This window comes from Gammaproteobacteria bacterium (assembly GCA_009838035.1).
Taxonomy (GTDB): Bacteria; Pseudomonadota; Gammaproteobacteria; order Steroidobacterales; family Foliamicaceae; genus Foliamicus.
Genome location: VXSK01000023.1, coordinates 109,413 through 167,083, shown reverse-complemented (window position 1 = coordinate 167,083; position 57,671 = coordinate 109,413). Strand labels below are relative to the sequence as shown.

Annotated in this window: 43 protein-coding genes and 4 tRNA genes (2 of these 47 cut by a window edge); 18 read left to right on the top strand and 29 right to left on the bottom strand. The window is 64.1% G+C overall.

All coding sequences use genetic code 11. The features are described from left to right. From F4Y72_10245 to F4Y72_10230, 4 genes are all read left to right on the top strand, one after another. A protein-coding gene (locus F4Y72_10245; protein ID MXZ28665.1) for a threonine transporter crosses the window boundary here: on the top strand, positions 1 to 170 show its 3' portion. The gene continues 328 nt to the left of window position 1, outside the view; 170 of the gene's 498 nt are visible here — the last part of the coding sequence; the start codon falls outside the window, past its left edge; its stop codon occupies positions 168 to 170. Further along, on the top strand, positions 167 to 2,026 hold the full coding sequence (locus tag F4Y72_10240) for a hypothetical protein (protein MXZ28664.1): 1,860 nt from the start codon (positions 167 to 169) through the stop codon (positions 2,024 to 2,026). Before F4Y72_10245 ends, F4Y72_10240 begins: the two co-directional genes overlap by 4 nt. A 312-nt stretch (positions 2,027 to 2,338) precedes the next feature. Continuing rightward, entirely contained in the window at positions 2,339 to 5,350 is a 3,012-nt protein-coding gene (locus F4Y72_10235; GenBank protein ID MXZ28663.1) for a restriction endonuclease, read from the top strand. After that, positions 5,350 to 8,151 carry a site-specific DNA-methyltransferase gene (locus F4Y72_10230; GenBank protein ID MXZ28662.1) on the top strand — a complete coding sequence of 934 codons (2,802 nt, stop codon included), beginning with the start codon at positions 5,350 to 5,352 and terminating at the stop codon, positions 8,149 to 8,151. Before F4Y72_10235 ends, F4Y72_10230 begins: the two co-directional genes overlap by 1 nt. 170 nt (positions 8,152 to 8,321) lie before the next feature. Here the strand turns inward: F4Y72_10230 and F4Y72_10225 are convergent, their stop codons facing one another. Together F4Y72_10225 and F4Y72_10220 are read right to left on the bottom strand one after the other, a co-directional pair. Next, on the bottom strand, positions 8,322 to 8,993 hold the full coding sequence (locus tag F4Y72_10225; protein MXZ28661.1) for a hypothetical protein: 672 nt from the start codon (positions 8,991 to 8,993) through the stop codon (positions 8,322 to 8,324). 51 nt (positions 8,994 to 9,044) lie between these two features. Continuing rightward, positions 9,045 to 9,974, bottom strand: a complete 930-nt coding sequence (locus tag F4Y72_10220; protein ID MXZ28660.1) for a WYL domain-containing protein — start codon at positions 9,972 to 9,974, stop codon at positions 9,045 to 9,047. Between the two features lie 134 nt (positions 9,975 to 10,108). Here F4Y72_10220 and F4Y72_10215 point away from each other — a divergent pair, with 134 nt between their 5' ends. The 3 genes from F4Y72_10215 to F4Y72_10205 are packed head-to-tail and all read left to right on the top strand — an operon-like array spanning position 10,109 to position 14,135. Further along, positions 10,109 to 11,251, top strand: coding sequence for a patatin-like phospholipase family protein (locus tag F4Y72_10215; protein ID MXZ28659.1), 1,143 nt, complete (start codon positions 10,109 to 10,111; stop codon positions 11,249 to 11,251). A gap of 9 nt (positions 11,252 to 11,260) precedes the next feature. Beyond that, the gene (locus F4Y72_10210; protein MXZ28658.1) at positions 11,261 to 12,307 is read left to right on the top strand and encodes a hypothetical protein; all 1,047 of its coding nucleotides are present in this window, start codon (positions 11,261 to 11,263) and stop codon (positions 12,305 to 12,307) included. Positions 12,308 to 12,335: 28 nt separating this feature from the next. Further along, positions 12,336 to 14,135, top strand: a complete 1,800-nt coding sequence (locus F4Y72_10205; GenBank protein ID MXZ28657.1) for a ubiquitin-activating enzyme — start codon at positions 12,336 to 12,338, stop codon at positions 14,133 to 14,135. A gap of 54 nt (positions 14,136 to 14,189) precedes the next feature. Here F4Y72_10205 and F4Y72_10200 read toward each other — a convergent pair. The 9 genes from F4Y72_10200 to F4Y72_10160 form a co-directional block, all read right to left on the bottom strand. Then, a tRNA-Lys gene (locus F4Y72_10200) sits at positions 14,190 to 14,263 on the bottom strand. Between the two features lie 66 nt (positions 14,264 to 14,329). Beyond that, positions 14,330 to 14,405, bottom strand: a tRNA-His gene (locus tag F4Y72_10195). 51 nt (positions 14,406 to 14,456) lie between these two features. Further along, a tRNA-Arg gene (locus F4Y72_10190) sits at positions 14,457 to 14,533 on the bottom strand. Between the two features lie 42 nt (positions 14,534 to 14,575). Continuing rightward, positions 14,576 to 14,652 (bottom strand) — tRNA-Pro (locus F4Y72_10185). A gap of 86 nt (positions 14,653 to 14,738) precedes the next feature. Continuing rightward, positions 14,739 to 16,181, bottom strand: coding sequence for an aldehyde dehydrogenase family protein (locus tag F4Y72_10180; GenBank protein ID MXZ28656.1), 1,443 nt, complete (start codon positions 16,179 to 16,181; stop codon positions 14,739 to 14,741). Between the two features lie 52 nt (positions 16,182 to 16,233). Beyond that, positions 16,234 to 18,870 (bottom strand): TonB-dependent receptor, encoded by a 2,637-nt coding sequence (locus F4Y72_10175; protein ID MXZ28655.1) that lies wholly within the window; start codon positions 18,868 to 18,870, stop codon positions 16,234 to 16,236. Positions 18,871 to 18,877: 7 nt separating this feature from the next. Continuing rightward, positions 18,878 to 19,555, bottom strand: coding sequence for a ribose-5-phosphate isomerase RpiA (gene rpiA, locus F4Y72_10170; GenBank protein MXZ28654.1), 678 nt, complete (start codon positions 19,553 to 19,555; stop codon positions 18,878 to 18,880). 106 nt (positions 19,556 to 19,661) lie between these two features. Next, a complete protein-coding gene (locus F4Y72_10165) occupies positions 19,662 to 20,240 on the bottom strand; it encodes a 5-formyltetrahydrofolate cyclo-ligase (GenBank protein ID MXZ28653.1) in 579 nt (192 codons plus the stop codon). Continuing rightward, entirely contained in the window at positions 20,237 to 20,806 is a 570-nt protein-coding gene (locus F4Y72_10160) for a cell division protein ZapA (GenBank protein MXZ28652.1), read from the bottom strand. The genes F4Y72_10165 and F4Y72_10160 overlap by 4 nt, the downstream gene beginning before the upstream one ends. Before the next feature lie 61 nt (positions 20,807 to 20,867). Here F4Y72_10160 and pepP point away from each other — a divergent pair, with 61 nt between their 5' ends. From pepP to F4Y72_10145, 3 genes are read left to right on the top strand one after another with little or no spacing between them, the layout of a single operon-like run. Continuing rightward, positions 20,868 to 22,178, top strand: a complete 1,311-nt coding sequence (pepP, locus tag F4Y72_10155) for a Xaa-Pro aminopeptidase (protein MXZ28651.1) — start codon at positions 20,868 to 20,870, stop codon at positions 22,176 to 22,178. Then, the gene (locus F4Y72_10150) at positions 22,178 to 23,386 is read left to right on the top strand and encodes a 2-octaprenyl-6-methoxyphenyl hydroxylase (protein ID MXZ28650.1); all 1,209 of its coding nucleotides are present in this window, start codon (positions 22,178 to 22,180) and stop codon (positions 23,384 to 23,386) included. The genes pepP and F4Y72_10150 overlap by 1 nt, the downstream gene beginning before the upstream one ends. Next, on the top strand, positions 23,383 to 24,606 hold the full coding sequence (locus F4Y72_10145) for a hypothetical protein (protein MXZ28649.1): 1,224 nt from the start codon (positions 23,383 to 23,385) through the stop codon (positions 24,604 to 24,606). Before F4Y72_10150 ends, F4Y72_10145 begins: the two co-directional genes overlap by 4 nt. 150 nt (positions 24,607 to 24,756) lie before the next feature. On the opposite strand, the gene F4Y72_10140 is transcribed toward F4Y72_10145, so the two are convergent. The 7 genes from F4Y72_10140 to F4Y72_10110 all read right to left on the bottom strand — a co-directional run bounded on the left by F4Y72_10140 (position 24,757) and on the right by F4Y72_10110 (position 33,185). Next, entirely contained in the window at positions 24,757 to 27,558 is a 2,802-nt protein-coding gene (locus F4Y72_10140; GenBank protein ID MXZ28648.1) for a hypothetical protein, read from the bottom strand. Continuing rightward, on the bottom strand, positions 27,494 to 28,438 hold the full coding sequence (locus F4Y72_10135; GenBank protein MXZ28647.1) for a carbohydrate kinase family protein: 945 nt from the start codon (positions 28,436 to 28,438) through the stop codon (positions 27,494 to 27,496). Before F4Y72_10135 ends, F4Y72_10140 begins: the two co-directional genes overlap by 65 nt. A 96-nt stretch (positions 28,439 to 28,534) precedes the next feature. Beyond that, positions 28,535 to 29,332, bottom strand: a complete 798-nt coding sequence (locus tag F4Y72_10130; protein MXZ28646.1) for an SDR family oxidoreductase — start codon at positions 29,330 to 29,332, stop codon at positions 28,535 to 28,537. 2 nt (positions 29,333 to 29,334) lie between these two features. Then, the gene (locus F4Y72_10125; protein ID MXZ28645.1) at positions 29,335 to 30,126 is read right to left on the bottom strand and encodes an SDR family oxidoreductase; all 792 of its coding nucleotides are present in this window, start codon (positions 30,124 to 30,126) and stop codon (positions 29,335 to 29,337) included. A 52-nt stretch (positions 30,127 to 30,178) separates the two neighbouring features. Further along, positions 30,179 to 31,201: a tryptophan--tRNA ligase gene (gene trpS / locus F4Y72_10120; GenBank protein MXZ28644.1), complete on the bottom strand. Its 1,023-nt coding sequence runs from the start codon at positions 31,199 to 31,201 to the stop codon at positions 30,179 to 30,181. A gap of 44 nt (positions 31,202 to 31,245) precedes the next feature. After that, on the bottom strand, positions 31,246 to 32,826 hold the full coding sequence (gene ggt / locus F4Y72_10115; protein MXZ28643.1) for a gamma-glutamyltransferase: 1,581 nt from the start codon (positions 32,824 to 32,826) through the stop codon (positions 31,246 to 31,248). Positions 32,827 to 32,894: 68 nt separating this feature from the next. Continuing rightward, positions 32,895 to 33,185 (bottom strand): 4a-hydroxytetrahydrobiopterin dehydratase, encoded by a 291-nt coding sequence (locus F4Y72_10110; protein ID MXZ28642.1) that lies wholly within the window; start codon positions 33,183 to 33,185, stop codon positions 32,895 to 32,897. A gap of 227 nt (positions 33,186 to 33,412) precedes the next feature. On the opposite strand from F4Y72_10110, the gene gltB reads away from it, so the two are divergent. Beyond that, a complete protein-coding gene (gene gltB / locus F4Y72_10105; GenBank protein MXZ28641.1) occupies positions 33,413 to 37,987 on the top strand; it encodes a glutamate synthase large subunit in 4,575 nt (1,524 codons plus the stop codon). Between the two features lie 19 nt (positions 37,988 to 38,006). Beyond that, positions 38,007 to 39,509 carry a glutamate synthase subunit beta gene (locus F4Y72_10100; GenBank protein ID MXZ28640.1) on the top strand — a complete coding sequence of 501 codons (1,503 nt, stop codon included), beginning with the start codon at positions 38,007 to 38,009 and terminating at the stop codon, positions 39,507 to 39,509. Between the two features lie 138 nt (positions 39,510 to 39,647). On the opposite strand, the gene F4Y72_10095 is transcribed toward F4Y72_10100, so the two are convergent. Both F4Y72_10095 and F4Y72_10090 read right to left on the bottom strand, forming a co-directional pair. Beyond that, the gene (locus F4Y72_10095; protein MXZ28639.1) at positions 39,648 to 40,586 is read right to left on the bottom strand and encodes a hydroxymethylglutaryl-CoA lyase; all 939 of its coding nucleotides are present in this window, start codon (positions 40,584 to 40,586) and stop codon (positions 39,648 to 39,650) included. Between the two features lie 12 nt (positions 40,587 to 40,598). After that, positions 40,599 to 40,895, bottom strand: coding sequence for a hypothetical protein (locus F4Y72_10090; GenBank protein MXZ28638.1), 297 nt, complete (start codon positions 40,893 to 40,895; stop codon positions 40,599 to 40,601). 131 nt (positions 40,896 to 41,026) lie between these two features. Here F4Y72_10090 and F4Y72_10085 point away from each other — a divergent pair, with 131 nt between their 5' ends. Genes F4Y72_10085 through F4Y72_10075 form a run of 3 tightly spaced genes read left to right on the top strand, consistent with a single transcriptional unit; the run spans position 41,027 to position 44,454 of the window. Beyond that, complete coding sequence (locus F4Y72_10085) at positions 41,027 to 41,827, top strand: alpha/beta hydrolase (GenBank protein MXZ28637.1); 801 nt, start codon at positions 41,027 to 41,029, stop codon at positions 41,825 to 41,827. A 3-nt stretch (positions 41,828 to 41,830) separates the two neighbouring features. Next, positions 41,831 to 43,009: an LLM class flavin-dependent oxidoreductase gene (locus F4Y72_10080; GenBank protein ID MXZ28636.1), complete on the top strand. Its 1,179-nt coding sequence runs from the start codon at positions 41,831 to 41,833 to the stop codon at positions 43,007 to 43,009. A gap of 2 nt (positions 43,010 to 43,011) precedes the next feature. Next, the gene (locus F4Y72_10075; protein ID MXZ28635.1) at positions 43,012 to 44,454 is read left to right on the top strand and encodes an MFS transporter; all 1,443 of its coding nucleotides are present in this window, start codon (positions 43,012 to 43,014) and stop codon (positions 44,452 to 44,454) included. An 8-nt stretch (positions 44,455 to 44,462) separates the two neighbouring features. Here the strand turns inward: F4Y72_10075 and F4Y72_10070 are convergent, their stop codons facing one another. The 5 genes from F4Y72_10070 to F4Y72_10050 form a co-directional block, all read right to left on the bottom strand. Further along, on the bottom strand, positions 44,463 to 46,004 hold the full coding sequence (locus F4Y72_10070; GenBank protein MXZ28634.1) for an acyl--CoA ligase: 1,542 nt from the start codon (positions 46,002 to 46,004) through the stop codon (positions 44,463 to 44,465). Continuing rightward, on the bottom strand, positions 46,004 to 46,864 hold the full coding sequence (locus tag F4Y72_10065) for an amidohydrolase (GenBank protein ID MXZ28633.1): 861 nt from the start codon (positions 46,862 to 46,864) through the stop codon (positions 46,004 to 46,006). The genes F4Y72_10070 and F4Y72_10065 overlap by 1 nt, the downstream gene beginning before the upstream one ends. A 17-nt stretch (positions 46,865 to 46,881) precedes the next feature. Further along, positions 46,882 to 48,309 (bottom strand): FAD-dependent oxidoreductase, encoded by a 1,428-nt coding sequence (locus tag F4Y72_10060; protein MXZ28632.1) that lies wholly within the window; start codon positions 48,307 to 48,309, stop codon positions 46,882 to 46,884. Positions 48,310 to 48,405: 96 nt separating this feature from the next. After that, a complete protein-coding gene (locus F4Y72_10055; protein MXZ28631.1) occupies positions 48,406 to 49,725 on the bottom strand; it encodes an MFS transporter in 1,320 nt (439 codons plus the stop codon). Between the two features lie 12 nt (positions 49,726 to 49,737). Next, entirely contained in the window at positions 49,738 to 50,823 is a 1,086-nt protein-coding gene (locus F4Y72_10050; GenBank protein ID MXZ28630.1) for a VOC family protein, read from the bottom strand. A 39-nt stretch (positions 50,824 to 50,862) separates the two neighbouring features. On the opposite strand from F4Y72_10050, the gene F4Y72_10045 reads away from it, so the two are divergent. Together F4Y72_10045 and F4Y72_10040 are read left to right on the top strand one after the other, a co-directional pair. After that, positions 50,863 to 51,738, top strand: a complete 876-nt coding sequence (locus tag F4Y72_10045; protein ID MXZ28629.1) for an alpha/beta hydrolase — start codon at positions 50,863 to 50,865, stop codon at positions 51,736 to 51,738. Between the two features lie 18 nt (positions 51,739 to 51,756). Next, on the top strand, positions 51,757 to 52,917 hold the full coding sequence (locus tag F4Y72_10040; GenBank protein ID MXZ28628.1) for an FAD-dependent oxidoreductase: 1,161 nt from the start codon (positions 51,757 to 51,759) through the stop codon (positions 52,915 to 52,917). On the opposite strand, the gene F4Y72_10035 is transcribed toward F4Y72_10040, so the two are convergent. Together F4Y72_10035 and F4Y72_10030 are read right to left on the bottom strand one after the other, a co-directional pair. Then, on the bottom strand, positions 52,914 to 53,288 hold the full coding sequence (locus F4Y72_10035; protein MXZ28627.1) for a cytochrome c: 375 nt from the start codon (positions 53,286 to 53,288) through the stop codon (positions 52,914 to 52,916). The two genes, F4Y72_10040 and F4Y72_10035, sit on opposite strands and share 4 nt — an antisense overlap. Next, entirely contained in the window at positions 53,285 to 55,189 is a 1,905-nt protein-coding gene (locus F4Y72_10030) for a thiamine pyrophosphate-binding protein (GenBank protein MXZ28626.1), read from the bottom strand. The genes F4Y72_10035 and F4Y72_10030 overlap by 4 nt, the downstream gene beginning before the upstream one ends. A 283-nt stretch (positions 55,190 to 55,472) precedes the next feature. Between F4Y72_10030 and F4Y72_10025 the strand changes: the two genes are divergently transcribed. Further along, positions 55,473 to 56,342, top strand: a complete 870-nt coding sequence (locus tag F4Y72_10025) for a taurine dioxygenase (GenBank protein ID MXZ28625.1) — start codon at positions 55,473 to 55,475, stop codon at positions 56,340 to 56,342. Here the strand turns inward: F4Y72_10025 and F4Y72_10020 are convergent. After that, positions 56,320 to 57,159: an alpha/beta fold hydrolase gene (locus tag F4Y72_10020; GenBank protein MXZ28624.1), complete on the bottom strand. Its 840-nt coding sequence runs from the start codon at positions 57,157 to 57,159 to the stop codon at positions 56,320 to 56,322. The genes F4Y72_10025 and F4Y72_10020 overlap by 23 nt on opposite strands. Before the next feature lie 10 nt (positions 57,160 to 57,169). Further along, on the bottom strand, positions 57,170 to 57,671 hold the 3' portion of the coding sequence (locus F4Y72_10015; GenBank protein ID MXZ28623.1) for an MmgE/PrpD family protein. The gene runs 908 nt beyond the window's last position; the window shows 502 of its 1,410 coding nt (coding positions 909-1,410); its start codon lies beyond the right edge, outside the window; it ends in the stop codon at positions 57,170 to 57,172.

The window sequence follows — 57,671 nt, the reverse complement described above, 5'->3', positions numbered from 1 at the left end:
TGAGTTCACCCTACTCTGTTGCGCTCCGCAATAGGGCCGATTGGGTCGCGACCACGTTCGACGAATTGAGTGTCGAACAACTCGATTCCGTCGTCAAACGTCTGTTTGAGGCTTGGACGATTGAGTTTCAGCCTAGCCAAACCAGGTCACAAGCGGAGTTGCCGTTATGAGCAGTTTGCTACTTCGGTATCTTGCTTTTCTCGGACCAAACAAACCCCTGGCAGATCTTTCATTTGTTCCAGGCCTAAATGTCATTTGCGGTGCTTCTGAGACCGGGAAGTCTTTTGTAGTTGAGAGCATTGACTTCATGCTGGGTCAGCAAGCCCCAGTGCGGGACATACCCGAAAGAAGCGGGTATGACCGCATCAGGTTTTCTATAGAGAGTGCTGACTGGCCGCTGTTGACGCTGGACCGCAGTATCGAGGGCGGAGATTTCCAAGCATCCGAAGAATTGCTAACCGACGGTTCGCCTCAATTGGACCCGAAGATCCTCAAAGGCAAACATAGCGCCAACAGGGAGGACACACTTTCGTATGCATTGCTTGAGCGTATTGGTCTGAAAAAGAAGATCTTGCGTAAGAATGCTGCTGGAGAAACCCGTTCACTAAGCTTCCGCGATTTGGCACGACTATGCGTCGTCACCGAGCAAGAAATCCAGCGAAGTATTTCTCCGCTCTTATCAGGTCAGGTACTTTCGGCTACAACAGAATATGCCACTTTCAAGCTACTAGTGACAGGCACCGATGACAGTGGCTTGATTGCTGCTGCTAAGGTGTCGAGCCAACGTGACCAAGATACCGGCAAGATGGAACTGCTGGATCAAATGATTGCCGATCTTCGGGAGGAACTTGAGGAGGAAGGGGTTGAGGAGCAGGAGCTAAACGACCAGCTTCAGCGGCTCGACAAGTCCATATTGGCGCAAAATGAAGCGCTTAAAGCCGTCCAGAAGACACTAGATGCCATTCTTGAGCGCCGCAGTCTTGCGGTCAGAGAGTTGCGAGACCGAAAGGCGAGAATCGAAGAGATAGAAGAGCTTGTGAAGCGATTCAGGCTTCTCGATAGTCACTATCAGTCAGATTTGGTGAGACTTGCCGCCATTTATGAGTCGGGCACTCTTTTCGTCCATCTTGAGCAACATTCTTGTCCACTTTGTGGCGCCTTGCCTGGCGATCAGCATCTCGACACGGAATGTGAGGGGAATGCTGATTCCGTAGTGGAGGCGGCTCAGGGGGAAATGATCAAGATCAACCGCCTACGGCATGAACTCGGCGATACGATTGCGACACTGAATACTGAGCGGGGCGAGTTGGAGGAATCAATGGTCCAATTTGAAAAGGAGGACAAAGCGTCAGAAAAGGAGCTCAACGAGATTGCTTCGCCTGCGGTATCTACCGAGCGGGCGTCTTACGATCAGTTGGTCTCGAAGAGGGCGGATGTTCGGTATTCGATTGAGAAGATAAACCGCCTGAATCAACTAACTAGTCAACGCGCCAAACTTGACAGAGCGCAACCGGAGACCTCGGTGACTCAGACACAAGTTTCGAAGAATTTACTGGACGAGTTCGCACAGACTGTCGAAGGAATATTGCAGGAGTGGCATTTTCCAAACGCTAATCGCGTTTTCTTTGATGAGCGCAAACGGGATATCCAGATATCCGGTAAGGACCGAGGGAGCACAGGGAAGGGTCTTCGCGCGATTACGCACGCTGCCGTAAAGATCGGCCTATTGGAATTCTGCTTGGGGCGGAATCTTCCCCATCCGGGCTTTGCCGTTCTCGACTCTCCGCTATTAGCATACTGGGAACCGGAAGGCGATGACGACGATTTGCGCGGAACTGACTTGAAGGAAATGTTCTACCGCTATCTGATGAGTCTGCCAAAGGACCGGCAGGTCATTATTGTCGAGAACGAAACTCCGCCGGACTTCGTAGTCTCTCGCGACGTCAACGTAATCCGGTTCACAAAAAACCCTCATCAAGGTCGCTACGGTTTTTTCCCGCGCACGGGATTGAACGATTCCAATTAGATTGGGTGCAGGAGCTTGGAAATGATCGACTCGTACTTTCTTTCCTATTCGTGTGGCTTGTGAATCCTGACGCGACCGTTCCGCAATAATCCGAGTTATGTTTGATCGGCAGATTCTCACCGTACACTAGCGCAGGAATTCAGAATTTGATTGAGCACTACAGCGCTTCGAACGCCCGATAGCACAACGATTCTGATCGTAAGTCCCACTTAAACAAGATGCATTGCTGAAGTCAGTTTCCGAATAGCGTAATATCGCGCGCAAACTGGGCAACCCGGAAGAACAACGGAGGGGAACCGACGGTCCAATCGTATGGATCAATTCTTCGACAAGCCTATTCTCAACTCGCCCTATGAGTATCCGTCACGGCACTGGGAATTGGACGAGAGTGGCCAGCCCACTAACCAGATTCTTGAGGAGCGTCGCCGCGTATCCTTTGTTACGCCTATCCCGCAGCCTAAAGGGCGTAATCAGCGCAAACTGATCTTTGAAGAGCAGGCGAAAGCGCTCGAAGCTGAGGGGCAGCAGTACGAATTGGCGGAAACCATGAACGGAATTCGTCATCAGGTGGATGCTTGGCGCCAGGAGCTTGATCCGAACCGCTGGAAAGTCACGCCAGAAACAGCGCTTCTTTTGCAGCACTGGCGCAGCCATAGGTTCAGCGGTATTCGGCCGTTTTTCTGTCAGGTCGAGGCCGTGGAAACGGCTATCTGGCTGACGGAAGTTGCTCCGAAACTGGGCCAGGAAGGTCGCAAGATTCTCGATCATCTCGCCGCCGCCAACGAGCAGGCCAATCCAGGTCTGAGTCGAATGGCCTTGAAACTCGCTACCGGCGCGGGCAAGACCACCGTGATGGCCATGATCATTGCTTGGCAGACGGTAAACGCTGTGCGTCGGCCCACTAGCCGAAGATTCACACGAGGATTCTTGCTCGTTACACCGGGAATTACGATAAAGGACCGCCTCCGCGTGCTTCAGCCCAACGATCCGGATAGCTACTACGGCAGCCGCGAACTGGTTCCGAGCGAAATGCTCAGCGACTTGGAACGCGCCAAGATCGTTATCACCAACTATCACGCCTTCATGCTGCGGGAACGGCTCTCTCTATCCAAGGGCGGCCGTTCGCTGCTACAGGGCCGCGGGTCGGAGATTGCCACCTTGGAAACCGAAGGTCAGATGCTTCAGCGGGTGACGCCAGGGCTGATGGGCATCAAGAACATTATGGTGCTCAATGACGAAGCGCATCATTGCTACCGGGAGAAACCGCCCGAAGAGGACGAGGAAGGCGCACTGAGGGGTGATGATCTCAAAGAGGCTAAGAAAAACAAGGAAGCTGCTCGCGTTTGGATATCGGGGCTCGAAATAGTTAAAGCTCGGCTAGGCGTTGAACGCGTGATTGACTTATCCGCTACGCCGTTCTTCCTGCGTGGATCCGGGTACGCGGAGGGAACGTTGTTCCCTTGGACGGTAAGCGATTTTTCGCTCATGGATGCAATTGAGAGCGGAATCGTCAAGCTGCCCCGAGTGCCGATCGCCGATAACATTCCCGGCGAGGAAATGCCGAAATTCCGAAATCTTTGGGTTCACATCGGCAAGAAGATGCCCAGGAAAGGACGGGGCAAGGGAACTGTGCTTGATCCCTTGAAAATCCCGGTCGAACTCCAGACCGCACTGGAGGCTCTTTACGGTCACTACGAGAAAATCTTCGATCTTTGGGGCAAGGCCGGTATTGAAGTGCCTCCATGTTTCATCGTCGTGTGCAATAACACTTCAACGTCCAAGCTCTTATACGACTACATTTCCGGATTCAAGCGGGCTAACGAGGACGGTTCTACAACAGTGGAGCAGGGTCGCCTAAGGTTGTTCCGTAACTTTGACGAAAATGGCGCTCCGCTTGCTCGTCCCCATACGCTCCTTATCGACAGCGAGCAACTTGACTCGGGTCAGGCCTTGGACAGGAACTTTAGAGCTGCGGCCAGCGACGAGATTGAGCGCTTTCGCCGAGAGATTGTCGCAAGGACAGGAGACCGGCGGCAGGCTGAAAAGCTATCTGATCAGGACTTGCTTCGGGAGGTTATGAATACCGTCGGAAAGGCAGGGCGGCTTGGGGGAGATACTCGTTGCGTCGTGTCAGTATCGATGCTGACCGAGGGGTGGGACGCAAATTCCGTTACACATGTCCTTGGAGTGCGGGCTTTTGGCACACAACTGCTGTGCGAGCAGGTCGTCGGTCGGGCGCTCAGAAGACAGTCCTATGACCTTAACGAAGATGGCCTGTTTGACGCGGAGTACGCCGATGTCTTCGGGATCCCGTTCGATTTCACCGCCGAGCCCGTCATCGCACTTCCGGTTCCGCCCCGGGAGACCGTGCAAGTTCACGCAGTTACGCCGGAGCGGGACGCTTGCGAAATTCGCTTTCCGCGGGTGCAGGGTTATCGCGTAGAACTTCCGGACGAGAAACTATCGGCCAAATTCACTGCGGATTCGACTCTGGAACTCACGCCGAATCTGGTGGGCCCGACCATTACGCGGAACCAGGGAATCATTGGAGAAGCGGTGGATCTGAACCTTGATCGCCTAGACAATGTCCGCTTACCGACTCTGCTGTTTCACCTCACGCAACGGCTCGTGGAGACAAAGTGGCGGGATGCTGGCGAAGCCCCGAAATGGCACCTTTTCGGCCAACTGAAGCGGATTACTCGCTTGTGGATTGAGAATCACCTGGTCTGCAAGGGCAACACGTTTCCCGCCCAGCTCATGTACAGGGAACTCGCCGATATCGCTTGCGAGCGCATCAGGAGAGGAATCGTGGCCCACTATGAGGACGCTCGCCCGATCAAAGTTGTGCTCGATCCTTACAATCCGACCGGGTCGACGATCAACGTGCGTTTCGCCACCTCAAAACTAAATCGCTGGAAGACCGACCCGCAGCGCTGTCACGTAAACTGGGCCGTGTGCGACAGCGACTGGGAGGCCGAGTTCTGCCGTGTTGCGGAATCGCATCCCCAAGTTCGCACTTACGTAAAAAACCAGGGTTTCGGCTTCGGAGTGCCTTACCTTTACGGCTCCAAGGCTCGAACCTATATACCCGATTTCATTGTGCTGGTGGAAGACGGGCGCGGGGACGACGACCCCCTGCATCTCATCGTGGAAATCAAAGGCTACCGCGGAGAGGACGCCAAGGAGAAGAAATCCACTATGGAAACCTATTGGGTACCAGGAGTGAACAGGCTGGGGGCATATGGTCGCTGGTCATTCGTCGAGTTCACCGATGTGCACAAAATCTGGGATGAATTCAATGCCACCGTGAAAGGGCGCGATTAATGGCTCGCAAGCCTCGATCCCCGAAGGAAGTCGGTGCGCTGCGACATCGGAACAAGCGCAGGAACATCCCCACGGCCGAGCTTGAGACCGTGATGGAAGAGGATGATCGTGGCGCTATCCAAGTCGCATACGAACGTCGCGATCCCGATTTGGATCCGCAACTTGTCTGGCGTGGGAAGGACACGAAAAACTGGTCGGACTTGGTGGTTCAGGTACCGCCGCTGTTTATCCAGGAGAAGATTCATCCCCGGGCATTGATCAGCGACCTATTGCGGCATAGCGAGAAAGCTGAGGCTGAACGTGCCACTACCGAAACAGGCTTTCAGCCTAACTTGTTCGCCGACTTTGACGGCTTGCCCCAAGGCCAGGCCCGAACCGAGTTCTATCAGCACGATGCCAATTGGTCGAATCGGATGATTCTTGGTGACAGCTTGCAGGTAATGGCGTCGCTGGCGCAACGAGAGAGGCTCCGTGGCAAGGTGCAGTGCATCTACATCGACCCGCCCTATGGAATCAAGTTCAACTCCAATTTCCAGTGGTCAACGACCAGCCGCGACGTACGGGACGGCAAACGAGAGCATATCAGCCGCGAGCCCGAGCAGGTGAAGGCGTTCCGCGATACGTGGCGCGATGGAATACATTCGTATCTGACGTATTTGCGGGATCGGCTGACGGTAGCGCGGGATTTATTGACCGAGAGCGGGTCAATTTTCTTGCAGATCGGGGACGAGAACGTGCATCGAGTGCGAGCGTTAATGGATGAGGTGTTTGGGGAGGAGTCGCTCGTTACCATTATCACATTCAAGAAAACGGCTGGACTTGGGAAAGGCCAGATGGCTGAAGTTACTGACTTTGTTCTTTGGTATGCAAAGTCTAGGGAAAGCGTAAAGAGACGACTACTTTTTAGTCCAAAAACTCCGGAGAGTGATCCGGCGTACTCAATCTTGAAAGAGGGTATTGGGCAATTCCGACGTATCAAGAGTGGAGAGATTGTCCCGGCAAACGAACATGCTCGATTTCAGATACTTTTGGCTGCTGGCCGGACCCCAAGCTGTGTCTACACAATTGAGGCATTCGGGCAAAAGTATTCCCCAACAGCCGGCAGAAGTTGGTCTACCAACCAAGAAGGCATGCGAAAGCTCTTTGCCTCCGACCGTGTTGTGCAATCGGGACGAACGTTGAACTATGTTCGATATGCGGGAGATAACCCCGTAAATCCTCTTTCGAATCTTTGGGCAGACACAGCGTCTGGAAGCGGAATGGGCAAGGTGTATGTTGTCCAAACGTCTGTCAAAGTCATCCAGCGATGCATCCTCATGGCCACCGATCCAGGCGATCTTGTTCTTGATCCTACGTGCGGTTCCGGCACCACTGCATACGTTGCAGAGCAGTGGGGGCGCCGCTGGATCACGATCGATACTTCCCGCGTTGCTCTAGCGCTCGCGCGAGCCCGCATAATGGGCGCCCGCTATCCTTACTACTTGCTCGCTGACAGCCGCGACGGAAAAAATAAAGAAGCCACGCTCTCCGGCAAGACTCCCTCCGATGCGACTACGTACAACGACATCCGCCAGGGCTTCGTGTACAAGCGAGTCCCCCACATCACCTTGAAGTCCATTGCCAACAACGCCGAAATCGACGTGATCGGGGAGAAATTCCAGGAAGAGCTTGAGCTGCTTCGCGCTGGGCTCAACCAAGCGCTGAAGGAAGATTGGAAGGAGTGGGAGGTTCCTCGCGAGGCCAGCAACAACTGGCCGCAAGATGCAAAGAAATTTCATGCGGAGTGGTGGGAGCAGCGTATCGCTCGGCAGAAGGAGATTGATGCCTCCATTGCCGCCAAGGCTGACTACGAATATTTATTCGACAAGCCCTACGAAGACAAGAAGAAGGTGCGCGTTGCCGGTTCGTTCACGGTGGAAAGTATCTCACCGCACCGGGTTTTGGGTTTTGACGAAAATGACCAACTACTCGACAGCGTCAGGGAAGAGAGGGCCAGTTATGGCGATACGCAGGACTTCGCTGGCGTGATCTTGGAGCACCTTAAGTCTACGGGAGTCCAGCAGGCTCACAAGGAAGATAGGATCGCCTTTTCTTCGATCACTCCTTGGCCGGGCGATCTTATCTGTGCGGAGGGGCGGTATGCCGAGGGTAGCGAGGACTCTGTTGTCGAGAAGCGTGCTGCTATCTTTATTGGGCCCGAGTTCGGCACCGTAGCACGACCGGATCTGGTTGCAGCCGCGCGAGAATCAGCGGACGCCAACTTTGATGTTTTAGTGGCCTGTGCGTTCAACTACGAGGCCCATGCCTCGGAGTTCAACAAGCTGGGTCGCGTTCCCGTCCTCAAGGCTCGCATGAACGCGGACCTACATATGGCCGGCGACTTAAAAAACACTGGGAAAGGCAATTTGTTCGTGATCTTTGGCGAGCCGGATATCGAAGTCCTTTCGGTAGCGGGGAGGGAAGCCGACGCCGAGAAGATTCAAGTCAAGATCAATGGTGTGGACGTTTTCCACCCCAACACCGGCGAAGTTCGCAGTGACGGCGCCGACGGCATCGCCTGCTGGTTCATCGACACCGAGTACAACGAAGAGAGCTTTTTCGTCCGCCACGCTTACTTCTTGGGAGCGAACGACCCTTACAAGGCACTAAAAACCACACTAAAGGCCGAAATCAATCAGGAAGCCTGGGCCACGCTCCGAAGCGACGTCTCACGCCCCTTCGATAAACCCCAATCGGGTCGCATCGCTGTCAAAGTCATCAATCATCTCGGCGACGAAGTGATGAAGGTCTTTCGAGTATGAGTGCAAGCGCACCGGAAGACGAGGGATCACGTGGCAAGCGCTTACTCTGTAGTAGCAAAGCCAATCCCGTAAGAACAGTCAGTCCTTCTGATTGTCTTCGCTGTTGCCGTTATTCAGCGTATTTTCTTTGCGGCGAAAAATGGAACTATTAGGCAGAAGACTTACAGTTCTCAGCTATAACCAATTTGGCTCTGTTCTTCCTGCTGGATCGTCTGCAAGGCGACCTTGTTGGACGTGACCACAAATCGCTCTATGAATGCGGTCTGGTCTGCCTGATTGTTGAAGCGGTCGGGTGAAGTCTCTTCCTCAAGGAATAGGCGTAGTAACTTGCGCAGTTCCGCGTCTCTTCGCGTGATGTGTCGCCGTAAAAGAAGCTCTTTTCCGGCGCTTGATTGAGTCTGTTCGGCAAGCAGTTGGGGAGCGAAGATCGGGTTGCGCCGATTTGCGCTTCGGGCGATGAGAATTGTCCGAATGCACCAGAGCACTCGCTTGGCAAGCAGGTTTGAGTTCAGTTCGGTGCCGAACCTAGCAAGATACCAACCCAGATCTGCAGCCCACGCAATGTCGGACATGTAGTCTGATCGGTATTGGAAAGCATCCTGGAGTCTTGGCAAGTATCCGTTCGGATCCAGTAATGGCTTAGCCTCCCGCACCAGATGGCAGAGGAATAGGTCACCTTCGCGGGCATTTTTTTTAAGTGTCTGCCATGGATACAGAAACAGTGAGAGATGGCCGGCCGTAATACGACGCGTTTCGTTCTCCAGCGCGATCATCAACAGATCGGTGTCGGAGCTATCTAACTCATCGGCTCGGGCAAGACTACCAAATAGCAGGGTTGCCACTACTGACATGAGCGTCTGGGTCTTGAACTAGGCTGACGCATGGCTAGATACCTAAGGGCCACTAGTGGTTTTGTCTGAGCCTTGCGTTCGTGCCAGGGCCTCCTTTGACAATTGGCGAGCTGCAGCACGTGCTTGTATGACTTGGTCTCGATTCTGGAGAACGACTTGCTGCTTGTTTGGATCTAGGACACCGGGTTCTATTTCGAGGTTGTACTTGCTCATTAAATAAAAACTGAGGCTCAGTCGACATGAGTGAACAAGGCGCTTATCTGTCATCCCCAGCTCAGCGGAAATTGCGGTCTGTCGTTCTGGCGGCAAAGCTGGGTTAGGCACTATCACAAGATTGATTTCGTGGGCCCATTCGAAATCCAGAGAGGGATCGATTGAGGAGGGCCGAGAATCGGCGACTGCGCTAATGCGGCTCAGTTTATAGTCCCGGAAATCGTTGTGATCCCTAGACCATGATCGGATGTACCAGCGTTCGTCGCTATAGGCCAGGGCATGGGGCGCAATTATCCGCGATGGCTGAGGAGAACCGGTCAGCGAAGCATATTCGATGACGACCTCCAACCTGTTGCGGATTGCTTGGAGAACGCGAAGCAGTACCGCCGGATCGGTCGGCCGACCGCCAAGTGTGACCACCTCGATCGGGAGTGCGCTACGGAACCAGCTATCTTCCTGACGTATCCATTGGTTTTCGATGGCTATCAACTGCAAAAGGTGTTGATCGATATTCCCGCCGATGAACGCAGGCTCATACTTTTCGCTACGTCTATAAGCCTTCTCGGCCGGATCGTAAGCGAGGTTGTCCGGCGCAATCTTTTCATACTGCCCGATGTCCACCGAGGCCTGTTGCGCTGAGATGCCAAACGTTTCCGCCATGTCCTTTCGGTTGAAGCGTCCGTCCCAAAACAAGCGAAAATCGATGAATTCCAACCGGCGGCGAACCCCCCAGCGCAGCTGTTCACCCGCCTCATCCATACTATCCTCCTATAATAACGACTAATTCATGATGAATACATCAAGAAACTTGATGTATAATCGCAATATCCGTATATTCTATTGCCGGATGGCGGGGCATGATAACCCCGTCCCGACTGTGTTGAGGGGACCGAATGGGAAATACCCAAACAAATCAACATATTGAGCAGGCTTACCGCGTGCTCAGCCTCGACGGTGGTGGAATGCGCGGCATCTACACTGCGGCCTTTCTTGCGCGGCTGGCGGATCAATTTAGCCGGATCCGTGACGAAGCGGCGCTTGACCTCGGACGCGGTTTCGACCTGATCACGGGAACCAGCACTGGCGCAATCGTCGGCTGCGCCCTCGCCATCGGCCGGCCGATGCAGGAAATCGTCGGGCTCTACCGCGAGCATGGTTCCAAGATATTTCCGCATCGGATTGCCGGCAAGGTAAGTGCCGTTTATCGGGCTACACAGGGCGGCCGGTACGTGCGAGCGGGCGATAAGGCGCTCCGAGATGCGCTTGAATCAGTTCTGGGCGACACAACCATGCGGGATGTGTACGTCAAGCGCGGAATCTCACTGTCAATACCTGCTGTCCTGATGAGTGAGCATCGTGCTTGGGTATTTAAAAAGACGCGGTGCAGCGGGGTGCGCGACGATAACTATACGCTGGTCGATGTCTGCATGGCATCCAGTGCGGCGCCGATCTACCGCTCGCTCGCAGCGATCAACGATCCCAACGATCCTGACGGGCCTCAGCAAGTTTTTGCGGACGGTGGTCTTTGGGCCAACAACCCAATCTTGGTTGGCTTGGTCGACGCGCTGACCACCGCCGAGCCTGACCGACCGATAGAGATCTATTCGCTTGGGACCTGTCCGCGCCCAGAGGGCGAACACATTGATGCGAAGTCGGCGCACCGATCGGTGTTGGGCTGGTCGCTTGGCGTCGATGTCGCGCCGCTGAGCATTTCGACCCAGGAGTTTGCCTTCGACCAAATGGCGAGACTCTTGGCCAATGCCATCAGCAGCAGCGGACGTACTGTCCGACGTGTGCGTTTCCCCAACAGGCCCGTACCGACAAGCATGATGCCATATCTGGGTCTCGACGATACCCGGCAGGAGGCACTAGGCCGCTTGATTTCGCAAGCTCACACGGACGCCGACCTGACGAAGAGCATCTGCGATGACCCCAATAGCGACGACGGCGAGATGATCCGACGTCTCATTAACGATTTACCGGCGGTGCCGGCGAATGGCGCGGTTTGGGACCACGCCTCCCTAGACAAAAAGTAAGGAGAAGTAATGTTCGACTGTTCCAAGGATATCCGGGCGTATCACAATCAAGAGGTTACTCTGCCCAAGACCGAGCAAGACAGGATGCGTGATCGGCGCAACTCCAACCGGGAGCGAGTGCGCAGGGGATTGAAGAGGGCGGATAAGCCGAAGCCAATCGAATTCGTCTCGCAGGGCAGCTACGCTATGAAGACGATGGTTCGCGACCCAGACAACGACTACGACATAGACGATGGCGTCTACTTCCGGAAGGAAGATCTGGTCGGCACACGCGGTGCCGAGATGACTTCCCTCCAGGCTCGCCAAATGGTTCGCGATGCCGTCGATGACGGCCAATTCAAGCAAGCACCGGAGGTGCGCTCGAATTGCGTGCGGGTGTACTATCAAGCCGGATACCATGTTGATCTACCCGTCTACCGCCGGGTGGTTACTTCGACCTTTTATGGCGAAGAGGTCCACTACGAACTGGCTTCCAGCAGCGGCTGGAAGCGGTCCGACGCCCGCGATGTGACAAAGTGGTACGAAGAAGAGCGCGCGAGATCGGCCGATGGTCAGCAGTTCCGTCGCATCAACCGGGATTTGAAGAAGTACGCTCGCAGTCGCCGTAGTTGGCGCACCGGCATACTGAGCGGTTTCGGTATCTCCGTCCTTTTGGCCGAACGTTTCCGGCAGAGCGGTCGTGAGGATCTTGCTCTCTACAGCACCATGCTGGCGATACGGGACAGGCTGAACTGGGATCTTGAGATCGCCCATCCGGTCACTCCTGGCGAATACATCACCAGTGGGGCTCACGACGCCCGGGCACGATCTTTTCGCGACAAGCTGACGGACGCGATCGATACACTACGGCCGTTGTTCAGGAGCGACTGCACGCGCGAACGAGCGGTTAAGTGCTGGGACAAGGTTTTTGCCACGACCTTTTTCAGTGAGCGACTTGAGAATGAGAAGCGGGCTGCGGCTTCGGCGCCAGCCATTATCGGTTCGGCTGCACTCCTATCGTCTACGTCGGCAGCTGCGAACGCCGTGAGAAGCGCCGGTGGCGGCCGCTCTGCCTGAGACAGCGTTGCCACTCAGCGGGCGTCGGATGGCGCTTCAACTAGAGGCGCGTCTACGCGAGCGGACGGAGCAGGCCCCCGAACGGCTGGATGCGCGGATGATGCGGAGGTGCTATCCGCGCCGCCAATTTGTCGCTGGCTGGCGGATAGGTGTCACTTTTTCTGACGAGATCGTGCGCCACATCGATCTAGTGGCCACCGCTGGTTTTCCGTCTGTCCCGGTTCGCACCGCGTTGGTTGACCACCCACCGTTCATGACTTGGCCCCATGTGGAAAGCGACGGCATTATGTGTTTGCTGCCCAACATGGCGGAGTGCGACCCCGACGATCCATGCGCTGTGGCTGAGAACCTTTTGGGGCGGTCCGTTCAGTTAGTCGAAGACCTATTGGAAGGGTCAATCATCGAGCGGGACTTTCGCGAAGAGTTTTTGACCTACTGGCAGTACAAGTCACATGAGGACGGCACACGTTTCTTCAGCCTGCTTACTCCGGAGCCGCCTTCTCGCGTCGTGCGTGTCTGGAGAGATGACGGCCTTGAGATTGCGGGAGAGGACGAGAGCACCTTAATGCGGTGGGTGCGTCGCCGTTTCGGTACCGATGCCCATGCAAAGACCGAGGAGGCTGCCTTCATTTGGCTGTCGAAGCCGCCGCTCCCGGTTGAATATCCCGAAACGGCGTCCGACTTGCATGTATTGGCAGTTAATGCAGGACAGGATGCAGCTTCAGCCCTGGCGCAAGCCGCGGTCGGCGAGCCCGACCAAGTGGTTGCTCTGCTCGGGGCACGCGGACGAGGTGGATCTGGTCTCATCGCGGTCAAGGCCTCAAACCCAAGAACTACGCATTCTCGTCCGCATTCGGTTACTGACCCGCTGTCAAAGGGTTTCAGACCGGGACGCACACCGAAGCCTTTGTTACTTCGTCGATTTTTTGGATTTAGTCCGGTCATCCGAAGTTCGATACAGCGTGCGGACGCGCACTGGGTGCATGGACGTGGACGCGATCCTCGAACTGCTCGGCTACTGGATTCCACGGTTGTTGTGTTTGGGTGTGGATCGGTTGGCTCGCCAGTTGCCTGCACGCTTGCGCAGGCGGGGGTTGGCAACATCATTCTGGTTGATGTTGATACTTTGAGTTGGCCAAATGTCGGTCGACATCCGCTGGGTGCTACGGCGGTTGGCCTTAACAAAGCGGAGTCCTTGGCCAAGCGACTGCAAGCCGACTTTCCTCATCTTAGGATCGACAGCCGAACTTGCTCCCTACAGGAGTTCTTGCGCAACGAACCTGAACTCCTGGGGAAGGCAGATTTGATCATCGCAGCTACCGGGAGTTGGGGCGCCGAAAGCGCACTTAATCGCTGGCATGTGGAACAGGGTCGGCAGAGCCCGATCCTTTACGGTTGGACGGAAGCACATGCCTGTGCGGGTCATGCTGTGGCTATCGTGCGGAAAGGCGGGTGTTTTCAATGCCACATCAGCCAGACGGGGTCGCCGTCCTTTAGGGTTGCAAAGTGGCCAGACGGCGGAGATCCTAGCCAAGAGGAGCCAGCCTGCGGCGCGCATTACGACCCTTATGGTCCCGTAGAGCTTAGCTACGTGACCGCAATGATCAGCGATATGGCACTGGACTGTTTGCTAAGCCCCCCTTCTCGTTCAATCAGCCGCGTCTTCGCTACATCAACGCGCCGCATTGCTGAGCTTGGTGGGCTCTTGAGCGACGAATGGCTAATCGAACACGGAGAGAACGACTCGGGAATAAGAACGGTTGATCGAGATTGGCCGGAGAACAATTGTGTCGCATGTGGAGATCCGCCGGTCGAGGAAGCGGCATGACGGCACCGAATTGACCCGCGCGTCTGTTTTATTTTGCTTTACTTGAGTAAGAAGTGGGCCGTGAGGGAATCGAACCCGCAACCAATGGATTAAGAGTCCACTGCTCTACCTAGTTGAGCTAACGGCCCAGTGTGGGTTTGGCGTGGTGCGCCAGCCGGTGGAGGTGCAATATTGCCACAGCCGGCGATAAAGGGTGGGGTGGACGATGGGACTCGAACCCACGACGACCAGATCCACAATCTGGGGCTCTACCAACTGAGCTACGCCCACCACGGTTGATGCTGCTGCCCGGCCCGCCGTCTGGGGCGCCGCTTTCGCCGATGGCGCGCCTGGCAGGACTCGAACCTGCAACCACCGGCTTAGAAGGCCGATGCTCTATCCGGTTGAGCTACAGGCGCATCGACTGGTTAGTCCGGGAAAGCGGCGGCCCATTGGCGCAGTGGTCGGGGTAAACGGATTTGAACCGTTGACCTTCTGCTCCCAAAGCAGACGCGCTACCAGACTGCGCCATACCCCGCCGCGTGCCGAGCCAGCGGGGGGCATGATAACACTGGCGGGGGTTTGGGAGGTCGGGACGACCTCCCTCCCAGGCATTCTCCCAGGTTACGTGGCAGGTTCGGCGTAGGCGTCGATGTTGCGGGCTTCGGGAGACGAGTCGGAGAGGATGAGCTTGTGGCGGTAGAAGCGTTCGACGCCGGCGGGGCCCATGCGGGAGCGGCCCAGGCCCGAGAGGTTGAAGGGTTCCTGCTCGAATTCGTGGACCGAGCCGGACAGCGATGCTTCGTTGACGCTGATAACGCCGCCGTTCAGGCGCCGGCCCACTTCCACGCCTTCTTCCTCGCTGCCGGCGAAGACGTTGGCGCTGAGGCCGTAGCGCGAATCGTTGGCCAGTTCGACGGCCTCCTCGATGCTGTCGAAGGGCATGACGGGCAGCACGGGGCCGAAGGTCTCGTCGGTCATGATGCGCATCGTGTGGTTGACACCGCTCACGACGGTCGCCGGATACCAGGTGCCGCCGTTATCGACGTGCTTGCCTCCGCAATGCACGGTCGCGCCCTTTTCGACGGCGTCGTCGATGTGCGACTGGATGGTCGCGAGCTGCTTCTCGAAGATCAGCGGGCCGATGTGGCCCTTGTCGGGTGCTTCGGTATTGAGCGTTACGTTGGAGGCCAACTCCGCGAGGCGCTCGACCAGCGCGTCGTGCAGCGGGCGGGCCACGTAGATGCGCTCCACGGACTGGCAGGCCTGGCCCGTCGCCGCGACCGAACCACGCAACAGGACCTGGGCGGTGCGCTCCAGATCGGCCGACTCCAGGACGATGGCCGGGTCCTTGCCGCCCATTTCCAGGAACGCGGGGATGAAATTGCCGGCCGCGCGTTCGGCGACGATGCGCCCGGTGCGCACGCTGCCCGTGAAGCAGACGGCGTCGGTGTTGTCGATCACGGCCTCGCCGGTCGCCCCGGCGCCCATCGCGTAATCGACCACGTCCGCAAGTCCGGGGACCTGGGCGAAGCACTCGCGAACGGGGTCCGCGTGGCGGGGCGTGATCTCGCTGGGCTTGTAGAGGATCGCGCTGCCCGCGAGAAGCGCCGGGACCGAGTCGATCATTCCCAGCAGGAAGGGGAAGTTCCAGGGCGAGATGATGCCGACCAGGGGGTAGGGGACCAGTTGCGTGCGCGCCATGATGGTGGGCACCGCACTGTTACGCGCCGCTTCTTTCTTGATCAGATCGCGGGCGAAGCCGGCCATCCGGTCGGTCATGTGCCTGAGGTTGTCGATCTCGATGTGCGTGATCAGGACGCGTCCCGTGTCCGCGCAGAGCGCGTCGAAGATCGCCTGGCGGTTGTCCTGCACGGCGTCCGCGAACGCGTTCATTGCCTCGATGCGCTTCTCCAGTCCGAGGTCCAGCCAGGCGGGCTGGTTCATGCGCAGGCGGTCGGCGGTGGATGCGACCTCGTCGGGCGTGGCGGGCTTGAGCACGTAGTCGCGCTCGCCGGTGCGCGGGTTGCGGACGTGGATCGGGGCGAATGAGGCGGATGCGGACATGGGCCTGAGGTCTCCGGGTTTGAAGAGGCAGGCATTTTGCCATGATTGCGGTTTACTGGGTTCTGATTCGCACTCCCAGGAAGACGCGGCGGCCGCGGGGGTCGGCGGAGCGGGGGTCGTAATTACCGCCTATGGCCACGTAGGGCGGGTCTTCGTCGAGCAGGTTGGCGGCGCCGAGGGTGATGGTCGTCTCGTAGTCGGCGCCGAGGCCGCCACCGAAACCAGGAATACCGCCGAGCGACCAGCGGACGTTCGCGTCCAGCGTGGTGAAGCTGTTGATCGAGCCGCCGCCATCGTCTTCATAGCCGCCGACGTGGCGCACCAGGCCGTTGACTTCCCACGCCCCCCGGGCCCAGGACAGGCCGGCCGCGCCCCGGAATCTCTGGTTGGGCGCGCCCACGTTGGCCCGATTGAGCTTGCCCAGCGCGTCGATTTCGATGCCCGCGTTCGTCACGTCATAACTGAGAAGCCAGGTGGCCTCGGCCCACCCCGAAAACAGTCCGGCGCCCGTGTCCACGCTGCCGCGCGCCGAAAGATCGACGCCGGTGGTTTCGATCCGGTCGGCATTGATGAACGCCACGTTGACGATGGAAACGGTGCCGGCGGAAGTCCTTTCGATGCGCGCGTCGAACGGGTCGGCATTCACGATCGCCTGCGCGTTCTCCTTGCGCAGGACGTCCTCGAACTCGTAGCGCCAGAAATCGGCGCTCAGCGTCCAGGATGCGCTTCCCTGCCAGGTCACGCCCAGGTTGTATGCGCTTGACGTTTCCGGTTGCAGCGTGGGGTCGCCCAGCGTGCGGCGTCCGGCGAAGGTCCTCGATCCGTCGTAATCGACGATGTTGGAGAAGTTGGTTTGCGCGCCGCGGGTCTGAAACGGCGATGGCGCCCGGAACGAGGTGCTGTAAGAACCCCGCAGCGACAAGGTGTCGAGAGGTCGGTAGAGCAGCGTGACCTTCGGATCCAGCGTATTGCCCACGCCGGAGCCGTAGTCCTCGTAACGCAGCGCGCCGGTGACCTCCAGGACGTCGGTCAGCGGCAGCCAGACCTCGCCATAGACGGCATAGACCGAATCGTCCGCGTCGAAGTCGGGGTTGCCGATCAGAAACGCCCAGCCGTCATGGCGGGTAACGGTGTCGTAGCGAAAATCCAGCGACTGTTGGCGGTGCTGGGCGCCGACGGCATAGCCGCCTCCGAAAACGGGCAGGTCGCCGTTGATGTTGGCCTCAACGGTCGTCAGTCGCGAGTCGCCCAGGCCGATGTAGTTGCCGATGATGAACTCGTACAGTTCGCGCCCGTTGGCGAGCGGCGAGCCGGGCGCCGCCTCGAAGTTCGAGCTGAAGGGGTTGAAGAACAGGCAGCCGCCCTGTCCGGGCGTCCGGTCGGGTGCGTCCGCGCAGTTGCTGCCGCCGAAGCCGTTCAGCGCGGCCTGGAAGTTCGCGATGTGCACGTCGCGCGGGTTTTGCAGGGCGTCGTTGGCGCCGCAGACCACGGAGACGTTCCAGGACGCGGAATTCGTGAGTTCGCCCTCCATGCCGGCGGCGATCCTCAGGGTTTCGTGCTCGTAGTAGTTGACCTCCGGAGGATGCGCGTAACCGTACGGCCGTCCCTGGAAGAACACGTCCTCGCCGTAGGGATTGGCCGGGTGATAGGCCGGCACCACGGGCGTATTCAGCACCGGAAAGCTGGGCGACACCTCGCGGTTGATGTCGTTCTTCGCGTAGCCGAATTCGGCCCACAGCGCCGTTCTGCCGCCCCGGTTCCAGTCGCCCTGGCCCCAGAGCTGCAGGCGCCGTTCGTTGGGTATCGTCGTGATTTGCGGGGCGTAGTCGAAACGGCAGATTTCGCCGCCTCCGGAAAGCTGCTGCAACAGTCCCTCGTAGCGCTCGCAACCCGGATCGGCCACCGTTCGTGCCAGGGACGGCACGTTGAAGCTGGCCGGATTGCCGAAACCGCTGGTGGAGGGCTTAAGCCAATCGACTTCTGCCAGTATCAGGCTGGTGCGGTCCAGGTAGCTGGCGGCCACGAGGAACCCGCCGTCGCCCCCGCCGAAGTCGCCGCCATAGACCGCATCGACGGTCAGGTCTTCCTGGGAGCCGTCGTTGGTGCGCGCGCGGAACTCGGTTCGCAGCTCGAAGCCGTTGTAGCCGCTACGGGTGATGAAGTTCACGACGCCGGCCACCGCCTCGGAGCCGTAAATCGCGGCGGCGCCGTCCTTGAGGATCTCGACGCGTTCCACGGCGAGCATGGGCGTGAGCGCCGCCAGATCCACGAAACTGAACCCGTCGTCGGTCTGCGCCGAGGAAAGCACCTGCCTCCTGCCGTTGACGAGCACCAGGGTGGAGGCGACGCCCAGCCCGCGCAGATTGACGTTGGCCGTGCCTACCGTGTAGTTCTGATCCAGATTGTCGGAGTTGTTCTCGGCGCCCGCGTTGATCGAGAGCACCCCCACCATGTCGCGAATGTCCTTCAGCCCCGCGTCGGTCAGGTCCGCCCCTTCATGGATCGTCAGCGGCGACGGCGAATCGCTCTGCCGGCTGATCCGGCTGCCGGTCCTGGCCATGACGACAATCTCGTCGATCGTGTCGGACTGGTCGGTTGGATCGTTTTGTTCGGTTTGCGCCGTGGCGTGCGGGGCGGCCAGCGCCAGCGCGAGCGCGAACCCTGTCGGCTTTAGATACCCCCGCAACATAGCCGGATTATAGGGAGTAGGCGCCTTCTGCTGTGCCGACGATCACGACTTCGGGGCGGTGGCGGGCGAACAGGCCCACGGTCACAACGCCGGGAATCTGGTTGATTTCGGTTTCCATTTCCACCGGATCGAGGATTTTCAGGTTGTGCACGTCCAGGATCTCGTTGCCGTAATCGGTGACCACGCCTTCGCGGTACTGCGGCTGGCCGCGCATTTCAACGAGCTTGCGGGCCACGGCCGAGCGCGCCATCGGGATGACCTCCACGGGAAGCGGGAACTTGCCGAGCAGCTTGACCCGCTTGGTTTCGTCCACGATGCAGACGAAACGGCGCGAGGACGCCACGAGTATTTTTTCGCCGGTCAGCGCTGCGCCGCCGCCCTTGATCAGGCGGCGGTGGTCGTCGGTCTCGTCGGCGCCGTCCACGTAGAGGTCCAGCGTGCCGCATTGACTCAGGGGCGACACCTCGAATCCGAGATCGTTCAGCAGATCGGTGGTTGCCTGCGAGCTGGAAGCGACGGTCGTGATCCGGTCGCGGACGTCCGGGAGTAGGGCGATGAACTCGTTGGTGGTGCTGCCCGTGCCTACGCCCAGGCGGCAGTCGTGACGGATGTGCTCAATCGCGGCCCGCGCGGCGTGGCGCTTGGCCGCTAGCGCTGCCTCTTTGTCCGTCTTTTTCGATCGCAATCGGCTTTACCGTGGCGGGGGCGAGAAACGGCCTCGCGGGCTCCCGGGTGTCGCCATTATATGGAGCGGGCGGCGTACCCTGGGAACGAGGGCGTCCCGCCCTCAATCACCGCCGAAACTCATGGATCTGCCGCTCGGTGATCACCGCATCCACCGGCACGTCGGTCGGCTTCACGTCAAGCTGCCCCACCTGCTGGAAGTCGTAGCCGAGACCCACCAGCAAAGGCCGCCGCCAGTTCTTCGCGGTATTGCGAAACGCGAACGCGCGATCGTAGTAGCCGCCCCCCTGGCCCAGCCGGTTGCCACCGGAGTCGAAAGCCACCAGTGGCAGGAGGACCACGTTCGGCCGCCTTGCGCTAACCCAGCGCGCCGGGCGCCATTCCGGTTCGAGTATTCCCCAACGGTTCGGCGTCAGCGCCTCGCCGGGACGGAATGGGGCGAACCGCATGTGCCGTCCGACTACCACGGGCAGCAGTATGGTCACACCACGCCCCAGCGCCCAGTCGATGATCGGCTCGCAGGACATTTCGCCGCGGTGGGCCATGTAGGCGGCGATGCAGCGTGCGTGTTGCAGCGCGGGCAGGGTGCGCGCCAGTTGTGCGCAACTCTCGGCGGCTTGGTCGCGCCTGGCGGCGCTCAGTTTCGCGCGCGTCTTGCGCAGTGAGGAGCGCAGGTCGTCGATCAGCCTGCGGCTTGGGCCTTGGCGCCGTCGGCGGCAGCGGCTTTTTCGAGGCGCCGTTCGACGCGCCGGCGGACGCTGCGTACGCTGTCGATGGTTTCGGTGGCGCTGCTGTCCTTGTCACGCTGCGATTGCAGCAGGTTGGTGGCGAGCCTCAGAGCCGCCAGCATGAAGACGTTGGTCGTGTCGAGCAGGGGGTCCGCGTGCTGCACGTTCTCGATCTGCTCGTCGAGCAGGGAAGCCGCGCTCTTCAGCACCTCGCGGTCCCCAGGTTCACAGGCGATTGTGTGATCCTCGCCCAGGATTCGAAGCCTGACGGTCTCGAACTTTTCGGTCACACGCTGCGTTCCATGCTGCGCAGCCGCTGAACCATCTCGGCGACCCGCTGACGCGCTTCCTCCCGTGTATTGAACAGCCTGGAGCGCTCGCCCTGTAGCTTTTCGCACTGGGTCAGCAGCGCGGCATTCTCGCGGCGCAACTGATCGTTCAGGTCGAGCAGTTCGTCGACCCGCTCCGACAGCAATTCGATCTCGTTCTGCAGGTTTTGTTCCTGTGCCATAACCCGCGAATATAGCACGAAGCGCCTCTTTCGAGTGGACGCGCGGGGAACGGGCGACCGGCTAAAATCGGCAAATGCTCCAGGCCGAAGACTTCGCCCGCCGGCGCCGCGCCCTTCTCGGCGCGCTCGGTCCGGGCTGCGCGGCCATCGTTCCCGCGAGCCCGGTGAGGGTTCGCAGCCGCGACGTCGATTACCCGTATCGCCCGGACACCAACCTGCTGTACCTGACCGGATTTCGCGAGCCCGAGGCGGTGGCCGTGCTCGTGCCCGGCCGCGCCGACGGCGAGTTCGTGCTGTTCTGCCGCGACCGCGATCCCCAGCGCGAACTCTGGGACGGCAAGCGCGCCGGACCCGACGGGGCGAAGGAGCAATTCGGCGCGGATTCCGCCTATCCCATCGGCGCGCTGGACGAGGTCATGCCCAAGTTGCTCAAGGGCTGCGACACGGTCCACTACGACCTCGGCAGCAACCCGGATTTCGAGGCGCGGCTGGGCGGTTGGCTGAAGAAAATGCGTGACGGGTCCAGGGAGCGCAACAAGGCGCCGGTGCAGGTTGCCGCGCTGGACTTCTACTTGCACGAAATGCGCCTGTGCAAGCACGAAACGGAGCTGGAGTGCATGCGCAGTTCCGCGGCGGTGGCGGTCGATGCCCACAAGCGGGGGATGCGGCGCACCCGCCCGGACATGTACGAATACGAGGTGGAAGCGGAGATCGTCTATCGCTTCAACCGGAGCGGCGCGACCGAGTCGTATCCCTCGATCGTCGCCTCCGGCGTCAATGCCTGCATCCTGCACTACAACGAGAACACGAGCCGGATGCGCGACGGCGACCTGCTGCTGGTCGATGCGGGCTGCGAACTCGAAGGCTACGCGTCCGACATTACCCGGACCTGGCCGGTCGGTGGCGCGTACTCGCCCGAGCAACGCGCCGTCTACGAAATCGTGCTGGAAGCGCAGCGCGCAGCGATCGCGACGATGGAACCCGGCGCGGCCATCCTCGACCCGCACCATGCCGCCGTCGACGTGATCACGCGCGGGCTCAAGCGGATCGGACTGCTCAAGGGCAAGGTGTCCGAGCTGGTTCGCGACGGCGCCTACCGCGAGTTCTTCATGCACCGCACCTCGCACTGGCTGGGAATGGACGTGCACGACGTGGGCGACTATGAGACCGACGGCGAACCGCGCAAGCTCGAACTCGGCATGTGCTGCACGGTCGAACCGGGCATCTATATCGCCGCGGAGAACAACGACGTTCCCAAGGATTTCCGCGGAATCGGGATTCGGATCGAGGACGACGTGGCGGTGACCGCGTCCGGACACGAGGTGCTGACGGCCGCGCTGCCCAAGGACCCGGACGAAATCGAAGCGCTGGTCGGCTCCGGCTGATGTACGCGGTCCTGGTGGCCGGCGGCGGGCTGACTGGCGCCAGTCTCGCGGTGGCGCTGGCGGACCTGGGGCTGAAGGTGGCCGTGGTCGAGGCCGTTCCGCCGGAGGACCCGCGCCAGCCCAGCCTCGACGACCGCACCAGCGCGATTGCGCGCACCGGCGTTCGGATCCTCGAGAACCTGGGCGTCTGGCCGCGGCTTGCCGAGACGCCCAGCCCGATCCGGGCCGTGGAGATTTCCGAGCGCGGCTGCTTCGGAGGCGCGCGGATCGACGCCGCATCGCAGGGGCTGGACAGCCTGGGCAGCGTGGTTCGCAACCGCGTGCTGGGACAGGCGCTTTGGGAAAAGCTGCGCGAGTCGGATTGTGTCGACATCTATTGCCCGGGCAAGGTGCATTCGGTGAAGACGGAGTCGGACAAAGTGCGCGTCAGCGTCAAAGCCGGCGCCGGGAAGCAGAAGACGCTCACGACTCGTTTGCTGGCGGTGGCGGAAGGCGCGCGCTCGCCGTTGCGCGAGAAGTTCGGCATCCAAGCCGAGCACAAGGAATACCCGCAGGTTGCGCTGACGGGCCTGGCCGAGGTCCGCAAGGCGGTCCGGCCGGACACGGCCTGGGAGCGCTTTACCGCCGAGGGCCCGCTGGCCGTGTTGCCCGCGGGCGGGCGCCGCTACGGGTTCGTGATCGTGTCAAACCGGGGCGCGGAGAAACTCGGGGAACTGAACGACGCGGACCTGCTTGCCCGTTTGCAGGAACTGGTGGGTTACCGCGCCGGGGAGTTCGTCGCGGTCGGGCCACGCGCCGTTTATCCGCTGGCGCTGGATCGGGCGGAGCGGGTCACCGCGCCCCGTTCGGTGCTGGTGGGCGCGGCGGCCAACAGCGTCCATCCGCTGGTGGCCCAGGGATTCAACCTGGCGCTGCGCGACGTCGCGGCGCTGTCGGAAACGCTGACCGCGGCTGGCCGGCCTCCGGCCGATCCCGGCGATCCGGCCCTGCTGGCGCGCTATGCCTCGTGGCGGCGGTCGGACCAGGCCAACGTGGTGCGCTTTACCGACAGCCTCGCGCGGCTGAGCCGGAGCGCCTGGCTGCGCCCCTTGCGCGGTCTGGGGTTGCAGGCGTTTGACGTCCTGCCGCAGGCCAGGCCGATGCTGGCGCGTTTCGCGCTGGGGCAGGGCGGGCGCATGTCGCGCCTGGCGCGCGGATTGCCTTTATGAGTGCGCGCTATCAGGCCGCGGTCGCCGGAGGCGGCACCGTGGGCCTGGCGTGCGCGCTATTGCTCAACCGCCGTTGCGGCTGGGACGTCGCGCTCGTGGAGCGGTCCGCTCCACGGAAAAGTGAAGGCAAGGAACCGCAACGCGCACTGACGCTATCCCCCGGCGCCGTGGAAACGCTGAACGAATGCGGGCTGCAACCTGGGCGTCCCCCTGGGGGGGAGGGCGTCCCGCCCTCCACGAGGACGAAACGTCCCCGCTCCCAGGATTTCCAGGCGCATGCGTTTTCGCGGATGGTTGTGTGGCGGGGAGAAGGCGGGCCCGCATCCGGGAACTCAATCACGTTCGACGCGGCCGAGCTGGGCGTCAAGTCGCTGGGCTGCGTGGCTCACGAGGCGCCGCTGCGGCGCGTGCTCTGGGACCTGGCGCAGGAGTGCAAGGGGATTCGCGTCTACTCCGGCGCGGCGCTGGCGTCCGTGCGGATCGAGGAGGATTGCGGCTACCTCGATCTCGATAACGGCGACGAGATCGGCGCCGAACTCCTGATCGGCGCCGACGGCGCACAATCGAAGCTGCGTTCGGCGCTGGGAGTCGAATTCCGTTCGACCGGGTACGGCCAGACCGGCCTGGTATTCGAAGCGGATTGCAGCGAAGCAGATGGAGACACGGCCTGGCAGCGGTTCGAAGACGACGGCGTCCTGGCCTTGCTGCCGTTGAGCGAGAGCCGGATGAGCATCGTCTGGAGCCTGCCCGACGAGCGCGCCGAACGAATCAAGGACCTCGGCGACCAGGGCCTCCAGACCGCGCTGAACGAGACTGGCGCGGGCGTGGCCGGCAATCTCACCCCCGCAACCCCGATCGCCTCGTTTCCATTACGCCGCGGCCGGGCGGAACAAACCTGCGGGGAACGCTACGCACTGGTTGGGGAAGCGGCGCGCACCATACATCCCCTCGCCGGCCAGGGGCTCAACCTTGGACTGGGCGACGCCGAGGCGCTGGCGCGCGTCTGCGCCGGCCAAGGCGACGCGCTGATCGGCGACGCCCGCGTTCTGGCCCGTTTCGCCCGCGAGCGGGCCCGTTACGGCGAAGAAATGTCATGGGGCATCCACGCGATCAACGCGGCCTTCGAGGGTGCGCTGGCGCCGCTTGCAGCCCTGGGGATGGGCGCCGTGGATCGGGCGCCGCCGCTGAAACGTGCACTGGCCGCCCGCGCCATGCGCTAAGCAAGTGCCTTCCTTCGGGAGATTCGCCGACCGTAGCTCCTTTGTGTGCTTCCCTCTTTCAGGAGCGTTGGAGCAGGAGAGCGAGAATCGAGCCAGGATGGCGCCTCCGGAAAGAGGGAAGCACACAAAGGAGCGGGATCGAAGCGCCTCCTACTCGCCCAGATTCAAGCGCTCCCACTCGCCGTCGCTCAGCCGCAAGCGCGAACTTGGCCAGTAGCCGGGGTCGAGTTTCACCGTCGCAACCTTGGTCGCGCCGGTGGGCGTGATGCCCTCGACGCGAATGATGGGCTTATCACCCGCGTTCTGAAGCGCGCCGGCGAACTCGCCCAGGCTTGCTACGGGCTGCCCGTCCAGCGCGATGACCTGCAGGTAGCGGATCGGCAGCAGGTAGCGGTGGGCCGGCGATCCGAAGGTGTAGTGCTGGATCGTGACGCCTTGCGGCCTGATCGCAAGCTGGGCGGCCATTCCGCGCTGCGGGTCCTGAATCAGCGCGCCGGCCCAGAACAGCACCTCCTGCAGGCCCTCCCAGCCCAGTTCCACCGTATCGAAATCCAGTTTCAGCTCTTCGCCATTGCGCCAGACCAGCAACTCGGCCCGCTCCGCGCCCGCGATCGCCTGTTCGACTTCCCGCGGCCGCGTGGCCATCCGGCCGTTGATCGTCAGCAGCAGGTCTCCAGGCCGCACCTGGTCGGCGGCGGGCGTGCCGGCCACGGCCCGTTCCGCCATCAGCACCTGGCGGCGTTCCCTATCGTGCTCTTCCACCTTCAGCCGCCAGCCCTCCGGCAGACCGCGCCGCAGGGCCACCGACAGCGGCGCGCGTTGCCACTCGACCTCCAGCGAACGCCAGGACGCCTCCTGCCGCAGGTGATCGAGCATCACCCGGACGTGTTCGATCGGAAGGCCGGCGACCATTTCGTTGGGACGGTTTCTCGATCCCGACGCGAAACTGCTCCACAGCGCCGTGACCCGTGCGCGCGAATCCAGCAGCACGCCGGAAATCTGCACGTCGGCATTCTCCACTTCCAAAATTTCGAGGTTGGCCTCGCGAAAGCCGCCGAAGTTCGACGGCATCACGTTGATCGGCTTCAGATCGCCGGCTTCGTAGGACCGGATCACCGGCTCCAGGTCGGGGCGGAAGCCCGCCAGGAAGATCTCCTCGCCGGCCCGCGGCGCCCGCGGAGCGAAGACCGCGGCCCGCAGGGGCGTGTCGCCCAGCAGCGCCGGGTCGTACTGCAGCACGGCCAGGTTGTGCACCGGGTGGATGGCGGCGACCCGGGCCGTGACCTCCAGCGTTCCGTTGAAGGTCAGCACCGCGTCGCCCATCGTCTCGGGCACGGTATTGCGGTCCACGACCACCCATCCCCTTTCGGTATCGACGATCAGCCCGGCGCCGTAGTAGTGCTGCCCGTTGACCGCGGACACCACGTACGGCATGTCGAATCGCACGTGCACCAGCGAGGGCGCGATCCGGCGCAGCCGCGAATCGTCGAACTCGCGTGGCTGGGTCATTCGGGGTTCGGGCGCCCCGGCCGCCGCCGCGGGCGCAAGCGGCCGGCACGACCAGTCCTGGCTGGACTCGCCCTGCCGGCAGCGTTCGGCCGCGAACCAGCCCCGGCCGGTGCGGGCGCTGCGCACCTGGTTGGCCCGCGGGTTGCGCGGCGTGCTGTAGCGGAACTGCGCCACGTCTTCATGCCCCAGCACTTGCAGCGCCTGTTCGACGTCGTCCAGCGTCTCCACCGGCCGTCCGTTGATTTCGCGCAGGATCGATCCGTTCTCGATCGCGGCCAGGCCCAGCATGTAGCCGGGCTGCGCCACGTAGATCGTGTTCAGCGGCACGTTGAAATGGCGCGCCTGCTGATACGAGGTCGGGTGCAGATAGGCCCCGGCGAAAGCGATGTATTCGCTCGGCGTGACCGCGTGCAGGTCGCTCACTTCGATGACCGCTTCGATGACGCGGCCCCGGCGCTCGATCAGCAACGTCACCGGTTGGCCGACGCTACCGTCGAGCACGGTTTCCAGGCGCAGGAAGTCGGGAAACTCCTGGTCCTCGATCCGCAGCAGGATGTCGCCCGGAATCAACGCGGATGAAGCCGCGGACCCCTGCAGCGTCGAACGCACGACCAGCAGGCCGGCGCTGTCCGGAAAGGCCGCCCGGGCGTCGGCCTCGGCTTCCTCTCCCAGTCCCAGCCGGCGCAGTTCGTCGTACGGCAGTTGCTCGAAGGTGGTCAGCAGGCCGCCGCGCGGCACCGGCTGGCCTTCCTGGATCAGCGCCAGCGCCCGGCGAACCCGTTCCAGCGGCAGGAAATAGCTGGTTTGCGCGCGCACCTGGCCACCCGCGTTCAGGGCCACCGCGCGGCCCTCGATATCGATGACCGGGCTGCCCGAGGAGCCGCCCGAGGTGCCGGAAGCGGCCTGGATATAAAAGGTATTGAAGTCGTTGTAGCGGCCGAAACCGTAGTTCGGGGCGGTGCGGTCCAGCCGCGCGATGGTTCCGGCGAGAATCGAAAACCGTTCGCCCGCGTCATTGCCCACGACGCGGATTTCGCGCCCGAGCTGCGCCGCTTCCGGGGCCAGTTCCAGGCCCTCGGGGCGGATGTGGCGAAGCCCGGCCGGGTCGTAGCGGAGAAAGCCGAAATCGTGCACGGGATCGGCGTACAGGCGCTCGAGTTCGATCTCTTCCTGGTTGGCGAACAGCGCCTCGCCCTTCACCGGGCCGGTCGATACGATGTGCCGGTTGGTGAGGATGATCCCGCGCTCGGCGTCCACGACGAAGCCGGTTCCGTCGAGCAGCGTGTTGGACTCGGTGTCGAAGGGCCGGGTCTTGTTGACCTTCAGGGAAACGACCGAGGGGCGGATCTCCTCCAGGGTCTGCCGCCAGGCGGCCTCGTTATCCTGCGCCTGCGCGCCCAGGCAGAGCAGCGTCAGTCCCGCTGCCGCCGAGATCAATCTCATAGCCGTAGTTCTCCTTGAATTCACTCTCAATCCGCTCTCGATCGAATCGATGGTTCTGCGTTCCGGCGCTGCCCGCCTTGATCGCGCCCAGCAGCGCCGCCAGCCTACCCGAGTCTTTCCAGTCCCATCTTCTCACGATACCGTAAGCCAGGCCGGCCCGGAAGGCGTCGCCGCAACCGGTCGGGTCCACGACTTCTTCGGTGCGGGCCGCCGGAATGGTTTCGCAACGATCCCCGTGGAAGATCTTCGCGCCCTGCGCGCCTTCGGTCACGATCAGCGCATCCGCCTCGGCGCAGATCCGCTCCCGGTTCCAGCCCGAGGCGCGCTTCAGCATTTCCGCTTCGTAACTGTTGACCGCCACGCAGGCCGCCATGCGGATGAAGTCGCGCAGTTCCTCGCCGCTGAAGTTCGGCAGCCCCTGGCCCGGATCGAACAGGAAAGGCAAGCCGGCCTCGTGCATCTGCCGGGCGTGGTCGAGCATGGCCTGGCGGCCGTCCGGTGAAACAAGCCCCAGTTGCGCTCCCGATTCCGGCGGCAGCTCGCGGCAGTGCGCGTGGTTCATCGCGCCCGGGTGGAAGGCGGTGATCTGGTTGTCGTCCAGGTCGGTGATGATGTAGGCCTGCGCGGTGAGCTGGTCGGGCAGTTCGCTGATCAGCGCCGTGTCCATTCCGAGTTGCTCGATGCGCTTGCGGTAGGGCGCGAAGTCGCTGCCCGCGGCGGCCAGCATGAGCGGCCGGTCGCCCAGCAGCGCCAGGTTGTAGGCGATGTTGCCGGCGCAGCCGCCGAATTCGCGCCGGAACTCGGGAACCTCGAAGGCCACGTTGAGGATGTGTACCTTGTCGGGAAGGATCTGTTCGCCAAAGCGGCCGCGAAACAGCATGATGTTGTCGTACGCGAGCGAGCCGCAGACTACGGTGGTGCGGGCTCCGGTCACAGTACCGCCCGCCTCGTCAGTTGAAAGGCCGATTCGCCGGCGTCAGGATGCGCTCAACGATGCGAATTCCGCGGCAAAGTCCGCTTGCGGCTCCCCGTCCTCGGCGTGAATCTCGAACACCTTGTTGAGCGCCGCTTCGTCCGCCAGCGCCGCCACGCAGATCCGTGCCACGTCGGCGCGCGTGATCCAGATGCCCTCCGACTGGGTATCGCCCTGCTCGAAGATGACGGTCTGCATGCCGCCGGGATCGTCGCTCAAGCCCCCCGGCCGAACGATCGTGTAGGGAATCCCGCTGGCCGCGACGGCTTCCTCGCCCCTGCGCTTCCAGATCAGGATGTTGTTGAACATCCGGTTCAGGTAGTGATCGTCGTCGGTTACGCCCCGCGACGAAACCAGCACGTACTGGCCGACTCCCGCCGCCAGCGCCGCTTCGGCAAGGTTGCGGGCGCCCTCGAAATCGACGTGCTCCGCGGAGTTCTCGGGCCCTCCGCTGGCGCTGGCGCTGGCCGTGTTGATCACCGCCCCGACGCCGTCCAGCGCGGCGGCGATGCTGGCCGGGTCCTTGAGATCGCCCACCACCGCTTCCACGTCCGCGCCCAGGCGTTCGACGGCCTTGGCCGTGCTGCGCACGAAGGCGCGCACCGGGTAGCCCTGCTCGATGAGTTCGGCGACGACCAGCGAGCCGGTCCCGCCGGTGGCGCCGGCCACCAGCACCAGGGGCTTGGATGGCTCCAGGTCCTGGGCCGCGGGCTCCTCGGCAGGCGCGTCGCCGCTCTGTCCGCAGGCGGCCGCGACGAGGGAGGCCGCCGCCAGAAAACCGATCAGTTTGAAGGGACGCATGGTCAGGATCCTCCAAGTGCGCCGAATTCGCCGGAAAAGCCTGTCTGCGGTTCGCCGTCGCGCGCGTAGATTTCAAACACCTTGTTGCGCGCTCCATCGTCCTTGACCGCGGCGACGGTGACTCGCGCCACGTCGGCGCGGCTGATGGCCTTTTCCAGGCCCGGAAGGTCACCCTGTTCGAAGATGACCGTTTGCTCGTTGCCGGGTCCGTCGTTCAGGCCGCCCGGTCGAATGATGGTGTAGGGGATGCCGCTGGCCGCGACCGCTTCCTCGCCCTTGCGCTTCCAGATCAGGATGTTGTTGAACAGGCGGTTCAACTGGTGGTCGTCCTGCGTCGCGCCCATCGAGGAGATCAGGACATAGTGGCCGACGCCGGCCGCCGCCGCAGCGTCGGCAAGATTGCGGGCGCCTTCGAAATCGACGTGCTCCGGCATGTTGTCGTCCGGCGCCGGGACTCCGGAACCCGCCGCGTTGACGACCACGTTCACGCCATCCAGCGTGGCCGCGATGCTGGCCGGGTCCCTCAAGTCGCCGACAACGGCCTCGATATCGGGTCCCAGACGATCGGCGGCCTTTTGCGCGTTGCGCACGAAGGCGCGCACCGGGTAGCCCTTCGCCTTGAGTTGCTGCACGACCAGCACCCCCGTCTTGCCCGTGGCTCCCGCCACCAGGACCAGGGGTTTCATGTCTCCCTCCGCGGCCGCTTCTTCGGCTTGAACCGGCGCCACCTGTCCGGACACGGCGATCAGCAGGGAGGCCGCAACGGCGGCAGGCAGCGATATGAACGTACGCATGGATGTTTCCCCGAGTTATTCAGGCCGCGTATGTTAACCAATATTCGCGCCCTCAGGCTTTAAGCGCGCGCAGTCCGACCGCGTGGCGGATGTCCCTCATCAGCGGTTCGCTGATCTCGCGGGCCCGTTCGGCGCCGTGCTTCAGTTCGGCCTCGACGTCGCCCGGATTGGCGATCAGGCGGTCATATACCTCCCGTCCCGGCGCCAGCAGCGCGTCGAGGTATTCGAACAGTTCGTTCTTCATCTCCGCCCAGCCGATGCCCGCCGCGTAGCGCTCGCGCATCGCGGCCGTTTCTTCCGGACTCGCCACCGAGCGGTACAGGTCGAACAACAGGCTCTCGTCCGGGTCCTTGGGCTCGCCGGGCGCCTGCGAGTTGGTCCTCACCCGCATGATGTATTTACGCAATTGTTTCGCGGGACAGAACAGCGGCACCACGTTGCCGTAGCTCTTCGACATCTTGCGCCCGTCCGGCCCCAGCAGCACCGCGCGGTGCTCGTCGATGTCCGCTTCCGGCACGGTCAGCAGTTCGCCGTAGTGATGGTTGAAGCGCTGGGCGATGTCGCGGGCCATTTCCACGTGCTGGCGCTGGTCCTTGCCCACCGGCACGCGGTCGGCCTTGAACATCAGGATGTCGGCGGCCATCAGGATGGGGTAGCAGAACAGGCCCATCGTGACCCCGCGGTCCAGGTCGGCCACGCCGGCCTCGCGGTTGGCGTCGTTCGCCGCCTTGTAGGCGTGCGAGCGGTTCATCAGTCCCTTGGCCGTGAGCGTCGTGAGGACCCAGGTCAGTTCCGGGATTTCGGGGATGTCGGACTGCCGGTAGAACACGGCGTTTTCGGTGTCCAGGCCCGCCGCCAGCCAGGCGGCGGCCACTTCCAGGCTGGACTGCGCCACTTCGTCGGCGTCGCGGTTCTTGACCAGCGCATGGAAGTCGGCCAGGAAGAAGAAGCTGCAGCCGGCGGGCGCGCTGCGGCTCGCCTCCACCGCCGGGCGGATGGCGCCCACGTAGTTGCCGAGATGCGGCGTGCCGGTCGTGGTAATCCCGGTGAGCGTAACGAGGTTCTTGCCGTTCATAGCGCGCACATGCTAGCAGCAGCCGGGCCTTCCGCCACGGGCTGCTACAGCCCCGCGGCCTGGCCGTCCTTGCGCGGATCCGAGGCGCCGGTCAGCACGCCGCTGCGCGCATCGTGCATGACGGCCTGGTAACCGCCGAACACGCCGCGCGCCCGTCCCATGACGTGACCCATGCCGGTCAGTTCCTTGCGCACCGCCTCTCCGAAGCCCGGTTCCAGCGCGAGCCTGCCGCCGTCCTCCTGCGCCGCCTCGCCGGTGGGCTGGCTGGAGCCGCTGTGGAAGACGCGCGGAGCGTCGCCGGCCGCCTGCAGGTCCATGTCGAAATCGACCACGTTGGCGATGACCTGCGCCTGCGCCTGCGGTTGCATCGAGCCGCCCATGACCCCGAACGCGAGACGCTCGCCGCCGGCGAAGCGCGCAAGTCCCGGGATGATGGTGTGAAACGGGCGCTTGCCCGGGACCAGCGCGTTCGGGTGGTCGGGATCGAGGTTGAACAATTCACCGCGGTTGTGCAGCACGAAGCCCAGGTCGCCCGGCGTCATGCCCGATCCCATGCCGCGGTAGTTGGACTGGATCAGCGAGACCAGCAGGCCGTTGCGGTCGCCGACCGCCAGGTAGACAGTCTGCGGCGAATCCAGCCTCGGGTCGCCGTGGACGACCGCGGTGGTGGCCCGCTCGGGATCGATCAGCCTGCCTCTCTCCAGCGCGTATTCCTTGGAAATCAGCTCTTCGGTCGGAGTCGCCACGAAGGCGGGGTCCGCGTAGTAGCGCGCGCGGTCCTCGAAAGCCAGCTTCTTGGCCTCGATGAGCAGATGCATGTATTTCGCCGAGCCGAACCCCAGCGGCCGGATGTCGTGCTGCTCCAGCAGGTTGAGGATCTGAAGCGTCGCGATGCCCTGCGTGTTGGGGGGCAGGGCGTAGACGTCGTTTCCGCGGTAGCCGGAGGATACCGGCCTGATCCATTCGGAAGCGTGCGAGGCCAGGTCCGACTCGTCGAGGTAGCCGCCGTTCTCGCGCATGTAGGCGGCGATCTTCCAGGCGATCTCGCCGCGATAGAAGGCCTCCCTGCCGTCCGACGCCAGCGTTTCGTAGGTTTTTGCCAGACGCGGATTGGCGAAGACCTGGCCCTTGGCCGGCGCCTCGCCGTCCGGCATGAAGCAATCGGCGAACCCCGGGAACTCGCGCAGGGAACGGGCGTTGCGGGCCCAGGCGGACGCCGTCAACTGGCCTACCGGAAACCCTTCCCGGGCCAGTTCGATGGCTGGCGCCAGCAGCTCGCCGAAGTCCAGCGAGCCGTAGCGCCCATGCAGCTCGAACCAGCCGTCCACGGCGCCGGGGGTTGAAACCGGCAGCGGTCCGAGGGAGGGGATCGAATCCAGGGAGAGCTGGCGGAACACGTCGAGGTTCAGCGAGCGCGGCGCGCGGCCGCTAGCATTCAGGCCTACGGGTGCGTCCTTGTCCGGCTCCCAGACCATCGCGAACAGGTCGCCGCCGATGCCGCAGCCGGTCGGTTCGGTAAGGCCCAGCACCGCGTTCGCGGCGATCGCCGCATCGACGGCGTTGCCGCCGGAGCGCAGTATGTCGAGCCCGGCCTGGGTGGCGAACACCTGGCTGGTCGCGACCATGCCGCGGGTACTGAAGGCTTCGGAACGCGAGGCGAACGGCGACCCTGCCCCGCGTTCGTAAACGGCTTTCACTGCGCGTCGGCCAGTTCGTTCATGGCCTCAGCCAGTTGAAAGTCGAGTTCGGTGATTCCGCCGGCCTCGTGCGTGTTCAGATGCACGTCCACCTTCGACCAGACGTTGAACCACTCGGGATGATGGTTGAGCTTTTCGGCCGCCAGCGCCGCGCCGGTCATGAAAGCGAATGCCCTCCGGAAGTCCGCAAAGCGGAACGACCGGTGCAACTTGCCCCCGTCCAGACCCCAGCCCGGCAGACCGCCAAGCCGCTCCGCCACCTCTTCCGTCGAAAGTAATTCAGCCATTTCATCCTCTCCTTCAAAGGGTGATATTGCCACACAACGCGCGTGCGAAACTTGATTTATCCGGCGCTTTTTGGGAAGCTAGGCGGTTGGCGTTTCAGCACGAAGCGCCGGTTTGCTCGCGTTTCAAGCCACCAACTGAATTTCCCGCGCCGGCAGGACGGCCGGCGCAACGATGGCGGCGCTGCACACGGTTTGAGTATCGGCCCATGACTGCACAAAGCGGAACCATGCCCGGACGGCGGAACTTCGGTCTCCCACCGAAGCAGGGACTGTACGATCCCGCGCTGGAGAAGGACAGTTGCGGCATCGGCTTCGTCTGCGACATCAAGGGCCGCCAGAGCCGTGGAGTCGTCGAGGACGCGCTCGGCATGAACTGCTCGATGGAGCATCGCGGCGGTATCGGCTACGAGAAAAACACCGGCGACGGAGCGGGCATCCTCCTGGGCCTGCCGGACCGCTTCCTGCGCCGCGTCGCGGCCGAAGACCTCGGCGTCGATTTGCCCGGGCGCGGCCATTACGGCGTGGGCATCGTGTTCCTGCCCACCGACCCGGATGAACGGGAACGGTGCCTCAAACTTCTGGAGCGCGAGATCGAAAGCGCGGGCCAGCGTCTGCTGGGCTGGCGGGAGTTGCCCATCGATCCCCACGGCGCGGACATCGGCACCGCGGCGCGAACCGCCATGCCGCACATGGTCCAGTTGTTCGTCGGCGCGGGCTCGGGCGGCGCGGGCGACGGCCTCGATACCGACGAGTTCGAGCGCAAGCTGTACCTGATCCGCAAGCACGCGACGCACGTGCTGCGCGGCGACGAATCCCTGGCGCAGCGGCAGCTCTTCTACATCTGTTCGCTGTCGTCGAAGGTCATTATCTACAAGGGCATGCTCACGCCCAAGCAGATGGCGCCGTTTTTCACGGACCTGACCCAGGCGGACTTCGAGTCGCACCTGGCCATGGTGCATTCGCGCTTCAGCACCAACACCTTCCCGTCCTGGGACCGCGCGCAGCCGAACCGCTTCATGTGCCACAACGGCGAGATCAATACGCTGCTCGGCAACGTCAACGCGATGAACGCCCGCGAGGGCGTGCTGAGCTCGCCGCTGTTCGGCGACGACCTCGCGAAGCTCTTTCCCATCGTGGAGCCCGACTGTTCCGATTCCGGGTCCTTCGACAACGTGCTGGAGTTCCTGCTGATGACCGGGCGCAAGCTGCAGGAAGCGGTGCTGATGATGATTCCCGAAGCCTGGCAGCAGCACGGCGGCATGGACGCGGCCAAGCGCGCCTTCTACGAGTACCACTCCTGCCTGATGGAGCCCTGGGACGGGCCGGCCTCGATAGCATTCACCGACGGCACCTATATCGGCGCCGTGCTCGACCGCAACGGGTTGCGGCCGAGCCGTTACTACATCACCGACGACGACCGCTGCATCATGGCCTCGGAAGTCGGCGTGGTGCGGGTTGCCCCCGAGCGCGTCGTGAGGAAGGGTCGTCTGCAGCCGGGCCGCATCTTCCTGATCGACTTCGAGCAGGGGCGCATGATCCCGGACGAGGAAATCAAGGGCGAATGGGCGGCCGCCCGTCCGTACGGCGACTGGCTCGAAAGGCAGCGCATCGAGCTCGAGGAACTGCCGCCGGCGCTGCCGCCGGCGCGCGATCCGGCCACGCTGACGGCGCGCATGAACGCCTTCGGCTACACCGTCGAGACAATGGACATCATGCTGCAGCCGCTGGTCAGGGAGCTGCGCGATCCGCTCGGCTCGATGGGCAACGACGCCGCGCTGGCCGTGATGTCCGACAAGCCGCGCATGCTCTACGACTACTTCAAGCAGCGTTTCGCCCAGGTCACCAACCCGGCCATCGACTCGATCCGGGAAGAGGTCATCATGGCGCTGGACTGCTACTGCGGCCCGGAACAAAACCTGCTGGAGACCACCGAAGAGCATGCCCACCGGCTGCGCATCCCGCATCCCATCCTGTCCAACGAGGAACTGGCCGCCATCAGGCACCTCGATTACCGGGGCTGGAAGACGGCGGGCATTGACATCACCTACGAAGCCGGTTCGGGCGCCGCGGGCCTGACGGCCGCGCTGGACCGCATCTGCGCCGAAGCCAGCCGAGCCATCGACGAAGGCTACAGCCTGATCGTGCTCTCCGACCGCGCCATCGGGCAGGAGCGGGTGGCGATCAGCGCGCTTCTGGCGGTGGGGGCCGTACATCATCACCTGGTCGAAACCCACGCGCGCACGCGCATCGGCATCATCCTGGAAACCGGCGAAGCCCGGGAAGTGCACCATCACTGCCTGCTGACCGGCTACGGCGCCGACGCCATCAATCCGTATCTCGCCTTCGAGGCCCTGTGGGATTCTCTCGAGAAGGGCTATTTCGACGATGCGCCGCACGTCGCCACGCGCCGCGACGTCGTCGAGGCCTACCGCAAGGGCACCGCCAAGGGCATGCTCAAGGTGATGGCCAAGATGGGCATCTCCACGCTGCAGTCCTACAAGGGCGCGCAGATCTTCGAGGCGGTAGGACTGGCGGACGACGTCATCGAGCGCGCCTTCAAGGGGACCGCGAGCCGGGTGCAAGGCGTGGGCCTGGAGGTCCTCGCCGAGGAGATGGAGCGCCGTCACGCGCTGGGCTATCCGGGGCGCAACGGCAACATCGCGGTGCTGCCGAACCCCGGCGACTTCCACTGGCGCCGGCACGGCGACACGCACATGTGGGACCCGCAGGCCATCGCCGACCTGCAGGTGGCCGCGCGGACCAACGACGAGAGCGCCTACTGGCGCTTCGCCGACCACGCGAACCGGGAGAACACCGCCAAGGCCAACCTGCGCGGGCTGCTGGAGTTCGTGAGCGGCGCCAATGGCGGGCCCATCGAACTCGACGAGGTCGAACCCGAGAGCGAGATCGTCAAGCGCTTCGCCACCGGCGCCATGAGTTTCGGCTCCATCAGCGCCGAATCCCACGAAATGCTGGCCGTGGCCATGAACCGCATCGGCGGCAAGTCGAACACCGGCGAGGGCGGCGAGGATTCGCGCCGCTATACGCCCATGCCGAACGGCGATTCCGCGCGCAGCGCGATCAAGCAGGTGGCCAGCGGGCGGTTCGGCGTGACCATCAACTACCTGACCAACGCCGACGAACTGCAGATCAAGATCGTGCAGGGCGCCAAGCCCGGCGAGGGCGGCGAACTGCCCGGCCGCAAGGTCGATGAGACCATCGCCGCGATCCGCCATTCGACGCCCGGCGTGGGACTCATCAGCCCGCCGCCGCACCACGACATCTATTCGATCGAGGACATCGCCCAGCTCATCCACGACCTGAAGAACGGCAACCCCGATGCGCGCATCAGCGTAAAGCTCGGCGCCGAGATCGGCGTGGGGGCGGTGGCCGCGGGCGTCACCAAGGCGCGCTCGGACCACCTCGTGATCGCCGGAGATTCCGGCGGCACCGGCGCCTCGCCGCTCACTTCGATCAAGCACGCGGGGCTTCCCTGGGAGCTGGGCATTGCCGAGACTCACCAGACGCTGGTCGTGAACAACCTTCGCTCGCGGGTCGTGCTGCAGACCGACGGCCAGCTCAAGACCGGGCGCGACGTCGCAATCGCCTGCCTGCTCGGCGCCGAGGAGTTCGGCTTCTCCACCGCGCCGCTGATCGCGCTGGGCTGCATCATGATGCGCAAGTGCCACCTCAACACCTGCCCGGTGGGGATCGCAACGCAGGACCCGGCGCTGCGCGCGAAGTTCGAGGGCCTGCCGGAGCACGTCATCAACTATTTCTTCATGGTCGCGAATGAGATGCGGCAGATCATGGCCGACCTGGGCTTCCGCACGGTCAACGAGATGGTGGGCCGGGTGGATGCGCTCGACGCCTCCGCGGCAGTGGATCACTGGAAGGCCGGCGGCATCGATCTCACGGAGCTGCTGACGCCGGCGCAGGAACCGCCGGATTTCCTGGGCGCCTACGCGATGCACGAGCAGGACCACGGCCTAGAGCGTGCGCTGGACTACAAGCTGATCGAGCTGGCCGAGCCGGCACTGGCGCGCGGTGAAAAGGTCTACCGGGAGTTGCCCATCAGCAACGCGAACCGGGTCGTGGGCGGGATCCTTTCGAACGCCATCATCCGGCGTTGCGGTCCGGAGATGCTGCCGGACGGCTCCATCCACTTGAGGTTCCGCGGTCACGCCGGGCAGAGCTTCGGCTGCTGGCTGGCCCGCGGCGTCACGCTGGAGGTCGAGGGCGACGCCAACGACTACGTCGGCAAGGGCCTTTCCGGCGGGCGCGTGATCATCTACCCGCCCGCGGAGTCGAGCTTCACGCCGGAAGACAATATCCTGGTCGGCAACGTCGTGCTGTACGGCGCGACCTCCGGCGAGTGCTTCTTCCGGGGGGTGGCGGCCGAGCGGTTCTGCGTGCGCAACAGCGGCGCCCGCGCGGTGGTCGAGGGCGTCGGCGATCACGGCTGCGAATACATGACCGGCGGGCGCGTGGTCATACTCGGGCGCACCGGGCGCAACTTCGCCGCCGGCATGAGCGGCGGCGTGGCCTATGTCTGGAACCCGCACGGCGAATTCGCCGACCTCTGCAACCCCGAGATGGTGGAGTTGGAACCGCTGGAGGCGGAACCGGACCGGGCCGAGGTCAGGGAGCTGATCGAGCGGCATCTGCGCTTCACCGGTTCCACCGTCGCCCGGGCGATACTCGAAGACTGGCGCAACAGCGTGGGGCAGTTCGTCAAGGTCATGCCCGTGGACTACAAGCGGGTGCTTGAACAGCTCAAGACCGCTGCCGCCGCAGCCTGACAGCCTGAGCACAAGCGCGATGGGCAAGACGACGGGGTTCATGGAGTACGCGCGCGCGTCCGCGCCGTATCGCGACGCGAACGAGCGCCTGCGCGATTTCCGGGAGATCTACACCGGGCCCGACGCCGCGCACCTCGCGCGGCAGGGCGCGCGTTGCATGGATTGCGGAGTGCCGTTCTGCCAGTCGGACGACGGCTGCCCGATCCACAACCTGATCCCGGAGTGGAACGACCTCATCTATCGGGACCAGTGGCGGGAAGCACTGGACCGACTGCACAAGACCAACAATTTTCCGGAATTCACCGGCCGCGTATGCCCGGCGCCCTGCGAAGGCGCCTGCGTGCTGGGCATCACCGACCCCGCGGTCACGATCAAGGACATCGAGATGGCGATCGCCGACCGGGGATTCGAGGAGGGCTGGATCGTCGCCGAGCCTCCGTCTTTCCGCACCGGACGGCGCGTTGCGGTGATCGGCTCCGGGCCCGCCGGGCTTGCCGCAGCGCAGCAGTTGAACCGGGCCGGCCACGTCGCCGTCATCTATGAGCGCGCCGACCGCATCGGCGGCCTGCTGACCTACGGCATCCCGAACATGAAGCTGGACAAGGTGGAAATAGTCGAGCGGCGACTGGACCTCATGCGCGAGGAGGGCGTGGAGTTTCAAGTCAACGCGGACGTCGGCGACGGCAGCGGCGGCTCCATCGACGTGCGCGAACTGGCGGAGGAATACGACGCCGTGCTGCTCGCGACCGGGGCGACCGTTCCGCGCGACCTGCCGATACCGGGGCGCGACCTCGAAGGCGTGCACTTCGCGATGGATTTTCTGACGCAGAACACGCGCAGCCTGCTCGATTCCAATCTCGCCGACGGCAACTACATTTCCGCGAAGGACAAGGACGTGATCGTGATCGGCGGTGGCGACACCGGAACCGACTGCATCGGCACGGCGCTGCGCCACGGCTGCAGGAGCCTGGTCAACTTCGAGCTGTTCCCGCAGCCGCCGGCCACGCGGGCGCCGCACAATCCCTGGCCCACCTGGCCGGTGATTTTCCGCACCGAGTACGGCCACGAGGAGTCCGCGACCCTATTCGGCAAGGACCCGCGCGTTTACCTGATTTCGTCAACGGAATTTACTGCGCGCAGGGAGGGGAGTGCGTCCGGCGCCAACGGAATCGGGAAAAATGGACGCCGAGTTGCCGGTATTCGCACTATGGACGTCCAATTAAAGGACGGCAAGTTCGAAAACGTGCCCGGCAGCGAACGCGAGTGGCCGGCCGACCTCGTGCTCCTGGCCATGGGTTTCCTGCGCCCGGAGCACGCGGTCTCCGACGCGCTGGACCTGGCCTACGACGAACGGGGCAACTATCGGGCCGACTATGGACTGTACCGAACCAACGTCGAAAACGTGTTTGCGGCCGGCGACTGCCGCCGGGGCCAGTCACTGATCGTGAACGCCATCAATGAAGGCCGCGAAGCAGCCCGCGAGATCGACCGCCACCTCATGGGCTCCACCGAACTCCCCTAACAACGCAACCTCGGACAGCCCTCCGTTCTTTCCGCTCCCCCTCCTCTGCGGAGCGTCGGCGGCAGGATAGCCGCCGCCGAGCCCCATGGATGGGTTCATGCGTCTCCGAAGAGGAGGGGGAGCGGAAAGAACGGAGGGCTAGGCGGTGCCCCAGCCGGGGTGGAAGCCCAGGGGCAAGCCGGCTTCGGGGGTGAAGCCGTACATCTCGGTGCTGGGCAGCGCTTCGTTGACCACGTCGCGGACCTTCAGGAGGCGGTCGAGGTCGATGCCGGTATTGAGGCCCATCGATTCGAGCATGAACACCAAGTCTTCGGTGACGATGTTGCCGCTGGCGCCGGGGGCGAACGGGCAGCCGCCGATGCCGCCCAGCGAGCTGTCGAGCGTCGTGATGCCTTCTTCCAGCGCCGCCATGGCGTTGGCCAGGCCCAAGCCGCGCGTGTTGTGCAGGTGCACGCCGGTGAGTTTCTCTTCGCCGATCTCGGACTTCACCCTGCGCACCAGCCGCCGGATCTGTGCGGGGTTCGCGTAGCCGGTCGTATCCGACAAACCCACTTCCCGGCAGCCCGCCTCGACCAGTGCATGGGCCAGTTCGAGGACCTTGCTTTCGGGCACCGGCCCTTCCATCGTGCAGCCGAAAGCAGTGGCGATTCCGGCCTCGAAAATCGGGCGGCGTTCCTCGGGAAGTTCGTCCAGCATCTCGTTGATGCGACGAACCTCCTCGAGCATTTCGGGGTGATTCTTGCGCACGTTCGCCTTGCTGTGCGTCTCGCTGGCCGAAACCGGAATGCTCACCTTGTGCGTGCCGGCGGCGACCGCCCGCTCCACGCCCTTGAGGTTCGGCGCCAGCGTGGTGACGTGCAGCCCGGGGATGGTCACGGCGTAACGTACCAGTTCCTCGCAGTCGGACATCTGCGGCAGCAGTTTCGGAGGCACGAAGGAGCCCACTTCGATTTCGGGCACGCCCGCGGCGGCTTCGGCCCGGATCCAGGCCTTCTTGGCCTCGGTGGGCATGATCACATTGAGGCTCTGTAGACCGTCGCGCGGCCCCACTTCGCTTACGAGAACGTCAATCGACATTGGGCGCCGGATTCAGGTGTTGCGGGTGGCCGCCTGCGCCCGCTGCTGGCTCTTGCGGCCGATCCGCGTGAGATGCACGCGGCTGGTCTTGCCCGCGCGCCGCTCGTTCAGTCGCGATACCAGACTTGTGACCTCTTCGCGCACCTCGTCGGCCTCGCCCTGCTTGTAGCCCGTAATCGTGGTCGTCCCCTGGGTCAGTTCGTAGCGGTACCAGTTATCGGCGTCGGAACCGTCCGGAGAATCGGTCTGTTCGAGGGTTACGATCTCGAATGGCCGGGCTGCCGGCATTACGTTGGTGTCATCGGTCATAACCGAAATATTTTACACCCCCGGCCAGGCGCGCCCTTCGAGCGGAAATCGTTGGCCGATGCAGCCGGAGAACTGGCGTTGGGCCGGCTGTGAGGCTACATTACCGGGCGGAGGGACTCCGGCATTTATTCATGAATAATTCCGATGGGCGGGCAACCGTCACGCTCAAGGGCCTTGCGCCGCTGGAAGTCCTGAGGGGGGGAAGCGGCCCGAAACTCGTCTGGCTGCACGGCGAAGAGGGGCAGCGCGGCTGGCTGCCGCACCACGCGCGCCTGGCGGAGCGCTTCACGGTTCTGGCGCCGACCCTGCCCGGCATCGGCGCATCGGTGTTGCCCGAGTGGGTGAATAGCGCGCGCGACGTCGCGAAGGTCTTGCTGGCGGCGCTCGACGGCGGCGGCATCGGCAACTGCATCCTGGGCGGCGCTTCGATGGGCGGCTGGATCGCGGCGGAAATGACTTCGATGGAACCCGGACGGTTCGCGGGACTGGTTCTGGTTGGTTCGCAGGGCACCGCCACCGGCGAGATGAACACGCCGGACCTGTTCCTGATGCCCTACCGCCGGTACATCTCGTTCGGCTACAACGACGCCCGCTCGGCCGCGTTTCAGGACCTGTGGTCGGGCGAACTCGACGACGACGCGGTGACCCAGGACCTGGAAGTGATGGAGCTCGCGGCGCTGCTCGGCTTCAAGCCGTACATGCACGACCGGTCGCTGCTGCCGGCGCTGGCCCGCTTCACGAACCCGGCCCTGCTGCTGTGGGGCGCAAATGACGTGATCACGCCGCCGCCCGTCGCCGAGCGCTTCCTCAACGCGTTGCCCGCGGCCAAATTGGTCACGATCGGCGACGCCGGGCACTACGCGCACCTGGAGAAGCCCGTCGAGTTCGCGGGCGCCGTGACCGGTTTCGGCGCCGGGCTGAAGGCGGACTGAACGATGTTCCAACTGCACTACTTCGTCAACCATCCCTATCTGGGTTATCCGCATGAAGCGGCGGCCGAGTTCGGCGCCGTCATGCTCAAGTTTTCCAATCGCCACTTCGACGGAGAGCGCGCCGCCGAGTTGTTCGAGCGCTATCACGAGGAATACGTGGTGGCCGAACAGGTGGGCTTCGACTCCATCGTCGTCAACGAGCATCACAACGCCCCGGCGGCCATGTCTCCCGCGCCCAACCTGTACGCGACGGTCGTGGCCAAGCTCACCGAACGCGTGAAGATCTTCATCGCCGGAAACATCCTTCCGATCAACGGCAACCCGGTCCGCCTGGCCGAGGAGCTGGCGCTGATCGACCTGTTCTCGAAGGGCCGGCTCATTTCCGGTTTCGTGCGGGGCGGGGCGGTGGAGTCGCTGGCGATGTCGATCAACACGCTGCACAACCGGGAAATGTTCGCCGAGGCGCACGACCTGATCCTGAAGACCTGGACCCAGCCCGGCCCCTTCGTCTGGGAGGGCAAGCACTACAACTACCGTTGTGTCAATCCCTGGGTGCTGCCGCTGCAGAAGCCGCATCCGCCCGTCATGATTCCGGGATCCACGAGCCGCGAGACCGTGGAGTTCGCCGCCGAGCGCGGCTACCCCTACGTGGCCCTCGCCACGCGGCTGGAGGCGACCGATGCGCTGTTCAAGGCCTACGACGAGATCGCGGTGCAGCATGGCCACACGCCGACGCCCGCCCATCGCGGGTATTTCACCCGCGTGCACGTGGCGCCCACCGACGAGCAGGCGCTCGAGGAAGGCCGGGAGCAGTTCGGAGGCCGGGTGGCGCAGGTCACGAGCATGGTGGACATGAAGATCCATCCCGACGTGGGCGCCTGGATGGCGCCGCCGGGCTACGTGAGCCGGGAGGCGGCCATCGCCAGGCGCCGGTACATGGGCGGGACGCCCTATGCCTTCTTCACCCAGGGATACGAGAAGGCGCTTGAGACGCGCCAGATCATTGTCGGAAGTCCCGAAACGGTGGCGCGGCAACTGAACGAGCTGCGCGTGAGGTTCGGCGTGGGCCACCTGGGCGTTTCCCACTTCGCCGTGGAAGACTACGGCCACACGCTGCGCAACCTGGAACTTCTCGGCCACGAGGTGTTTCCGCGCCTACGCGAAATGGCCGCCGGGGACTGAGCATGGCCGCCGCGGACAGCGGGAAGGCTCGGGCCGTGGCCGGACCGCCGCAACAGCACCCGCCAGGCTACGTCGGCAAGCTGCCCCTGTCGCTCAAGGCGGGCTGGGGAGTGGGCTCGATGGGCTGCCTGGGGATGCTGTACATCGTCAATGTCTTCGTCCTCTACTTCCTGGTCAATCACCTGGGCGTGGACCCGGCCCTGGCAGGCCTCATCCTGTTCATCACCAGGATCTACGACGTATTCAGCGACCCGATGATCGGGTTTCTGAGCGACACAACCCGCAGCCGCTGGGGCCGGCGGCGCCCGTGGATGGCGCTGGGCGCCTTCATGTCCGGACTGGCGCTGATCCTCACGTTCAACGCGCCGGCGCTGGCGTCGATGAATGCCCTCGCGATCTACCAGCTCATCGTGCTGATCGCCTATTTCACCGGCTACACGCTGTTCTACGTGCCGTTCATGGCGATGCCCGCGGAAATGACCGACGACTACAACGAGCGAACGTCGATCATGGCGTGGCGGGTGGGGTATTCCAACTTCGCAGGCATTCTCATCGGCGCCGGCATGCCGGCGTTGATCAATTACATGGGCGCCGATCGCAGGGCCTACGGGATCGTCGCGATCCTGGTCGGCATCCTGATCGCCGCAACCATGATGACGACGGTACTGCTGACCCGGCGCGCTCGGGAGTTGCCCAGCTCGCAGCAGGACCGCTATTCGATCGCCGATTACTTTCGGGCGCTGGCGAACAACCGGCCCTTCCTTACTCTCGCCGCGCTCAAGGCCACGCTGTACCTGGGCGTGGGCGTCAACGGCAGCGCCCTGCTGTTCTATATGACCTATTTCCTGGAGCGGGGCGAAGGGGGCCTGGCGCTTTCCACCCTGGCGGGCAACTTCGCCGGCCTTTGCACGGTGCCGCTCTGGGCTTATTTCAGCCGCGGCAAGGACAAACGCTGGGTTTACATGGTCGCGATTGTCGGCTCCGCGATCACGCTCATCTCATGGGCCTTCGCCACGCCCACGGAAGGCGACGTCGTGTTCGTCCTGCGATCCTGTTTCGTCGGCATATTCGGCGCGGGGGGCCTGACGATCGGGTTCTCGATGCTGCCCGACACGATCGAATACGACCGCATCCGGACCGGCAAGGTCCGCACCGCGCTCTACACCGGAGTTCTGGGCTTTGTCGAAAAGACCGGCTTCGCGCTGGGTCCCCTGCTGATGGGCTTCTACTTTTCCGCCGCGGGCCTGGTGGAGACCACGCTGGGCGCCGTGGAGCAGCCGGACAGCGCGATTACCGCCATCGTTAACGGCAAGGCCTGGATTCCCGCGACCCTGCAGGCGCTGGCGCTGTTCTGGCTGGTTTCCTACCGGCTTACCGAGAAGCAGCTCGCCCAAATGCGCGGTACGGCGGACGCGATCGGCGCCCCGGCGGCGGCGCGCGATTAGCGGCGACCTCAGGCCGGACGGTCGTTCCTTAGCTCGCCCTTCAGCACCTTGCCGTAAGCGTTTCGCGGCAGGGCAGGGAGGGTCTCGACGGTCCTGGGTATCTTGAAGCGGGCCAGCCGGCCCTCGCAGAAAGTCGCGAGTTCCTCCGCGTTAAGCGTCAGGCCGGCGCGCAGCACCACGAAGGCCTTGAGGCTTTCGCCCCAGCGCTCGTCGGGCACGCCCACCACTGCGGCGTCGAGGACGTCCGGATGTCGCACCAGTTCCTCCTCGACTTCGCGCGGGAAGATGTTGACGCCGCCGCTGATCACCATGTCCTTCTTCCGATCGACGATATAGATGTAGCCCTCTTCGTCGCGCCGGGCCAGGTCGCCCACCGACACCCAGCCGTCGCGAAAGGCCCCGGCGGTCTCGCGGGGCTTTCGCCAGTAGCCGTTGAACAGGAAAGGGCTGTTCGAAAACAGCTCGCCGACTTCTCCGGGTCCAACCTCGCCGTTTTCGTCCAGCAGCCTGACCTCGGTGGACGTGAACGGCTGCCCCACGCAGCGCTGCTTGCGAAGCTGGTCGGCGGGGCGCAGGTTGCATACGATGCCGGCCTCGGTGGACCCGTAGGTCTCGTGGAGTATGCCGTCGCCGAAGTGGTCCACGATCCGCTCCTTGGTGGCCTGTGGCAGCGCGGCGGCGTTGGAGATGATGGACTTGAGCGCCGGGGTGGCGTGCTTCGCAAGCACCGCCTTTTCCAGCGCGAAGATGGCGTGAAAGTGGGTGGGCACCATGAACACGCCGGTCGCCGCGCCCTCGTCCAGCCGGCGCAGCACTTCCCCGGGGTCGAAGCGCGACAACAGTTCAAGCTGTCCGCCGAGGTAAATCGAGGCAATGCTGAACGCGAGGCCGCCGCCGTGGCACAGCGGCGTAAATCCCAGGAACCGGTCGTCCGGCGAATAACAACCGTACTCGGACGCCATTCCGTGGAACTGCAGGATCCGCGACCGGTGCGAAACCAGCACGCCCTTGGGCTTGCCGGTGGTGCCCGAGGTGTAGGGAATCGTGAAGGTCTCCCACTCATGCACCGGCGCCAAGTCGGCCCGCGGCCGGGCGGCGGTCAGACGGCGCTCGAGATCGTCGCCGAGGACGAACACCTGCTCGACCGAGGCGAAGTCCGTGTCCCGCGCAAGCTCGGCGCGTTCGGCATCGACGAACAGCACCCGCGCTTCGGCATCGTCGCAGATGCCCGCCACCTCCCTGGGGCTCAGCCCGGGATTGACGGTCGCCAGCGGAATCCCTGCCTGGGCCGCGCCCGCCACGATCTCCAGGTAATCGATGCAGTTCCCGGCCAGGATGGCGCCGTGGGCGCCCGGTTCGAGCTTGAGCCCGTCCAGCATCCACGCGCTGACCCGGTCGATTCGGGACACCAGGTCGCGGTAACTCCGCTCCTGATCGCCATGGCGCACGGCGATCTTTTCGGGGTCGCGGCTCATGGCGGCCCGGATGCCGCCGGCCACGGACAGCGGCCGGTACGAGGCAGGCAGGTCGGGAACGCCGTTCGAACCCATCACTGCGAGGGGAGCCGGAAGACCTTCAGCGCGTTGTCGCGCAGCAGGCGCTGCCGGGATTCCGGCCTGAGTTCCAGTCCGTTGACTTCGGCCACCGCGCGCTCGGGGTCGATGACCGGCCAGTCGGTGCCGAACATCACCTTGTCGCGCCCGTACGAGTTCAGGTAGTGGACGAAAGGCGCCGGCCAGTAGCGGGGTGCGTAAGCGTCGCCGGCGGTATAGACATTTTCGTGCTTCCAGCACATGGCGATCATCTCCTCGGTCCACGGCACGCCGATGTGGATGCCGATCAGCTTCAGATCGGGAAAATCGACGGCCACCGGGTCCAGCGCGATCGGCCGGCCCACCGAAGGCAGGCGCTTAGAGCGGCTGTAGATGAGGTTCTGGCCGACCTGCATCATGATCGGGATATCGAGCTCGCAACACTTGGCGTAGTAGGGATACATGCGGGCCGCGTCGGGCGGCATCGCGAACCAGTGCGGGTACCAGTGGGCGCCGACGAAGCCCAGCTCCTTGACGGCGTATTCCAGGTCCTTCAGCCCCTCCATTCCGCGCGTCGGGTCGATCCCCGCCAGGCCCGAGAAGCGCGCCGGATACTCCGCGCACACATCGCTGACATATTCATAGGGAACCTCGAAGGAGTCCTTGAGGCCCATTTGCCCAGCGCGCACGGCGACGAGCAGCGACCGTTCGATCCCGGCTCGGTCCATCCGTGCGAGGTAGTCGGCGATCTCGACGCCGCCGCGCATGTCCTCGGGCATGCGGATCTGGTCCCTGAACGCTGTGTCCAGGCCGGTGCGGCCCTCCGCTACCGTTTGCGGCGTATAGAGATTGCAGACGATGTCGACGATGCCGGACATGCGGCCCTTTCCGGCGGTCAGGCCCCGCCGTTCTCCCAACTGAGAATGTCCCGGCCGAGCAGGCGTCCGAAGGTGATCGCCGGCGTCAGGGACATGCCGCCCACGAAGGCGTTGCCGCTGAGCTTGCTGAAGCCCAGCGCCTCTCCCGCGGCATACAGGTTCGGGATCGCCGAGCCGTCTTCGCGCAGGACCCGCAAGTCCGCGTCGACGTCGATGCCCGCCGGGCTGATCACGGTAAAGCCGACCGCCTTGACCGCGTAGAACGGCGGCGTGCCGATCGGGCGGATCATGTGCTCGCGGCCGAACTCGGGATCGTGGCGCGACTCCACCGCCTGGTTGAACTGCGCGGTGGTTTGCTCCAGCGTTTCGGGGTCCGCTCCGATCTGTGCGGCCAGATCGGCAAGGCTGTCGGCCTTGAGAAAATGCGCGTGCTTGCCGAACCGCGCCGCCATTTCCTCGCGGGTCTCCAGCGTGATCACCGGCGCGTTCTGCCGCATCGGTTCGTCGAATATCACGTAGAGGATGAAGCCCGGCAATGCCAGCACGGCCCGTTCGATGTGGTCGATGCTGGGATGGTCCTCGCGCACGAACCGCCTGCCCTCGCCGTTCACGTAGAACTCCCAGGGTTTGCGAATGGCCGGGTTCAGGCGCAGGTGGGCGCCCGACAGCGGGTCGTCGGCGTCTTGCCGGAAGCCGGCCACGGTCGTGAGGAACGAGTCGCCGCCCGACACCGTGGCGCCCAGTTCCCGCGCCGCGCGGATGCCGTCGCCGCGCGAGTACGGATTGCAGTAGGAGGTCAGCGCGTACTGCGGCGTGATTTCGGCCCACATCTCGAGGTTCGCCGCATAGCCCCCCGAAGCAAGGACGACATTCCGTCCGTAATGGCGTTCCGTGGATCCGGACGCCGTTTCCACTTCCACGCCGGTCACGGCGCCGGAATCGTCCTGGAGCAGCCGCGTGAATCGCGTTTCAAGCCTGAGATCGATGCGGCTGTCCGCGATCAGCCGTTCGAACGGGGGCGTCATGGCCTCGAGGACGCTGACGCCCAGCTTTTCGCCCCAGCAGTAGCGCCGCGTGCGGTAGGGCTCATGGGCGCTGCCGGCGACCGGGTGGCCGGGCAGCGGCTCGAAGCCCAGGCCCGTGAGCCAGTCCAGCGTGTCGCTCGCGTTTTCGATCGCCATGCGCCCCAGGGCCGGGTCCATCGTGCCGTTGCAGATGCGCATGGCGTCCTCGTAGTGCTCTTCGGCGCTGTCATCGATCCCGGCGGCCTCCTGCAGCCGGGTGCCGGCCGCGCTCATCTGTCCCGACGACCAGTACAGCGTCCCCCCGATCCGCTTGTCCGCCTCGATCTGCAGCACCCTGGCACCGCGTTCCGCCGCGAAAATGCCCGTTGGCATTCCGGTCGAACCCGCGCCGATGATGATGACGTCGTAGTTATCGCTCATGTTTGATTCCCGTTTTCCCGCTTCGCGCCCGATGCCTGGACCGGGCCGCGTCTATGTTTCCACAGAACTTCCGCAGTGGCTACTGCCACCGGCGGATCAGACCTCGGCTGACTTGACCGCGCTACCCGGCAGCACGAGGTCGTGTTCGATGCTGCGGGAGGCGAGGTAGAACAAGGCGGCGGAGCCGAGGCTGCACGTCACGGACACGATCAGCAGCGACACGCCCAACGAATCCGCGCCCAGCGTACCCGCCAGGAAATCGCTGGCCACGCCGACCGACTGCGGGCCGATGATGCCGGCGATCAGGTTGATGATCAGGATCATGAGCGCCGAGGCGACGGCGCGGGTGCGGACGTCGGCGACGCCCTGGATGGTGGCGAACAGCACCGGCCCCTGCATCACACCCACGCAGGCCGGCACGATGAGCCACAGCAGAGCCGCCGTGGGATCGGGGACAAGCAGTACCAGGGCGTAGAAGGGCGCGGCCAGGACCTGCACGCCCGCGCAGAGATAGATGGGCGGCTTCTCTCCGTACTTCGCGAGCCGGCTGGCCAGCAGTCCGCCGAGCAGCGTGCCGGCGGCGTGCGGCAGGGCCTTGGTGAAGGCCAGCCAGGTGCCGACGGTGGCGATTTCCAGTCCGTGGGTGCGGGTATAGAAGGACGGCAGCCAGGCCAGCAGGGCGGTGCTGACCATGCCGTACATGCTGCCGCCCAGGACCATGTAGTTGAATGTTCTCTTGGTCAACAGGCTGCGGAATGCCGGGTACATGCGCGGCGCCTTTTCGGCGACCTCGAGGCCTTCGCTGTGGCCGCGCGGCGGGTCGCGCAGCGTGAAATGAACCACGAGCGCGATCAGCACGCCCGGCGCGCCGAAGGTCACGAGCGTGACCCGCCAGCCGTAGGCGTCGGTGATCCAGCCGCCGACCAGGAAAGCCAGGAACACGCCCAGGGACGAGCCCAGGCCGAGCACGGCCATGGCCATGGCGCGCTCTTTGGGAGAAAAGTAGTCCGATATCAGGGAATGCGAGGGCGGTGTGCAGCCCGCCTCGCCGATCCCGACGAGTACCCGGAATATCGCCAGTTGGACGAACGACCGGGCCAGCCCGCACAGGCAGGTCATCAGGCTCCAGAGCGCCAGCGCCGCGGCGATGATCCTGCGGCGTGAGCGGCGGTCCGCGAGGCGGGCGATCGGCACGCCGAGCAGCGCGTAGAAAAGCGTGAAAGCCGCTCCGGTTATGAACCCGATCTGGGTGTCGCTCAGCCCAAGGTCGGACTTGATCTGCGGCATCAGGATGCCGATCACATAGCGGTCGGCGTAGTTGAGGGTCATTACGACCAGCAACAACCCGAGCACGTAGCGACGATACAGGACCGTCGCGGCAAAAGGCCTGGTGGCCCTGGATGCGGAATCCGTCATGGAATCCGCCGGCTAGGCAGCAATCACTTCAATGAGTTCGCCGACCGCGCCGCGTAGCGTGAAGCCGTCCGGTTCCGGATTGCCGTGCATGGGCAGGGCGCCTTCGCCCACGGGCTTTATACCGTTGGAGTCGCACTGCGCGCGGCACTTGTCGAGGTCGTTGACGCGGATCGTGAGCATCGCCAGTCCGGTCCGGTCCAGCGAGGTCGGATACACGGTGCCGCTGTCCGCCTTGAATTCCCACACCTCGATGCTGACCCCGCTGCCCACGTTGCCCCACAGGAAGTAACTGTCGTTCGGCGCCCCTATCAGTTCGTTGGCGTTGCGCTGGAAACATTCGAGCTGCGAGCTGCGCTTGAGTCCCAGCGCCTGCTCGAAGAACGCGTCCACCGGGCGCTGGTCGAGACTGGTGATGGCGGCGTTGTGAAACCCGGAATGCAGCCCCGGCAACGTCCAATCCGGCCGGTCGCCGCGCACATTTGCGGTAATGAACATTTGCTCTCCGCCTGGCCCGAAAGCCGCGTAACTCATCACGTCCACGTCGCGTCGCCAGGTCGTGTTGCGGAAATAGTAGTAACGCGGCGGCGAGATCACCGGGGTGTTCGCCGACGCGAGGCGATGGTAGGACTCGGCCGGGTCCCGTGTCCCGCCTTCCATGACCAGCAGCCCTGGGTCCCAGGGGCCGGAGTCGGGCCGCGGGCGGTTGGCCCCGGCCCCCTGCGGCGCTTCGAGCACTCGTACCTGTGCGCTACGGGAGGGCTCCGGCATGTGCAGCGTCGCATAGCGCCTTCCGGCTTTGCCGACGCCGGGGGCGGTCGTGGCATCCGCCGGCAGCGCGCCCTCGTCGGCGAGGCTCATGCCCATCACTTCGGTGTAGAAGCGGATGCTGGCGTCCACGTCCGGCGACACCGTCGTGAAAACCACGATCTTCGCTTCCAGGGGATTGGACTCTTCCGGCGGCGTAAGCGTCATCCCGGACCGGGTGCGAGGCGCCGCCTCCACAGCCTCGTTCGCGGAAGTCTTTCCGGTTGCCGTGCCGCCAATAATCCCCGCCGAAACTGCCATGGCCGATGCCTGCAAAACGTCTCTCCTGTTCATCTGCCGCCCCCCGGCGCCTGAGTGGAGTGCGAATGTATCATGCGGGCTCGCCGTGCAGGGGAAGCCGTGACTGAAGGCTTTGACTTCTTTGTGCCGGGGCCGGCCGGGAAACTCGCGACCCGCAGCAAGGGTCTTGCGCCCGGTTGCGCCGACGTCGTGGTGCTGGTGCAGGGCGCCAACTTGACCGGCCAGGCGGGTTTCGACTTCGGCTTTCCGGGCGGCGAGGACTACTCGCTGATGGACGCCCTGGTGGAGCGGGGCCTGGCTGCCGTGACGTTTTCGCTGCGCGGATATGGCCGGTCCGATGCTCCCGACGATCCGCTCACCGTCGATACGGACGTGGCGATCGAGGATCTGGCGAGCGTCATGGACTGGCTGGCGGCAGGGGGCCACCCGCAGCCGCACCTTCTGGGCTGGTCCTGGGGCGGGCGCATCGTGGCCCGCTACGGCGAACAGCACCCGGACCGGGTGGCGCGCATGGTGCTGCTCGACCCGGCGCTGGGCGGAGGCAACCTGATTCCGTTCGAGCCGGAAGAGCCCTGGTGGAGCGGCGGCTGGGAGTACTTTTTCGAACGCGAAGCGCAGTACGGGGCCGAGGAGATGCGCCGTGCGCTGGCGGACTGGGTCGTCGAGCATGAGCCGCGCTCGCCCAACGGCATCCGGCGCGAGAACGCGCGGGGCAGCATTCCGGCCGACCCCGAGGCGCTGCCTTGCCCGGTGCTGATGATCTACGGCAGCGGCGCGGGCAAGGCCGCCTACATGCACGGCGGAATCCAGCGGGCCGAGTACTTCGAGCGGCTGCCGACAGAGGACAAGGCCCTGGTCGTGGTCCCTGGCGGAGGGGACTACGCGCATCTGCAGCCGGCCCGGCACAGGATTCAGGCGGCGATCGCCGATTTCCTGCTGAAAGCCTGACGGCGTACGGGTTCGAACGTGCAGGCGCAGCGCGTCCTTATCGTGGGCGGAGGGATCGGGGGACTGACCTGCGCGCTGGCGCTGTCCCGCGCCGGCCATTCCGTGCAGCTCTACGAGCAGGCCCCCGCATTCGGCGAGATCGGCGCGGGCATCATGCTGACGCCCAACGCCACCCGCGTGCTGAGGCATTTCGGTCTTGGGGCGCCGCTGGACCGCAGCGGCATGCGTCCGCCTGCCTCCCGCTACCGGCGTTTCGACGACGCGGCGCTGATGGGCGACGCACCGTTGGCGGACGTCATGGAATCGACCCACGGCGCTCCCTGGCTGCACATTCACCGCAGCGATCTGCTGGACGCGCTGCTCTCCGCCGTGAGGAACCAGGGCGGCACGGACCTTTACGCCGGACACCGGGCAACGGGCAGCGCTCAGGACGGCTCAAGCGTCACCGTGCGGTTCGTCAACGGCGCGTCGGCGGAGGGCGACCTGCTGGTGGCATGCGACGGCGTGCGTTCGACCGTGCGCGGCCAGCTTGTCGAACGCGCAGAGGCGCGGTTCCGCGGGCAGGTCGCGTGGCGCGCACTGGTCCCCGCGGGGGGCTTGCCGGAGCGCGTAACCGACCGGGCGTCGGTCGTGTGGATCGGCGAGGACCGGCATATCGTGCAATACGTGCTGCGCGGCGGTTCGCTGGTGAACTACGTGGCCATCGCCGCCCAGCGGGAATGGGTGGAGGAGGGCTGGAACCGGCCCGCGCCACTCGAAGAAGTGCAGAAGGAATTCGCCGGCTGGCATGAGGATGTGCAGTCACTGCTGTCGGCGACTCCCGCGGGCGCGCTCTACAAGTGGGGCTTGTTCGACCGGGACCCGCTGGAGCAATGGGTTTACGGACGCGTGGCGCTGCTGGGCGACGCGGCCCATCCCATGCTGCCCTTCATGGCGCAGGGCTCGGCCATGGCGGTCGAGGATGCCGCGATCCTGGCGCGGTGCATTGAAGCCTTCGACGACCTGGACGTGGCCTTGTCGCGCTACCAGGCGGTGCGCCGCGAACGCACGGCGCGCGTCATCCTGCAGTCCAGGGCGCAGACGAACCTGTACCAGCGCCTGACGGGGGACAAGAAACGGCAGCGCGCCGCCAGCACCGAGTGGGTCTATGGATTCGACGCGACGAGCTGCGCGATCTAGTCGAAATCCAGTTCCGGGATCTCTTCCAGCGGCGGCGGCTCCGGAATGGAACGCACATAGTCGTAGATCTGCCGGAGCTGATCGTCGCTGAGCACCTTCGGCGAATAGGCCGGCATCAGGTTCGTGAACCGGACCAGCCGCGCAAACGCTTCAAAAGGCAGGACGGTCCGGGCAATACGGACGCCGGCCACGCCTCCCTGTCCTTCATAGCCGTGGCACTGCCAACACTGCTGGCTGATATACAGCTCAAGGCCTTCCTTGGCCTCGTCGCCGGGTTCGTCAGGCCACGCAGGCGTGGCGCCCAGAGTCAACAGCAGCAACACCGGGGCGGCAATGCCCGGCGGCAGGGGGATCCGCGAACGCGCGCTCATCTCGGCTGACAGCGAACGTCCACGAATGCCGGCTCTCCGCCATCGACGACTTCCGCGGCGCGGGCCAGGGCCGGGCCCAGATCGGCCGGATCCAGAATCGGCCCCTCGGCCCACACGCCCGTGGCGCGGGCAATGCCGGCCAGGTCGATGTCGGGATTGCGCAATTCGTTGCCGACCCGCCAACTGCTTTCGATTCCGCGCTGGCGCCGCGCCGCCATGCGCTGCAGGTGCATGTATTCCTGGTGGTAGCCCTGGTTGTTGTGGGTCACCGTCAACAGCGGAATGCCGTGATAGGCGGCGGTCCAGAACGCGCCCGGCGTGTACATCATGTCGCCGTCCTTCTGCACGTTGACCGCGAACCGTCCTTGGGGGCGGTGGGCCAGCGCCGCGCCTACGGCCGCCGGAGCGCCGTAGCCGAGACCGGCCCCGCCCGAGCGGCCGATGTACTGATAGTGCCTTTCGATGGGCCACAGCCGGCGGGCCCATCGGCTCTGCGCGCCGTCGTCCGAGACCAGCGCCCAGTCCCGGTCCTTGACCACCTGCCACAGTTCGGCGTAGAGGCGGGCCGTGCTCACCGGAACCGCGTTCCATCCGTAGCGCGCGTCGTCCAGGGCCTGTCCGCGGGCGCGCGAGTGGATCTCCCGCCAGCTGGCCTCCCTCGCGGCGTTGCTCGCGCGCCGCGCGGGCGTCATCGCCGAGAGCACGGCATCGGTCAGCAAGGGCAACGTGGCCTGCGCGTCCCCGGCGATGGAGAGGTCCGAAAGGTAGAAACGCTGGAAATTCTGGTAGTTGGACCTGGTGAACAGGTCGTTGGACCCAATGCTGATCACGCGTGCGTCCGGCCGCGCCTTGCGCACGCTGTCCCGGTGGACCCGGTCGCGCACGGTGTTGATCACGCCCCAGACGTCGAAGAGTTCCAGTCCGAGCACGACGTCGGCCTGGGCCACCGCGGCCGCTCCCTGCGAGAGGTAGTGCGTGTTCGGGAAGTTCATGCGCCCGAACTGGTTGACCACCGGCGCCTGCAGGGCCTCGGCCAGCGCGACGAGCCGGTCCACGCCCTCCTGATCACGGGCCATCAGGTCCGCCACGATGACGGGCGATTCCGCTTCCAGCAGCATGCGAGCCGTCTCCCCGACCGCGCCCTCGTCGCCGATGGGCGGCCGGTTGAGGGAAACGGCAGTCGGGACCAGATCCCGGTCGCCCGCCTCGGCCTCCTGAAGATGCCCGTCCAGCACCACGGCCACCGGCCCCGCCGGCGGCGTCATCGCGATCTTCAGGCCGCGGGCCATGGACTCGGCGTAGTGCTGCAGGGAAAGCGGCATGTCGTCCCACTTGATGTAGTCCCGTATGACCCGCACGCAGTCCTGCGCGGAATGCGACCACTCCACGCCCGCCCGGCGATCCGTCGCCTCCAGGTGGTTGCCCGCGAGCAGAATCATCGGCGCCCGGTCGCACCACGCGTTATAGACCGCCATGGAAGCGTGCTGCAGTCCCACGGTGCCGTGGCAGAGCACGCCCATGGGCTTTCCGCCGACCTTGTAGTAGCCATGGGCCATGGCCGCCGCCTGTTCCTCGTGCACGCAGGTCAGCAGTTCCGGCGCCTGGTTGCCGCCGTAGTTGACGATGGATTCCTGCAGTCCGCGGAAGCTGGAACCCGGGTTGGTGGCGATGTATTCGAGACCGAGCCGCCGGATGACGTCCAGCATGAAATCGGACCCCGGATTGCGGACGAAATACTCGCGCGCCTGCCCGGCCGTATAGCCGTCCGGTATTTCGGATTCCATCGCCTCCTGCGCGGCCGTGGGCGGCATCGCGCCCGGCTCCTGCGCATCGCCGGCCGCCTGCGTTGCCGACGCCTTGCCGGCGGCGCCCACGCCCGCGGCGGCCAACCCGGCCGCCATTGCGGACGAAACGAAATCCCTGCGGTTGACGCGCGCCGGCTCCTCCGGTTCGGACGGAGTTGGATGGGGCTGCTTGTCAGGCTTCACGTGTCCTCCCCGGCATCACGCTGAAGGATTTCCATGATAAGTGCCACGGCCAGGGTTGGCACTGCCGTAGCCCTGCTGGCGCCCCCTTCTTCCAGGAGCGTTGGAGCAAGGACAGCGAGAATCGAGCCAGGATGGCGTCTCCAGGAAGAAGGGGGCGCCAGCAGGGCGGGACCGAAGCGCAGCTACCATATCGCATATGCCGAAACGCTTTTCCAACGCGCGAACAGCCCCAGATGGCGCCGGGCCGGCGCTCGACATCAGGCAATACGCGCCCGCGCTAGGCGCCGAAGTCAGGGGCGTCGATCTCGCGGACGGCCTCGATCCCGCGACGTACGAGCAGGTTCGCGCGGCCCTGCTCGCGCACCAGGTGCTGTTCTTCAAGGACCAGACGGAGATTTCCCCGCGAACTCAAATCGGGATCGGCAGGATGTTCGGCGAGCTTCACATGCACCCAGCCGCCCCTCAGATGGCGGGCTATCCCGAAATCTTCGAAATCTACGTGAGCAGGGACTCGAAGATCGCCAACGGCGAATTCTGGCACTCCGACGTGTCCTGCGACGAAGTGCCGCCGCTCGGCACGATCCTGCAACTGCACATCCTCCCTCCGGTGGGCGGCGACACGCTCTTCGCAAACATGTACGCGGCCTATGACGCTCTATCGGAGCCGATGAAGCGGATTCTCGAAGGACTGAGCGCCCTGCACGAATCCGAACACGTTTACCGCGAGCGCTACTCCGATCGCGGTGTGGACGATACCGGCAAGGAATATCCAAGCGCGACTCACCCCGTCGTCCGTACGCACCCGGAGACCGGCCGCAAGGCGCTTTACGTAAACCGGACGTTCACGACCCGGATCAACGAACTCGAAGCGGCCGAGAGCGAAGCGCTGCTCGGATTCCTCTTCGATCACTGCGAAGGCATCGACTTTCAGATCAGGTATCGCTGGGAACGCAACGACGTCGCCTTCTGGGACAACCGCTGCGCGATGCATCGGGCGATCTGGGACTACCGGCCCGCCCGGCGCAAGGGGCGGCGCGTCACGATCAAGGGCGACCGCCCTGTTTGACCGTGGGGACGGCCTGAAGGAATTTCCCGACCAGGGCCGCCGTGGCTTCCGGCTGTTCGATCACCAGGTAGTGGCCGCAGTCGGGAAGAACGACCAGTTCGCAGCCTGGGATCATCTGCCGAATCGAGGAAAAGCCGATCCCGCTTCCCGCCGGGCTGAACGGCGTCATGTTGTCCTCTTCCCCCGCGATCAATAGCGAGGGCGCTTTGATCCGGCGCGCCCAGGGACTCAAGTCCACCTGTTCCAGGGTTTTCGTGCCGCGCACGAACGCGTCCACGTCGGTCCGGCTGAACGCCTCGCGCATCGAGGCGAGCTGCGCTTCGGCCTCCTGGCGCTCATAGAACGCCCTCCCGAAACCGGCCACGGCGGTCAGGTCCGCTACGGCCGCCATACCGCTATCGCGCGCCGCCCGCCTCCAGGTTGCGCGCATCATGCGGGCCGCGCCGTCGTAGCGGGCCAGAAAGCAGCTCAGCACCAGCCGGTCGACCGACTTCGGATACTTCGCCGCAAGGATCAGGGCCACCATCGCGCCGAAGGAAGTCCCGTGCACGTGCACCGGCGCCAGTTCCAGCGCCCCGATGAACTCGTGCACCTGATCGGCAACGCCTTCCAGACCGCCCTCCCGCGGCGCGCCGGAGCTCTGGCCATAGCCGGGGAGATCGAAATCGATGACCTCGAAGTCGTCGGCGACGAAGGGCGTCAGGCGCTCGAAATTGCGGTGCCCGAACGCCGACCCATGGATGTGCAGTACCGGAACACCGCTGCCGGAGCGCCGGTACCAGATCGTTTCTCCGCCGGGCAGTGAAAGGGTCGTCATGGCAAGCGGCTCAGGCGAGCCGGCACAGCGACATCATGCCGTCGATGTCGGGGGCGGATTCCAGGTCCCAGACCGCTGCAAGAATTTCATCGACACGGCCGGCAGGCAATACGGGTTCCGCCGAGGCGCGAAAGATCCCGGCAAGTTCGTCGTCGCTCATCCGCCGGCCGGGGCTGCCGAGGAACGCATCCACCGAGGTGGACTCGGTCGTGCCGTCGGTGAACTCGATTTCCATCGAGCAGCCGTCGAAACTCTCGCGGGTCTCGTCGCGCACCAGTTCAATGCGTGAGCGCAGCGCCAGGATATCGGGATCGGTGTAGGCGGGCTCGCGCATTTCGTCCAGCGTAAAGCGGCCGCGCCGCCAGGCCGCCGCGACGCAGAAACAGAGGTCGAAGCGCGCGGTGAGTTCGCTGTGCGGATCGCCAAAGCGCTCCATGCGTTCGTCGCAGATGTCCACGACGATGGGCTCGACCAGGATGCGCACCCGCGCCACTTTCCGGCCGTTTGCCCTC

Bases quoted from the DNA above. Each gene is read 5' to 3' on its own strand.
- F4Y72_10210 (MXZ28658.1), top strand. From the start codon at position 11,261: ATGTTCGACTGTTCCAAGGATATCCGGGCGTATCACAATCAAGAGGTT.
- F4Y72_10095 (MXZ28639.1), bottom strand. From the start codon at position 40,586: ATGTCGATTGACGTTCTCGTAAGCGAAGTGGGGCCGCGCGACGGTCTA.
- gltB (MXZ28641.1), top strand. From the start codon at position 33,413: ATGCCCGGACGGCGGAACTTCGGTCTCCCACCGAAGCAGGGACTGTAC.
- F4Y72_10045 (MXZ28629.1), top strand. From the start codon at position 50,863: ATGCGGGCTCGCCGTGCAGGGGAAGCCGTGACTGAAGGCTTTGACTTC.
- trpS (MXZ28644.1), bottom strand. From the start codon at position 31,201: ATGAACGGCAAGAACCTCGTTACGCTCACCGGGATTACCACGACCGGC.
- F4Y72_10130 (MXZ28646.1), bottom strand. From the start codon at position 29,332: ATGCGTCCCTTCAAACTGATCGGTTTTCTGGCGGCGGCCTCCCTCGTC.
- F4Y72_10215 (MXZ28659.1), top strand. From the start codon at position 10,109: ATGGGAAATACCCAAACAAATCAACATATTGAGCAGGCTTACCGCGTG.
- F4Y72_10110 (MXZ28642.1), bottom strand. From the start codon at position 33,185: ATGGCTGAATTACTTTCGACGGAAGAGGTGGCGGAGCGGCTTGGCGGT.
- F4Y72_10125 (MXZ28645.1), bottom strand. From the start codon at position 30,126: ATGCGTACGTTCATATCGCTGCCTGCCGCCGTTGCGGCCTCCCTGCTG.
- F4Y72_10020 (MXZ28624.1), bottom strand. From the start codon at position 57,159: ATGACGACCCTTTCACTGCCCGGCGGAGAAACGATCTGGTACCGGCGC.
- pepP (MXZ28651.1), top strand. From the start codon at position 20,868: ATGCTCCAGGCCGAAGACTTCGCCCGCCGGCGCCGCGCCCTTCTCGGC.
- F4Y72_10180 (MXZ28656.1), bottom strand. From the start codon at position 16,181: ATGTCCGCATCCGCCTCATTCGCCCCGATCCACGTCCGCAACCCGCGC.
- F4Y72_10230 (MXZ28662.1), top strand. From the start codon at position 5,350: ATGGCTCGCAAGCCTCGATCCCCGAAGGAAGTCGGTGCGCTGCGACAT.
- F4Y72_10090 (MXZ28638.1), bottom strand. From the start codon at position 40,895: ATGACCGATGACACCAACGTAATGCCGGCAGCCCGGCCATTCGAGATC.
- F4Y72_10205 (MXZ28657.1), top strand. From the start codon at position 12,336: ATGGCGCTTCAACTAGAGGCGCGTCTACGCGAGCGGACGGAGCAGGCC.
- F4Y72_10035 (MXZ28627.1), bottom strand. From the start codon at position 53,288: ATGAGCGCGCGTTCGCGGATCCCCCTGCCGCCGGGCATTGCCGCCCCG.
- F4Y72_10235 (MXZ28663.1), top strand. From the start codon at position 2,339: ATGGATCAATTCTTCGACAAGCCTATTCTCAACTCGCCCTATGAGTAT.
- F4Y72_10050 (MXZ28630.1), bottom strand. From the start codon at position 50,823: ATGAACAGGAGAGACGTTTTGCAGGCATCGGCCATGGCAGTTTCGGCG.
- F4Y72_10065 (MXZ28633.1), bottom strand. From the start codon at position 46,864: ATGTCCGGCATCGTCGACATCGTCTGCAATCTCTATACGCCGCAAACG.
- F4Y72_10220 (MXZ28660.1), bottom strand. From the start codon at position 9,974: ATGGATGAGGCGGGTGAACAGCTGCGCTGGGGGGTTCGCCGCCGGTTG.
- F4Y72_10240 (MXZ28664.1), top strand. From the start codon at position 167: ATGAGCAGTTTGCTACTTCGGTATCTTGCTTTTCTCGGACCAAACAAA.
- ggt (MXZ28643.1), bottom strand. From the start codon at position 32,826: ATGGTCGCGACCAGCCAGGTGTTCGCCACCCAGGCCGGGCTCGACATA.
- F4Y72_10080 (MXZ28636.1), top strand. From the start codon at position 41,831: ATGTTCCAACTGCACTACTTCGTCAACCATCCCTATCTGGGTTATCCG.
- F4Y72_10075 (MXZ28635.1), top strand. From the start codon at position 43,012: ATGGCCGCCGCGGACAGCGGGAAGGCTCGGGCCGTGGCCGGACCGCCG.
- F4Y72_10030 (MXZ28626.1), bottom strand. From the start codon at position 55,189: ATGGCGGCCGGGTTGGCCGCCGCGGGCGTGGGCGCCGCCGGCAAGGCG.
- F4Y72_10145 (MXZ28649.1), top strand. From the start codon at position 23,383: ATGAGTGCGCGCTATCAGGCCGCGGTCGCCGGAGGCGGCACCGTGGGC.
- F4Y72_10055 (MXZ28631.1), bottom strand. From the start codon at position 49,725: ATGACGGATTCCGCATCCAGGGCCACCAGGCCTTTTGCCGCGACGGTC.
- F4Y72_10150 (MXZ28650.1), top strand. From the start codon at position 22,178: ATGTACGCGGTCCTGGTGGCCGGCGGCGGGCTGACTGGCGCCAGTCTC.
- F4Y72_10135 (MXZ28647.1), bottom strand. From the start codon at position 28,438: ATGCTGTTTCGCGGCCGCTTTGGCGAACAGATCCTTCCCGACAAGGTA.
- F4Y72_10100 (MXZ28640.1), top strand. From the start codon at position 38,007: ATGGGCAAGACGACGGGGTTCATGGAGTACGCGCGCGCGTCCGCGCCG.
- F4Y72_10140 (MXZ28648.1), bottom strand. From the start codon at position 27,558: ATGAGATTGATCTCGGCGGCAGCGGGACTGACGCTGCTCTGCCTGGGC.
- F4Y72_10175 (MXZ28655.1), bottom strand. From the start codon at position 18,870: ATGTTGCGGGGGTATCTAAAGCCGACAGGGTTCGCGCTCGCGCTGGCG.
- F4Y72_10025 (MXZ28625.1), top strand. From the start codon at position 55,473: ATGCCGAAACGCTTTTCCAACGCGCGAACAGCCCCAGATGGCGCCGGG.
- F4Y72_10070 (MXZ28634.1), bottom strand. From the start codon at position 46,004: ATGGGTTCGAACGGCGTTCCCGACCTGCCTGCCTCGTACCGGCCGCTG.
- F4Y72_10060 (MXZ28632.1), bottom strand. From the start codon at position 48,309: ATGAGCGATAACTACGACGTCATCATCATCGGCGCGGGTTCGACCGGA.
- F4Y72_10085 (MXZ28637.1), top strand. From the start codon at position 41,027: ATGAATAATTCCGATGGGCGGGCAACCGTCACGCTCAAGGGCCTTGCG.